Source organism: Allobosea sp. OK403, assembly GCF_900113835.1.
GTDB lineage: Bacteria > Pseudomonadota > Alphaproteobacteria > Rhizobiales > Beijerinckiaceae > Allobosea.
On the sequence record NZ_FOQV01000001.1, the window covers coordinates 1,034,044 to 1,090,122 of the forward strand.

A 56,079-nucleotide genomic window follows, 5' to 3' on the forward strand; every position below is an offset into this window, starting at 1 on the left:
CTGAACATCAACGCCCCCTCCGCCGCCGTGCTGGAGATGGAGCGCCAGATGCGCATCAACGAAGACGTCCTGCGCTTCCTGACCGTTCGCGTCGAGGAGCTCGAAGAAGGTCAGTCGGCCATGCTGCAGAAGCGTGACCGCGACGACCGTGGTGATCGCGGCGACCGCTTCGACCGTGGCGCCGGCGGTGGTGATCGTTTCGACCGCGATCGTGGCCCGCGCCGCGACCGTCCGCGTCGCGACGACGAAGCCACCGAAACCACTGGCGCGGAGGTCTGAGCCATGTCGACTGCATCAGCCGGCGCTCGCCGCCCCTTCTTCCGCCGCCGCAAGTCCTGCCCCTTCTCGGGCGAGGGCGCTCCGAAGATCGACTACAAGGATGTGCGCCTGCTCTCGCGCTACATCTCCGAGCGCGGCAAGATCGTGCCGTCGCGCATCACGGCGGTCTCCGCCAAGAAGCAGCGTGAGCTCGCCCAGGCGATCAAGCGCGCCCGCTTCCTCGGCCTGCTGCCCTACGTCATCCGCTGAGCGGATTTGAGACTGCCCGGCGGCGCCTCGGCGCCGCCGGTTCATCGAAACGACAACCATGGTCGCCCAGTGGTGAAACTCCACCGGGTATGTTGAGGCGAAAAGCCTCTCACCCTGTCGAGCCGAAAGGCTAGCGAACAGCGGGACAGCAGGACGAAAGCATGCTTCCGATCGTCGGCATCGGCGCGGGCCTGGTAGCGGCCCTGCTCTTCGCGGTGGTGATCACTGGATCGCCGCTGGCGGCATTGCTGTATTCCGCCGCCCCCCTCCCAATCTTCATCGCAGCGCTTGGCTGGAATCACCGTGCGGGTCTCGTGGCCATCGCCGCAGGCACGCTTGCGGTTGCCGTGGCGCTCAGCGTCACCGCCGGTGTCGGCTTTGCGGTCATCATCGCCGTGCCGGCCTGGTGGATCGCCTATCTCGCCTTACTGGCACGCGAAGAGGCAGGCGCTGTCGAGTGGTATCCGCTCGGCCGGCTGCTGCTCTGGATCGCCGGAACGGCCGCGCTTGTCACCGTCGGCAGCGCGCTGGTGATGACGACGGATTACGAGGCATATCGCTCCGTCATCGCCCGCATCATCGAAAACCTGCTCACCGAGATGGTGCGCGCCAAGCTGATCGCGCTGCCCGCCGATGTCCGGCTGCCGGAGCTCGCCCAGAGCCTCGCGCCGGCGGTTCCTGTCGGCATCGGGGCATCCTTCGTCACCACGATCACCGCCAATCTCTGGATCGCCGCCAAGGCGGTCCGCATTTCCGGTCGGCTGCCGCGGCCCTGGCCGTTCATCCCCGCCACCACATTGCCGCGTCAGGCGCTGCTGCTGCTGGTGCTCGCTTTGGTGACGGCCTCGCTCGGCGGCTTCGTCGGCGTCGCCGGCGCGGCGCTGACCGGGGCCTTGCTTGCCGCCTTCATGTTCAGTGGGCTCGCGCTCCTGCATGACGCCTCACGCGGCAAGGCTTGGCGCACGCCGATGCTCGTCTCGGTCTATGTCGCGCTCGTCATCATGCAGGCCGTGCTGACGCCGCTTCTGGCGCTGGCGGGCCTGCTCGACACCCTTCTCGGCCTGCGCAAGCGAGCCGCGCTGCCTCCACCACCTAACGCCTAACCCTATCAACTACACTCAAAACGGAGATTAAGACCATGGAAGTGATCCTGCTCGAACGCGTCGCCAAGCTCGGCCAGATGGGCGAAGTCGTCCGCGTCCGCGACGGCTTCGGCCGCAACTACCTGCTCGCCCGCGGCAAGGCGCTGCGCGCCACCGAAGACAACCGCAAGCGCTTCGAGACCCAGCGCATCGAACTCGAGACCCGCAATCTCGAGCTGAAGTCGGAAGCCGAGACCGTCGCCGAGACGCTGAACGGCCACTCGGTCGTGATCCTGCGCCAGTCGGGCGAATCCGGCGTGCTCTACGGCTCGGTCTCGACCCGCGACATCGCCGAGTCCCTGACCGCCGACGGCTTCCACGTCGCCCGCAGCCAGGTGACGCTGAACGCCCCGATCAAGACGCTCGGCCTGCACACCGTCCCGGTCGTGCTGCATCCGGAAGTCTCGGTGACGGTCACGATCAACGTCGCCCGTTCGGCGGAAGAGGCCGAGCGCCAGGTGCGCGGCGAGAACGTCACGGCCCGCGAGGAATTCGACCTCGACGATCTCGGCCTCGAGGTCGGCGCGGCCCTGGCGGAAGCCGGCGAGGACGATCGCTGAGCTTTCTCGATTTCGCATCGAGTCAAGGGCGCCATGGCAACATGGCGCCCTTTTCGTTTGGTGGGCTGTGGAGTGCCGTGGATTGCGGATTCGGTGCTGGCGCAAACCGTCAGGGTGCTAGACTAAGCTACGTTCCGACTCATCCCTGACCGAACCTGTCCGCAGACCATGGCCACCGCCACCGCCCTCGTCGCCCGCCTCGAAAACCGCGAGGCCGAGTACCGCGTCCAGCCTCACAACATCGAGGCGGAGCAGGCGCTGCTGGGCGCGATCCTGGTCAATAACGACGCCTTCTATCGCGTCTCCGACTTCCTGTTGCCGGATCATTTCTTCGAGGCGATCCACCAGCGCGTCTTCGAGTTGATGTCGAGCCTTGTCCGTGCCGGCAAGATTGCAACGCCGATCACGCTCAAGACCTTCGTCGGCGAGATGGACCTCGGCGGCATCACCGCCTCGCAGTATCTCGCCCGCCTCGCGGCCGAAGCAACGACGGTCATCAACGCACAGGACTATGGCCGCACGGTCTACGACCTCGCCATCCGCCGCCAGCTCATCGGCGTCGGTGAGGAGCTGGTCAATGTCGCCTATGACGCCCCGGTCGACATGGCGCCGCGCGAGCAGATCGAGGACGCCGAGCGCAAGCTCTACGAGCTTGCCGAAAAGGGCCGCTACGAGGGCGGGTTCCAGAAGTTCGACAATGCGCTGCGCACCGCGATCGACATGGCAGCCAACGCCTATGCCCGCGCCGGCGGTCTTTCGGGCATCTCGTCGGGCCTGCGCGATCTCGACCAGCGTATGGGCGGCCTGCAACCCTCCGACCTGATCGTCCTCGCCGGCCGCCCCGCCATGGGCAAGACGTCGCTTGCAACGAACATCGCCTTCAACATGGCGAAGGCCTGGCGCGGCGAGCGGCAGCCGGACGGTACGCTCAAGACCGTCGATGGCGCCATCGTCGCCTTCTTCTCGCTCGAAATGTCGGCCGACCAGCTCGCCACGCGCATCGTCGCCGAGCAGTCGGGCATCTCCTCCTACAAGATCAGGCAGGGCCGCATCACCGAGGCCGATTTTGCGCGCTTGACCGATGTCGCGGCGCAAATCGAGAAGCTGCCGCTCTATATCGACCAGACCGGCGGCATCTCGATCGCCCAGCTCGTTGCCCGCGCCCGCCGATTGAAGCGTCAGAAGGGGCTCGATGCCCTCTTCATCGACTATCTGCAGCTCCTCTCCGGCTCGTCCAAGAACAGCCAGAATCGTGTGCAGGAATTGACCGAGATCACCACCAGCCTGAAGGCGCTGGCCAAGGAGCTTGCCGTTCCGATCATCGCGCTTTCGCAGCTCTCGCGTCAGGTCGAAAGCCGCGACGACAAGCGTCCGCAGCTCTCGGATCTGCGTGAATCGGGCTCGATCGAGCAGGACGCCGACGTCGTGATGTTCGTCTATCGCGACGAATACTATCTCAAGGGCAAGGAGCCGCGCCCCGGCACCGAAGAGCACAACAAGTGGCAAATCGAGATGGAAGCCGCCCATGGCGTGGCCGAGCTCATCATCGGCAAGCAGCGCCACGGCCCCACCGGGGCGATCGCGCTCCAGTTCGACGCCGAGGTGACGCGCTTCTCTGACCGCGCTGACGACCTCCGACTCCCGGATCGCGAATGAGCACGGATCGCGAATGAGCACCTTCGATTCAACCGACGCCGCGACCGCTGGCGCCATCCTCACCGTCGATCTCGGCGCGCTGGTCGCCAATTGGCGGGCGCTGGGCGCGCGTGCCGGAACGGAAGCCGGCGCGGTGGTCAAGGCGAACGCCTATGGCATCGGCATCGAACCGGCAGTGACGGCGCTCGCCAAAGCCGGCTGCCGCAGCTTCTTCGTCGCGCATCTTTCCGAGGGCATCCGGGCGCGCAGCGTTGCCCCCGATGCAGCGGTCTATATCCTCAACGGGCTTTTACCCGACACATGCGGCGTCTATGCAGAACACGAGCTGTCGCCCGTGCTCGGTTCGCATGAGGAGCTGCTGGAATGGGCCTCCTTTCGCCAGACCGGCGCACAGGTTCGGCCTGCGGCGCTGCATGTCGATACCGCGATGAACCGGCTCGGGCTCTGGCCCGGCGAGGGGCTCAACCTGGCCCGTGAGCGCAGCGGCGTGATCGCCGCGGCCGGGATCGGGCTGGTGATGAGCCATTTCGCCTCCTCTGAGGACGAGGCAGACCCGGCCAATGCCCGCCAGATCGCGGCCTTCGCCGAGATCGCGGCCGCATTCCCCGAGACTCCGGCCTCGCTGAAGAATTCTTCCGGCCATTTCCTGAAGGACTGCCCATCCTATCAGCTGACTCGGCCAGGCTATGCGCTCTATGGCGGCAACCCGACACCGGGCCAGGCCAACCCGATGCAGCCCGTCATCGGCCTGGAGGCGCGCATCATCCAGTTGCGCGAGGTCGAGGCCGGCACGCAGGCGGGCTATAATGGTCGCTGGACGGCCAAGAGTCGGCGCAAGCTCGCCACCATCTGCCTCGGCTATGCCGACGGCTACCCGCGCAATGCGAGCTGGACCGATAGCGTCACGGGCGGCTCGGCGCTGGTCGGCGGGGTGTCCTGCCCCTTCGTCGGCTCTGTCTCGATGGATCTGATCATCGTCGACGTCACCGAAGCTCCGGACGGCGCGGCGGTTCGCGGCGCGCCCGTCACGCTGATCGGCGGCCCGCTCGACCTGGAGGCCGTCGGCGCCGGGGCCAAGACCGTCGGCTACGAGATTCTGACCAGCCTCGGTCGGCGTTACGCTCGCCGCTATGTGGGGTTGTGAGCACGTTGGCAAGCGATCCCGCCACTGTCATTCCGGGGCACGGCGCAGCCGTGAACCCGGAACCCACGACCGGGCGCGCGCCTTCCACCGTGCTTGGAAATTATCGCACCCCGTCGTGGGTTCCGGGTTCTTCGCTGGCGCGAAGCCCCGGAAAGACATCGTAAGACGCGATGGCCAAGCGCGGTCCCACTTACATCTGCCAAGCTTGCGGGGCGGTCTATCATCGCTGGCAGGGCAAATGCGACGCCTGCGGCACCTGGTCCTCGCTATCTGAGGAAGCCCAGGCCGCACCGGTTCCCGGTGGCCGCACCTCATCGAACGGCAAGGCGCGCGGACGCGTCTTCGCCCTGGAGACCCTGAAGGGCGACACGCAGGACGCGCCGCGCATCAAGGCCGGCATCGGCGAACTCGACCGCGTCACCGGCGGCGGATTCGTGCCGGGCTCGGTGCTGCTGATCGGCGGCAATCCCGGCATCGGCAAATCGACCTTGCTGATGCAGGCCTGCGCCGCTCTCGCGCTCTCCGGCCGCCGCGTCGTCTATGTCTCGGGTGAGGAATCGACCGGCCAGGTCCGCTTGCGCGCCGAGCGCATGGGGCTGGCCGAATCCCCGGTCGATCTGGCCGCGGAGACCAATGTCGAGGACATCATCGCAACCTTGGGCCAGGGCAACCGCCCTGCCCTGGTGGTGATCGATTCGATCCAGACCATGTGGTCGGGCGAGGTCGAGAGCGCGCCGGGCACCGTCACTCAGGTTCGCGGTTCGGCGCAGGCGCTGATCCGCTATGCCAAGACCAGCGGCGCCTGCCTGATTCTCGTCGGCCATGTCACCAAGGACGGGCAGATCGCCGGCCCCCGCGTCGTCGAGCACATGGTCGACGCGGTGCTCTCCTTCGAGGGCGAAGGCGCGCATGCCTTCCGCATCCTGCGCGCCCAGAAGAACCGCTTTGGCCCCACCGACGAAATCGGCGTCTTCGAGATGACCGGGATGGGCCTGTCGGAGGTCACCAACCCCTCGGCGCTTTTCCTCGCGGACCGGGATCAGGCGGCGCCGGGTGCCGCGGTCTTCGCCGGGATCGAGGGCACGCGGCCCGTGCTGGTCGAGATCCAAGCCCTGGTCGCTCCGACCTCTCTGGGCACGCCGCGTCGTGCCGTGGTCGGCTGGGACAACAGTCGCCTGGCCATGGTGCTGGCCGTGCTCGAGACCCATGGCGGGCTCAAGCTTGGCCAGCACGATGTCTATCTGAATGTCGCAGGCGGCCTGCGGGTCAACGAACCTGCCGCCGATCTGGCGGTCGCCGCCGCGCTGGTCTCATCGCTGAGCGGGGCGATCCTGCCGCCGGAATCGGTCTATTTCGGCGAGATCGCGCTGTCGGGCGCGATTCGGCCGGTATCGGTCGCGCCCGCGCGGCTGCGCGAGGCTTCCAAGCTCGGCTTCGAATCGGCGCTGATGCCGTCAGGCGGCGCAGATACGGGCGACGGCGGCGGGCTGATGCTGCGGCGCTTCGGCCATGTCACGGAGCTCGTTGCCGATATCGCTGCGCGTGCTCCTCGCAGAGATGTGAAATGACTCGGACGCAATGGTGACGCAGGCCATGCGAGCGCGTATAGCAAAAACGATGTGGCCCGCCCATTTCACGCGGGCCTTCCTGAGTTCTTAAGCGAAGCGGCTTATCCATGCCTGTCACCATCCTCGATCTCGTCGTTGTCGGCGTGGTTTTGATCTCGGCATTGCTGGCCGCCGTGCGCGGTCTGACGCGCGAAGTGCTGGCGATTGCCTCCTGGGTCGCCGCAGCCGCCGTGGCCTGGGTCTTCCACCCGCAGCTCCTGCCGCTCGCCAAGCAATACATCCCCAATGACACCATCGCCCTGATCGCCTCGATCGCGGCGCTGTTCCTGGTGACCTTGATCGTGGTTTCGCTGGTGACGGCGCGGATTTCGGACTTCGTGCTGGATTCGCGCATCGGCGCGCTGGATCGGACGCTCGGTTTCGTCTTCGGCGCCGGCCGCGGCCTGCTGCTTGCCGTTGTCGGCTACCTGTTCTTCAGCGCGTTGCTGCCCGAGAAGAACCTGCCATCCTGGGCCAAGGATGCGCGCGCCCGCCCGATTCTCGAGGAAACCGGCCGCTCGCTCTTGACGATGCTGCCGCAAGACATCAACTCCGACATGATCAAGAAGATGCTCAAGCCCAAGACGGGCGAGGAGCCGACTGAGGCGCCGGCCGAGGAGCCTCGCGCGCCCGCCAGCCCGACCGCCGACCCACAGCGCCGCACCCAGGTGCCCGATGCCAACGACAAGCAGGCATTGCAGCGGGTGATCGAAGCTGGCAAAGCACCGACGCCTGCCCAACCCCGTCCGTAATTCGAGCGTAGAGACCTCCCAGTCCTGACGCATTGGAGCCCGTGATGACGCTGCAGACCGAAGCCGAAGCCGCTTTTGACCCCAATGCCGACCGGCTGCGGGAGGAATGCGGCGTCTTTGGCATCTTCGGACATGCCGACGCCGCCGCGCTGACGGCGCTGGGCCTGCACGCCCTGCAGCATCGCGGCCAGGAGGCCGCGGGCATCGTGACCTTCGACGGCAGGCGCTTCCACTCCGAGCGCAGGCTCGGCCTCGTCGGCGACGCCTTCTCGGAAGTCTCCGTCATCGAGAAGCTCAAGGGCAAGCAGGCGATCGGCCATGTGCGCTACTCGACCACCGGCGAGACCATCCTGCGCAACGTCCAGCCGCTCTTCGCCGAGCTCCATGGCGGCGGGTTCGCCGTCGCGCATAACGGCAACCTGACCAACGGCCTGACGCTGCGGCGCAATCTCGTCCGCGACGGCGCGATCTATCAGTCGACATCGGACACCGAGGTGCTGCTGCATCTCGTCGCGCGTAGCCGCAAATCGCATTTCATCGAGCGCTTCGTCGAAGCTATCCGCCAGATCGAGGGCGCCTACGCTTTCGTCGGCATCACCAACAAGAAGCTGATCGGCGTGCGCGATCCGCTCGGCATCCGCCCGCTGGTGCTGGGCGAGCTCGATGGCTGCCCGATCCTGACCTCCGAGACCTGCGCGCTCGACATCATCGGCGCTAAGTTCATCCGCGAGGTCGAAAACGGCGAAGTCGTCGTCATCTCCGAGAGCGGCATCGAGAGCCACAAGCCCTTCCCGCCGGTCGCCGAGCGGCCCTGCATCTTCGAATACATCTATTTCGCCCGCCCTGATTCGATCGTGAAGGGCCGCAGCATCTATGAGCGCCGCAAGCAGATGGGCGCCCAGCTCGCTTCCGAAGCCCCGGCCAATGCCGATGTGATCGTGCCCGTGCCTGATTCCGGCGTGCCCGCAGCGCTCGGCTTCTCGCAGGCAAGCGGTATCCCCTTCGAGCTCGGCATCATCCGCAACCACTATGTCGGCCGCACCTTCATCGAGCCGACGCAGAAGGTCCGCGAACTCGGCGTACGCCTGAAGCATTCGGCCAACCGCTCGGTGGTCGAAGGCAAAAGCATCGTGCTCGTCGACGATTCGATCGTGCGCGGCACGACTTCGTTCAAGATCGTCAAGATGATGCGCGAGGCCGGCGCGCGCGAGGTGCATTTCCGTATCTCCTCGCCGCCGATCACCCATCCCGATTATTACGGCATCGACACGCCCGACCGCGAAAAGCTGCTCGCTGCGACACATTCGCTTGAGGAGATGCGCCAGTTCGTCGGCGCCGATTCGCTGGCCTTCCTCTCGGTCGACGGGCTCTATCGCGCCATGGGCCATGCCGGACGCGATCCAATCCGCCCGCAATTCACCGACCATTGCTTCACCGGCGATTATCCGACCTCGCTGACTGATCTGGTCGGCGAGAGTGCCAAGCAGCAGATCTCGCTGCTGGCTGAAGCCGGCTGATCCCCGCTCAAGGAAGTCCATGTCCAAGCCTTTGGAAGGGCGCGTCGCGCTCGTTACCGGCGCATCGCGCGGCATCGGCCGGGCGGCGGCGCTCGCCTTCGCACGGGCCGGCGCGCATGTCGTCGCGCTTGCCCGCACCACCGGGGCTCTCGAAGAGCTGGACGACGAGATCCTGGCGTTTGGCGGCAGCACGACGCTCGTCCTGGTCGACCTCGCGGATGCCGCCGCGATCGAGAAGCTCGGCCCTGCTCTGCTCGAGCGCTGGGGCAAGCTCGACATCCTCCTGGCCAATGCCGGCATTCTGGGACCGTTGACGCCCCTGACCCATGCCTCGCCGAAGGAATGGGCCAATGTGTTCGACACCAATGTCACGGCGAATTGGCGCTTGCTGAAATCGGTCGAGCCGGCGCTGCAGGCGTCGGATGCGGCGCGCGTGATCCTGATGTCCTCGGGCGCCGCGCATAAATGCCTGGCCTATTGGGGGCCGTATTCGATCTCGAAGGCAGCCGTCGAAGCGATGGCGCGCACCTATGCCGCCGAGACCGTGACGACGCCGCTGAAGGTGATGCTGGTCAATCCAGGTCCGCTGCGGACAAAAATGCGCGCCGAGGCGATGCCGGGCGAGGATCCGCTGACGCTCAGGACGCCGGAGGAGCTGGCGCCGCACCTGGTCGAGATCGCTTCGCCCGCATGGAGCGAGACCGGCAAGATCTTCGATTTCCCGCAGGGAAAAGTGCTGACGCCGCAAATGCCGGCCTGAGGGCGCCTTGTCGACAAGCCGGACGGCTCGACCGTTGGCGAGTCGACCGTTGGAGCAATGATGCTCGCACGCTGCGTCCTGTTGCTGCCCGCCCTTGCCGCTCTCGGCCTGGCATCGGCCGTGATGATGACCGGGCAAGCCGTCGCGGATGGCGGTCCCGTTGCCCCGCCCGCCTCCCCAATCGAGGACTTGCGCCTTACCTGCCGCTCCGGCTCCGAGCCGTCGCTCGCACTGCCATCAGGCGACGCACAGGCGCTGATCGCGCAGGCGCAGGAGTTGATCGCACGCCATGACCGGGCTCTCGCAGCCTGCAACCGACTGATCGACGGCGGCAGCCTCTCGGGCGGCGAGCTCGCGACCGCCCTCCTCGATCGCGGGGACCTCCTCGCGCCGGGAACCGGCGATGCTTACGCCCGCGCACTTGCCGATTACGACCGGGCCATCACTCTTGCGCCGACCGCCGCCATCGCCTTCGCCAAACGCGGCAAGGCGCATCTGCTCTATATGAGGGACCTTCGGCGGGCCTTGCACGACCTCGATACGGCCGTCCGCCTCGACCCGTCGCAGGCGGATTTTCTTGTCACGCGTGCATCGATTCGAGCCTCGCTCGGAGAGCCGGACAAAGCGCTGGCCGACCTCGATCGAGCCATCGCCCTGGCGCCTGCATTGGAAAAGGCCTGGACCGTTCGCGGCTTGACCCATTTCAACAAGGGCGACACCGCCCGGGCCATCACCGATTTCGGTGAAGCCATCCGTCTCGCACCCGAAGCCGATGACAATTATCGCTTCCGCGCCGTAGCCAGGCGTGCGGCCGGCGATCAGGACGGGGCTCGAGCCGACGAGGCCAAGCTGGGCGAGCTGTCGTCGCGAAAGACCGCCCCCTCATCGCGGTAGGCGGCACGGTCTTCGGTCGACCAAAGGCCGACCCCAATGATGGGAAGCACGCGGGGAGAAACGGCGCTACTTCTTGCCTTTGTCGTAAGGGTTTTCGCCGCCGCGTGTATGCAGCCGGATCGGCGTGCCCGGCAGTTCGAAGGCCTCGCGCAGATTGTTGACCAGATAGCGGGTGTAGGACACCGGCAGATGATCGAGCTGGTTGCCGAACAGCGCGAAGGTTGGCGGGCGCGCCTTGGCCTGCGTCATGTAGCGGATCTTGATGCGCCGGCCTGCGACGGCTGGTGGCGGATGGGCCGAGAGCACGCCTTCCAGCCAGCGGTTGATTCGCGCCGTTGAGACGCGGCGATTCCAAACGTCGTAGCTCTCGAACACCGCCTGCATCAGGCGGTCGATGCCCTCGCCGGCAAGCCCGGAAAGCGGCACGATCGGCACGCCACGCACCTGCGCGAGCAGATGCTTGGCCTTCTCCTTCAACTCAGCCAGTAAGCCATTCTTGTCGGCAACGAGATCCCATTTGTTCAGGCCGATGACGACGGTGCGGCCCTCGCGTTCGGTGAAATCGACGAGCGTCAGATCCTGCTTCTCGAACGGGATCGTGGCATCCAGCAACACGACGACGACCTCGGCGAAGCGGATCGCGCGCAGTGCGTCCTGCACCGACATCTTCTCGAGCTTTTCCTCGATGCGGGCGCGTTTGCGCATCCCGGCCGTATCGAACAGTTTTACCGGGCGGCCGCGCCATTCATAGTCGACGGAGATGGTGTCGCGGGTGATGCCGGCCTCGGGGCCGGTCAGCAGCCGTTCCTCGCCGATCATGCGGTTGACCAAGGTCGACTTGCCGGCATTGGGGCGGCCGATGATGGTGACGCGCAGCGGCTTGTTCGGGTCGTTGTACTCTTCGTCTTCTTCACTGGCAGCGGCCGGGGCATCCACCCAGCGCTTGTCGCCATAGCTCTCGTCGAAGGCCTCTTCCTCTTCCGGCTCGACATCGACGAAGGGCGCGAGCGCCTCCAGCAAGTCGGACGTGCCCTCGCCATGCTCGGCCGAGAACGGCACGGGATCGCCCAGGCCTAGCGCATAGGATTCGAAGATACCGTCCAGCCCCTTCTTCCCCTCGGCCTTGTTGGCGAGCAGGATGACGGGCTTGCCGGATTTGCGCACCAGATCGGCGAAGGGCTGATCCATCGGCGTGAGACCGAGCCGCGCATCGATCATGAACAGGATGACATCAGCCTGCGCGATCGCGGTTTCTGTCTGCGCGCGCATCCGGCCCAAGAGCGAATCCTTGTCGGCCTCTTCCAGGCCGGCCGTATCGATCACGTTGAAGCGCAGATGTCCGAGCGAGGCCTCGCCCTCGCGCCGGTCGCGCGTCACGCCGGGCCGATCGTCGACGAGCGCGAGCTTCTTGCCGACGAGCCGGTTGAACAGCGTCGACTTGCCGACATTAGGGCGGCCGATGATGGCGACGATGGCGGTCATTGCGTTTCAACTATTCCTGTTTCGCCTGCGTGGTCCAACGACGTCGGCTCCTTCGCAGTCGATAAACGCACGGTCATCCCGGATCCCCCTAGGGTCGCTCGGGATGACCAGCGCTACAAATGAAATTCTCGCAAACCTCGTTCGTGAGAACTCAGTTCTTCGTCTCGACCGGGCCGCCGCGAACCAGAGCGAGGTAGAGATCGGTGCGCTGGCGCAGCACCTGCGGCACCTGCGGATCGGTGACGATCGCATCGAACCAGCGCCCGGCATCCTCGAAGAGATTGGCCTTGAGCGCAGCGATGCCCAGCATCTCCCGCGCCGAGTGGCGCCAGACGCCCTGAGGCGTCACCAGCGGCTCCAGCGCCGTCTTGACCTCGGCATAGGGCGCGAGATCGACGCGCAGCATGCCGGCGCGCAGGCGCGCCAGATCGCGATAGAGCTGATCGAGCCCGCCATCATTGGCGAGCGCATCGAAAGCCGCGACGCCGGCAGCGGCATCGCGCTTGGCGGTCTCGGCGGCAAGACGGAAGCGCGCGATCTGGCGATAGCCGGCGGGAGCGTTCTCGGCGAGCTCCTTCAGAATCGTTTCGGCCTCCGCGCCATTGCCGTCGCGCGAGGATTTCAGCGCGGCTTCGAGCCGCGCGCCGACAGCCTGGGAGGCCTGGCTCTCGCGATGCAGCCAATACTGCCAGCCCGCGACGGCGAGCACGGCCAGCACGGCCAGCGCGACGAAGACATTGCCGTATTTGCTCCAGATCGCCGCCGCCTTGTCGCGGCGCACCTCTTCATCGATTTCGCGAAAAATATCGGCCATGGCCCGTCAGAATTCCCTTGTTGCCGTGCCGGTTAGCATTTCCGCGCGGCGATTGCGAGCCGGAACACGACACCGACCTGCATAGGCTTTGGACTCTCCAGCCCTCATCCTGAGGAGTCGGGCCTGGAATGAAGCCAATGATTTCAATGGCTCTGTCTTGATCACCTACGCGCCGTCATCCTGGGCGCCCGCAGGGCGTCCCGGGATCCATCGTAGAGCGCAGTTCCCTACGATGGATCCCGGGCCGAAGCTTCGCTTCGCCCAGGATGACGGCGTGGGTGATGGTAGGCGATCAGAAATCCTTGATATCGCTCGATTCATTGCGGGCCAGCCTCCTCAGGACGAGGGCTATGCGCCGCGATGCAGCAGGCTGGCGTCGCCATAGGAGTAGAAGCGATAATTCTCCGCGATCGCATGGGCATAGGCACGTTTCATGATGTCGAGACCGCAGAAGGCCGAGACCAGCATGAACAGCGTCGAGCGCGGCAGGTGGAAATTGGTCAGCAGCAGGTCGACGGCGCGGAAACGATAGCCCGGCGTGATGAAGATCGCAGTATCGCCGGAGAAAGGCGCGATGACGCCATCCTCGCCAGTGGCGCTTTCGAGCAGGCGCAGCGAGGTCGTGCCGACAGCAATGACGCGTCCGCCCTTGGCCTTGGCCGCATTCAGCGCAGCGGCGGTCTCGGCCGAGACGCTGCCCCATTCGGCATGCATGCGGTGCTCGCTTGTGTCTTCCACCTTCACAGGCAGGAAGGTCCCCGCTCCGACATGCAGCGTAACGAGATGGCGCGAGACCCCGCGTGCATCGAGCGCGGCGACCAGCTCCGGCGTGAAATGCAGGCCAGCCGTCGGCGCGGCGACCGCGCCGTCCTCGCGGGCATGCATCGTCTGGTAGTCGCTCGCATCCTGTTGGTCGGTCGGGCGCTTGCCGGCGATATAAGGCGGCAGCGGCAACTCACCGAGCCGCGCGATAGCCTCATCGAGCATTGGCCCTGACAGAGCGAAGCGCAACTCAACCTCGCCGCCCTCGCCCTTGGACATAACCTCGGCTTCGAGCCGGCCGAGTTCGCAGACATTGCCTGCTCCGGCCTCGCCGAAGACGATCATCTCGCCGATCGTGAGCTTCTTGGCCGGCCGGGCGAAGGCGAGCCAGCGATCAGCCGCCTCGCGCTTGTGCAGCATGATCTCGATGCCGGCAGACGTCTCGCCCCGGAAGCGGCGGCCGCGCAGCCGCGAGGGGATGACGCGGGTGTCGTTCAGGACAAGCGCATCGCCCGGCTGAAGCAGGCCGACGAGGTCGCGGATACCGCGATCCTCGAAAGGCTCGGGCGCATCAGGCCTGACGACAAGCAGACGCGCCGCATCGCGCGGGCTGGCGGGCCTCAGCGCGATGCGGTCTTCGGGGAGGTCGAAATCGAAGAGCCCGACATCCACGGTTTGGATCAGGCCACGTCGGCCAGAACCTTCATCGAGACGATGGAGTCGGGATCGCGCACCGGCTCGCCGCGCTTGATCTTGTCGACATTCTCCATGCCTTCAACGACTTCGCCCCAGGCGGTGTACTGCTTGTCGAGGAAGCGGGCGTCGTCGAAGACGATGAAGAACTGGCTGTTGGCCGAGTTCGGGTTCTGCGAGCGGGCCATCGAGCAGATGCCGCGCACATGCGGCTGCGCATTGAACTCGGCCTTCAGGTCAGGCAGGTCCGAGCCGCCGGTGCCGGTGCCATGCGGGCAGCCGACCTGGGCCATGAAGCCGTCGATGACGCGGTGGAAGACGATACCGTCATAAAAGCCCTGGCGCGACAGCGTCTTCAGGCGCTCGACATGGCCGGGAGCCAGGTCGGGGCGCAACTTGATGACGACTTTGCCCTTGGTGGTTTCCATGACGAGGGTGTTCTCGGGATCGAGCGACATCAGGTTTGCCTTTCTGTGGACGGCGCGCGGCCGTGGAAGCGAATGGAAAAAGGTCGCCCCGCGATACTCGCTCCGAGCTGCGGCGACAACCTCATCGGTGTGCAATCGCGAACAGCGGCGACGACCGAGTCCGTGAAACGCTGGCGCAAGGCCGGGTCGGTCCGCCTGGTTTCCCAGGTCACGCGCGGCTGGCCGAAGAGCGAGCCGTCGCGGCGCAGGCTGAACCTGACCGTCGCCATGACGCCTGTATCGAGACCGTCGATGACGGGCGGATGCCAGCAGCGCCGCAAAGCGGGCGCGATATCGGTGAGACGGGCAAGCGCCTCGCCTTCGAACGGTTTCGTCGAAGGCGCAAGCCCTCCCGCCACGCCGATCTCGCCGCTGCGCGACTCTCGGGGCGGCCTGATCCTGCGATAGCCGCTGCCCGGTATGTCATCCCCGCTGAACGGGCCGCCGACGCCTGGCATGTAGCGCTGCCCCGATTGCGGCGGCAGAATGGGGTTCTGCGAGCCGGAAGGCGGTGGCAGGACGGGATTTTGCGATCCGGAGGGCGGCGGCAGGCCGAGATCGCGGGTGTCCTGCGCGCCGGCTGAGCCGGCGGCCAGCAGCAAAGCGAGAGAGGTGAGAGCCATGCGCAGCATTGTCACGGCCCTCCCCTGGTTGGCCTTTACTTATGTAGACCGTTACTTGGCGTCGGCCTGCAAGCGCATGCGGACGATCTTGTCAGGGTTCGTGACCTGGCCATTGGCCGATTGGCTGCCCTTCTTGATCTTGCGCACGGCATCCATGCCGGAGACGACCTCGCCGAACAGTGTGTACTGGCCGGTCAGCGAACCGCAGCCCTCAAAGCAGATGAAGAACTGGGAATTGGCGGAATCGGGCGATTGCGAACGGGCCATGCCGACCGAGCCGACCTTGTAAGGCGTCGGGGTGAATTCGGCCGGCAGGTTCGGCAGATCGGACTTGCCGGTACCGGTGCCGGTCGGGTCGCCGGTCTGGGCCATGAAGCCGTCGATAACGCGGTGGAAGACGATGCCGTCATAGAAGCCGCGCTTGGTCAGCGCCTTGATCTGCGCGACATGCTTGGGCGCGAGGTCGGGCCGCAGCCGGATTGTCACCGGCCCGTCCTTGGTCTCCAGAACCAGTGTATTGGCCGGGTCCGGTGCCTGGGCCTGGGCCATGCCGAGCGAGGCGATGAGGGCGAGAGCGGCGAGAGAGCTGCGCAGCATAGACGATCTCCATGGCAACCGGCGGGCCCGGCTGGTCTGGCACTCGCCTAGCGGCATCCTTTGGCCGGAACAAGGCGGGAAAAGGCCCCGGATAGAACTTTGCTGCACTGCACAAGTGCAACACAGAATAAACTTGCAAAAAGATCAGGCTGCGCATGCCTAAAGTGGTGACAGCCCCGTCATAATCCGCTAATCATTCCTGGCTGGACACGCTTTGCGATTATCGAAGCGCCGCGGACCAGGTCTCGGGAGGAACAAACGCCCGCCTAGTATATGAGTCGCGCGCGATCAGATGCGTGCCGTTACTGCGGTAAAAACAGACTTCCAAGGCAAGGCATCGGCCTTGCCTTTTTCTTTTTGAAGTCCAGCGCGCGAAGATTAGAGGTCGAACTTCGCCCAGATATACCAGACGAGCGCGAAGACCACCCCGGCGATGACCGAGGTGATCAAGGCCTTCTTGAGCAGGCCGGGAAGGACCGGCGCGCCGGGTTCCGTGCCGTCCGTGACCTCGCCGGCCTCAGCCTGGCTGCGCACGCCGAAGGGCAGCACGGCAAACAGCACCGTCCACCAGATCACGAAATAAACGGCGAGCCCGCCGGCGATGGTCATGAGCGGTCATCCCTCGTCGCATAGCCGGCAAGCGCGATGCAGGAAAAAGCGACGCGCGCCTGCGTCGGCACGCCGAAACGGGCCGTATGGCGCGCCGGCAACCCGCCCGGAAAATGCTTCACATATTCGGCGTTGCAGGCGGCATAGTCGTCGGGATTGGTGATCAGCATCGAAACCTGCACGACGCGATCGAGGTTGCTGCCTGCCTGCGCCAGGATATCGGCGATCTTCGCCAATGCGTTGCGGACCTCCTCGGCCGGCGTGTCGCCGCGAAAGACGCCACGCTCGGGATCATGCGGCGCCGAATGGCCGGAGACGAAAATCAGGCCCCCGGCCCGCGTTGCGGCGCTGAAGGGGCGCGGCGATCCCGCTTCCGGCTCGCCGAAGAAGGTGATCTCGTCCATCGCGCTCAGGCCTGCTCGAGCTCGACGAGCGTGCCGCAGAAATCCTTGGGGTGCAGGAACAGCACCGGCTTGCCATGGGCGCCGATGCGCGGCTCTCCGGAGCCCAGGACGCGCGCGCCAGTTGCCTTCAAGCGATCGCGGGCGGCCAGGATGTCGTCGACCTCGTAGCAGATGTGGTGGATGCCGCCATCGGGATTGCGCTCGAGGAATCTCGCGACGGGCGAGTCAGGGCCCGTCGGCTCCAGCAATTCGATCTTGGTGTTCGGCAGTTCCACGAAGACCACCGTCACGCCATGCTCTGGCTGCGGCAGCGGCTGCGAAACCCGCGCGCCCAGCGTATCGCGATAGAGCGCCGTCGAGGCCGTGAGATCCTTCACGGCAATGGCGACGTGGTTGAGGCGTCCGATCATGTGGCGCTCCGTGGAGTAGGCAGTAGGCAGTAGGCAGTAGGCAGTAGGCAGTAGGCAGTAGGCAGTAGAAGGAATGCGTGTTGGCCGAGCCGTCAAGGCAAACCCGACTGCCGACTGCCGACTGCCCTAAACTTCGATCACCAGCGCATGCACCAGCGGCTTCTTGCCCCATTCCTCGTTGACGGCGCTGCGCAGGCCGCGCTCCAGCGCGTTGCGGAGTGCCTCGGGATCACGCCGGCGCGCCTTGGGGATGCCGTCGATCAGTTCGGACACCGCCTCGGCGACATATTCGTCGAAATCGGTGCCGTCGCGCGTCCTCGGTGGCAGGCCCAGCACCGCGATCTCAGGATCGCCGGCAAGCCCGCCCTTCTCGTCGATCGCGACCGCGACCGAGATCATGCCGGCGAAGGAGAGCTTCCGGCGCTCGGAGATGGTCTTCTCCAGCGCGTTCACCAAAAGCGTACCGTCCTGATAAAGGCGACCATGCGTGACCTCGTCGACCTTGCTGGCGCCGTCGGCGGTGATCGCGACGACATCGCCATTGCCGGCGCGCACCACGGTTTTGACGCCGAGCCCCCGTGCGAAGATGGCGTGCTCCGACAGATGCAGATCCTCGCCATGGGCGGGAATGACGATCTTCGGCTTCAGCCAGCCATAAAGCCTGGCCATCTCCTCGCGGCGCGGATGCCCGGAGACGTGGACGAGATGGGTGCGGTCGGTGATGATCTCGATATTGTCGCGCGCGAGCGCGTTCAGGATGTTGCCGACGGCCTTCTCATTGCCGGGAATGGTGCGCGACGAGAAGATCACCCGGTCGCCCGGCGAGAGCGCGATCTCGGGGTGATCGTCCGACGCGATGCGCGAGAGCGCCGCGCGCGGCTCGCCCTGGCTGCCGGTGAGCAGCGCCACAACCTTGTCGCGCGGCAGATAGCCATAGGTGTCGGCCGAGCGGAAGGCCGGGATGCCGTCGAGATAGCCGCATTCGCGTGCGACATCGATGACGCGGTCCATGGCGCGCCCGACGACGACGACCTCGCGCTGATCGGCCATCGCAGCCTCGGCGACGGCGCGCAGGCGCGCGACGTTCGAGGCGAAGGTGGTAACGGCGACGCGGCCCGGGGCGGAATGCACCAGTTCTTTCAGCTTGGCCGCGACATCCGCCTCGCTCGGGCTGGTGCCGTCGCGCATGACATTGGTCGAATCGCAGATCAGCGCAAGCACGCCTTCGTCGCCGAGTTCGCGCAGCCGCTTCTCGTCGGTCGGCAAGCCGACCTGCGGCGTCGGGTCGATCTTCCAGTCGCCGGTATGGACGACGAGGCCGACCGGGGTGCGGATCGCCAGCGCGTTGGATTCGGGGATCGAATGCGCCACTGGCACAAATTCGATGTCGAAGGGGCCGAGCGTCACGCGGCCGCCCTGCGCCACCACATGCATCGGCACCTTGGGCGCGCCTGGTTCGGAGAGCCGGCGCGTCGCCAGGAGGCCGGCGGCGAAGCGCGTGCAATAGACCGGCGCGCGCAAGCTGGGCCACAAGGCGGCGAGTGCGCCGATATGGTCCTCATGCGCGTGGGTGATGATGATGCCGAGCAGATTGGCACGCTCTTCGATGATGTAGCGCAGGTCGGGCAGGATGATGTCGACGCCGGGCACCTCGGGGCCGGCGAAGGACAGGCCGCAATCGACCAGGATCCATTTCCGCCGCCCTTCCGGGCCGAACCCGTAGAGCGCGGCGTTCATGCCGATCTCGCCGAGGCCGCCGAGGGGAACGAAGACGAGTTGATCGCTGGAACGGGTCACTGAATATCCTGACTGGAATATGGATCGGCGTATGAACGCGGGAGATGTGCGGGAGCCCTACCATGCCGGGCGGCAGGTCTCCATAGCGGTGAGGCAAAGCAATGCCTTGGAATACTCAGTTGAGCCCTCGTCCTGAGGAGCCCTCCGCGGGAGTGCGCCTCGAAGGATGTTCCAGATGGTTCCCAAGCCTCCTGGGGCATCCTTCGAGATGCCGCTTCGCGGCTCCTCAGGATGAGGGCTGAGGGGAACTGGGCTCGCCGAAAAACAGATCGCCGGCATCGATGGCGCGGCGGCCAGTGGCGGTCTCCATTTCGAGTCGCCCGGATGGATCGAGCCCGATGAAGCGCCCTTCGAGCGGGCCTTCCGGCAGCCGGATCGTGATCGTTTCGCCGAGAAAGGCGGCGCGCTCCAGCCAGGCGGCGCGCGTCGGGCCGAAGCCGCCGGGCTGTTGCCAGGCGCTGAAGCGCGCGAGCCAGGCCCCGCTGAGCGCCGTCAGCATCGCCTCGATGCTCGCAGCCGGTTGATGCTGCTTCAGGAAACTCGCCGGATAGGGCGTGCCCTGCGCGCAGGAGGCGATGTTGACGCCAAATCCGATGATCACATTGAGCCGCCCTGCCCGGCTCTCGCCTTCAAGCAGGAGGCCGGCCGTCTTGGCGCGTTCGATCAGCAGGTCGTTGGGCCATTTCAGCGCAAGGCCGGGAGCCGTAAGCCCCGTGACGGCAGTTGCGGCGTCATGCAGCGCCAATCCGGCGACGAAGCCGAGCTGCGGCGCGAGCGCCGGCTCGCAAGGCGCGGTCAACAGCAGGCTGACATAGAGATTGCCGGGCGGCGAGCCCCATTGCCGGCCATGGCGGCCGCGACCGGCGTTCTGGCTGCGCGCGACGATCCAGAGCTTGCCGGCATCGCCCTGGTCGAGCACACGCCGCGCCTCCTCCATGGTGGAGCCGACCTCGTCGCGGACGATCAGACGGTAACCGGCAGCGCGGGCTGCTTCAGAGAGCATGGATCGCTTCCGTCATTCTCGGGCGCGGCCCTCGGGTCCGCCCTTTGGCCGGCCCAAGGACAAGCTCCACGCAGACCCGATATCTCCGTCGAGAGATGCTCGGGTCGAGTCCGAGCATGACGGGTGCTGCATTCAGAACAGCGACTTCGCCGCCGCGGCCGCCGAATTAAGCAGCGGCGCGGGAGCCAGCGACAGCACCAGCACGAAAGCCGCCGAGATCAGCAGCACGGCGCGCACGCCGAAATCGCCCTTCTCGAAGGCGGGCTTGGCGTCGTCGAAATAGATGATCTTGACCAGGCGCAGATAATAATACGCGCCAACCACGCTGGTCACCACGCCGACCACGGCCAGCACATAGAGCTTGGCCTCGATCGCAGCGAGGAAGACGTAGAACTTCGCCCAGAAGCCGGCCAGCGGCGGAATGCCGGCGAGCGAAAACATCATCATCGACAGCGCAAACGCCATCCAGGGATTGGTGCGCGAGAGGCCGGCAAGCTCGCTGATGTTCTCGACCGGCTTGCCGTCGCGGCGCATCAGCAGGACGCAGGCGAAGGCGCCCAGCGTCGTGGCCAGATAGATCGCCATATAGACCATGACGCCCTGCACGCCATTGGCGGTGCCGGCGGCGAGGCCGACCAGCGCATAGCCCATATTGGCGATCGAGGAATAGGCGAGCAGGCGCTTGATGTTGCTCTGGCCGATCGCCGCGAAGGCGCCCAGCGCCATCGAGGCGATCGCGATGAAGATGATGATCTGCTGCCAGTCATGCAGCGCGCCCGGGAAGGCGCCGACGAAGACGCGCACCACCATCGCCATCGCCGCCATCTTGGGGGCCGAGGCGAAGAAGGCCGCGACCGGGGTCGGCGCGCCCTCATAGACATCGGGCGTCCACATATGGAACGGCACCGCCGAGATCTTGAAGGCGACGCCCGCCGCGATGAAGACGATGCCGAAGATCAGCCCGATGCCGGCATGACCGCCATGGGTGGCAGCCGCAATGCCCGGGAAGCTCACCGTGCCGGTGAAGCCGTAGACCAGCGACGAGCCGTAAAGCAGCATGCCCGAGGAGAGCGCGCCGAGGACGAAGTATTTCAGGCCGGCCTCGGTCGACTTCGCATTGTCGCGGTCGAAGGCAGCAACGACATAAAGCGCCAGCGACTGCAATTCCAGGCCGACATAGAGGCTGATCAGGTCGTTGGCCGAGATCATCATCATCATGCCGATCGTCGCCAGCACGACCAGGATCGGGAATTCGAAGCGCATCGAGCCGCTGCGGCGCAAGGCATCGGAAGAGAGCAGGATCGTGGCCGCTGCACCCAGCAGCGTCAGCACCTTCATGAAGCGGGCGAACCCGTCGGCGACGAAGCTGCCATTGAAGGTGATCAGCTTGCCCTCGCCCGAGAGCACCAGGACGAGCGCCAGCACGAAGAGCGCGATCGCCGCGCCTTCGAGCAGGCGCGTCGAACGCTCGCCCTTGATCGCGCCGACCAGCACCATGGCGATGGCGCCGAGCGCGAGGATGATTTCCGGCAGGGCAGGCCCGAGGGCGGGAACGACGGTCATCGGGCCAACCTTACTGAACGACCAGCATCGCCGTTTTCGCGGCGGTGAGTGCGGCTTGATAATTCTTGATGAGGGCTTCGGTCGGCGCGGCAAAGGCGTCGAGGATCGTGCCGGGACGGATGCCGTACCAGACCGTCAGCAGCACGAGCGGCACGAGGATCGCGATCTCGCGGATATTGAGATCCAAGATGCCCTTGAGCTCCGGCTTGACCAGTTCGCCGAACATGACGCGGCGATAGAGCCAGAGTGCGTAGGCAGCCGACAGGATGACACCCGAGGTCGCGATGAAGGCAACCCAGGGATTGGCCTTGAAGGCGCCCAGCAGCGTCAGGAACTCGCCGACGAAGCCAGCCGTGCCGGGAAGGCCGACATTGGCCATGGTGAACACCATGAAGATGACGGCGTAGATCGGCATGCGGTTGACCAGCCCGCCATAGGCCGCGATCTCGCGGGTATGCATGCGGTCATAGACCACGCCGACGCACAGGAAGAGCGCGCCCGAGACCAGGCCATGGCTGACCATCTGGAACATCGCGCCCTGGATGCCCTGCGCCGTCAGGGTGAACAGGCCCATGGTGACGAAGCCCATATGCGCCACCGAGGAGTAGGCGATCAGCTTCTTGATGTCCTCCTGCATCAGCGCCACCAGCGAGGTGTAGACGATGGCGATGACCGAGAGCGCGAAGACGAAGGGCGCGAAATATTGCGACGCCTCCGGGAACATCGGGATCGAGAAACGAATGAAGCCGTAGCCGCCCATCTTCAGCAGGATCGCCGCCAGGATGACGGATCCCGCAGTCGGCGCCTCGACATGGGCGTCGGGCAGCCAGGTATGGACCGGCCACATCGGCATCTTCACCGCGAAGGAGGCGAAGAAGGCGAGCCACAGCCATTTCTGCATGCCGGACGGGAAGTGATGCGCCAGCAGGGTCGGAATGTCGGTGGTCCCGGCATTCCAGTACATCGCCATCAGCGCCAGCAGCAGCAGCACCGAGCCGAGCAGCGTGTAGAGGAAGAATTTGTAGGAGGCGTAGACCCGGCGCTTGCCGCCCCAGATGCCGATGATCAGGAACATCGGGATCAGGCCGGCCTCGAAGAACAGGTAGAACAGCACGAGGTCGAGCGCCACGAAGACGCCGATCATCAGCGTCTCCAGGATCAGGAACGCGACCATGTATTCGCGCACCCGCTTCGTCACCGAGGTCCAGGACGCCAGGATGCAGAACGGCATCAGGAAGGCGGTCAACACCACGAAGGGGAAGGAGAAGCCGTCGACGCCGAGCTTGAACTTGATCGCGTCGGAGACCCAGCCATGGGTCTCGACCATTTGGAAGCCGGGATTGCCCGGCTCGAAACGGCCCCAGGCGACGCAAGCCAGGAAGAAGGTCAAAACCGTCGTGGCGAACGCGACATAGCGCGCGTTGGAAGCGACAGAATCCTCGTCACCGCGCTGGGCCAGGATGAAGGCAGCGCCGACCAGCGGCAGGACGAGAAGACCGGTGAGAATGCCGAAGCCGAAATCCATCATCTCACCCGCGCGCCACGAGATACCAGGTCACAAAGCCCGCGACGCCGATCAGCATGGCGAAGGCATAGTGATAGACATAGCCGGTCTGGAGGCGAACCACCCGGTTGGTGACATCGACGACGCGGGCGGAAATTCCGTCCGGCCCCATGCCGTCAATGACGAAACCGTCGCCCTTCTTCCAGAGGAACTTGCCGAGCCACATCGCCGGCTTCACGAACAGGAAGTCGTAGAGCTCGTCGAAATACCACTTGTTCAGCAGGAATTTGTAGAGCGCCGGATTGGCGGCCGCGAGCTTGCCGGGCACGTCGGGCCGCAGCACGTAGCAGTAGAAGGCGAACAGGAAGCCCAGCACCATCGCGATGAAAGGCGAGGCCACGACCCAGCCCGGCACTTCGTGCATCGCGTGCAGGATGTGGTTGTCCTTGCCCATGAACAAGGCCGACTTCCAGAAATGCTCGAAGTCGTGGCCGATGAAGGCGTCCTTGAAGACGAAGCCGGCCGCGAGCGCGCCGAGCGAAAGCACAGCGAGCGGGATCAGCATCACCCACGGGCTCTCATGCGGCGTGTGGTCATGGCCATGGCCGTGATGATCGTCATGACCGTGCGCATCGTGGCCGTGAGCGGCATGGGCGTCCGCGCCCCAGCGCGGCTTGCCCTCGAAGGTCATGAAATAGAGCCGCCAGGAATAGAACGAGGTCATGCAGGCCGCGACCACCAGCAGCACATAGGCATAGGAGCTCGCGAAACCGCCATGTTCCACCGAGGCATAAGCGCTCTCGATGATGGCGTCCTTGGAGAAATAGCCGGCGAAGCCCGGGAAGCCGGTCAGCGCGAGCGTGCCGATGGTCATGGCCACAGCCGTCAGCGGGATGTGCTTACGCAGGCCCCCCATGTTCCGCATGTCCTGCTCGTGATGCATCGCATGGATGACCGAGCCCGCGCCGAGGAACAGCAGCGCCTTGAAGAAGGCGTGGGTGAACAGATGGAAGATGCCGGCGCCGTAATTGCCCACGCCGAGCGCCACGAACATGTAGCCGAGCTGCGAACAGGTCGAATAGGCGATGACGCGCTTGATGTCGTTCTGAACCAGGCCGACCGTGGCGGCGAAGAAGGCGGTCGTCGCACCGATGACGACGACGACGGTCAGCGCGACCGGCGCGTATTCGAAGATCGGCGAGAGCCGCGCCACCATGAAGACGCCGGCGGTGACCATGGTCGCGGCATGGATCAGCGCCGAGACCGGGGTCGGGCCCTCCATCGCGTCCGGCAGCCAGGTGTGCAGCAGGAACTGCGCCGACTTGCCCATGGCGCCCATGAACAGCAGCAGGCTCGCCAGCGTCAGCGCATGCCAGTCGCGACCGAGGAAGTGGAAGCTCTGATTGGTCAGGTCGCCGACGCGCGGGAAGATCGCATCGAACCCGACCGAGCCAAACAGCACGAAGACCAGGAAGATGCCGAGCGCGAAGCCGAAATCGCCGACGCGGTTGACGATGAAGGCCTTCATCGCTGCGGCATTGGCCGAGGGCTTTTGATACCAGAAGCCGATCAGCAGATAGGAGGCCAGGCCCACGCCTTCCCAGCCGAAGAACATCTGGACGAGGTTGTCCGCGGTGATCAGCATCAGCATGGCGAAGGTGAAGAGCGAAAGGTACGCGAAGAAGCGCGGCCGATGCGCATCCTCATGCATGTAGCCGATCGAGTAGAGGTGCACGAGGCAGGAGACGGTGTTGACGACGACCAGCATCACCGCGGTCAGCGTGTCCACGCGGAAGGCCCAGTCGACGCGCAGATCGCCCGAGGCCATCCAGGTCGCGATCTGGACGCGGGTCGTGCCATGGCCGAAGCCGACCTGGAAGAAGGCGATCCAGGACAGGACGGCCGAGACGACCAGCAAAGAGGTGGTGACGATCTCCGAGCCGCGCGCGCCAATCAGCCGGCCGAAGAGGCCAGCGATCAGGAAGCCGATCAGAGGGAGGAAGACGATCGCGTGATACATGGGCTGGATCCGGGCGCGTGCTGCGCTCAGCCTTTCATCATGTTGATGTCTTCCACCGCGATCGTGCCGCGGTTGCGGAAGTAGACGACGAGGATGGCGAGCCCGATGGCAGCTTCTGCCGCCGCGACCGTCAGCACCAGAAGCGCGAAGACCTGGCCGACGATGTCATTCAGGAAGCTCGAGAAGGCGACGAAGTTGATGTTGACCGCGAGCAGGATGAGCTCGATCGACATCAGGATGACGATGACGTTCTTGCGGTTGATGAAGATGCCGAGCACGCCGAGCGTGAACAGGATCGCGCTGACGGCGAGATAATGGCCCAGTCCGATCATCAGACCGTCTCCTCGATGCCGGCGCGGGAAGGAACCTGCTTCACTTCCATGGCAGTCGCCTTGGTTCGGGCGTTCTGCTGGGTGATGTCCTGGCGCTTGATACCGACACGCTCGCGCAAGGTCAGCACGATGGCGCCGATCATGGCGACGAGCAGGACGAGCCCGGCCGCCTGGAAGTAGTAGATGTACTGCGTGTAGAGCACTTGGCCGAGTGCCGCGGTGTTGGTCAGATTGGCCGGGATCGGCGCCACCGGCGTGCTGACGATCTTTGGATCGATGACCCAGGCTCCGACCACCAGCAGCAATTCGACCGCGAAGATCAGGCCGATCAGCGCCCCGATCGGCAGGTAGTTCAGGAAGCCCTGGCGGAACTCGGCGAAATCGACGTCGAGCATCATCACCACGAAGAGGAACAGCACCGCGACCGCGCCGACATAGACCACGATCAGCAGCATCGCCAGGAACTCGGCGCCGAGCAGCATGAACAGTCCCGCCGCATTGACGAAGGCGAGGATCAGGAACAGCACCGAATGAACGGGATTGCGCGAGGTCACCACCATGAACGCCGAAGCGACGGTGACGCCTGCGAAGAGATAGAAGAAAGCCGCTGAGGCGTTCATCCTGGCCAGCCTTTCCGCCCTTGCGGGCGGTCCTCGTTGCAAAGCGACCGACTCTCGGGCCGGGCGCAGTTTGGAGCGTCTATAGTCAGGGCAGTCGGCAGTAGGCAATCGGCAGTCATTGGATCGCGCTTGCTACTGCCCACTGCCGATTGCCTACTGCCCAATTCCTACCGATACGGAGCGTCCATCGCGATGTTGCGCGCGATCTCGCGCTCCCAGCGCGCGCCGTTCGCAAGCAGCCTGTCCTTGTCATAGAACAGCTCCTCGCGGGTCTCGGTCGCGAACTCGAAATTCGGCCCCTCGACGATGGCGTCGACCGGGCATGCCTCCTGGCAGAAGCCGCAATAGATGCACTTCGTCATGTCGATGTCGTAGCGCGTCGTGCGGCGCGTGCCGTCATTGCGGCGCGGGCCGGCCTCGATGGTGATGGCCTGGGCCGGGCAGATCGCCTCGCAGAGCTTGCAGGCGATGCAGCGTTCCTCGCCATTGGGGTAGCGGCGCAAAGCGTGCTCGCCCCGGAAGCGCGGCGAGAGCATGCCCTTTTCGAAGGGGTAGTTCAGCGTCGCCTTCGGCTTGAAGAAATAGCGCATCGACAGGGCGAACGCCCCAACGAACTCCTTGAGGAGCAGACCCTTGGCGGCTTGAGCGAGTGTCATCGCGCAAAATCCTTATGCGTCGTCAGGGTGGTCGTCATCAATGCACCGGCCCCCAACCCGTGACCTGCAGCACGAAGGCCACGACCACGACCGAGACCAGCGAGAGCGGCAGGAAGACCTTCCAACCCAGGCGCATCAACTGGTCATAGCGGTAGCGCGGCACGAAGGCCTTCACCATCGCGAACATGAAGAAGACGAGGCAGACCTTGAGCGCGAACCAGAACACGCCTGGCAGCCATGTGAAGGGCGCGATCGGGAACGGCGGCAGCCAGCCCCCGAGGAACAGGATCGTCGTCAGCGAGCACATGGTCATGATCGCCACGTATTCGCCGAGCATGAACAGCAGATAGGGCGTCGAGGAATACTCGACCATGAAGCCGGCGACGAGTTCCGATTCCGCTTCCGGCAAATCGAAAGGCGGCCGGTTCGTCTCGGCCAGGGCCGAGATGAAGAAAACGATGAACATCGGGAACAGCGGCAGCCAGTACCAGCGCAGCATGCCCCAGCTGGTGTTCTGCGCCTCAACGATCGCGGTCAGGTTCAGCGAGCCGACGCAGAGCAGCACCGTGATGATGACGAAGCCGATCGAGACCTCATAGGAGACCATCTGCGCCGCCGAGCGCAGCGCGCCCATGAAGGGGTATTTCGAATTCGAGGCCCAGCCGGCCATGATCACGCCATAGACCCCCAGCGACGAGATCGCCAGGATGTAGAGCACGCCGACATTGATGTCCGCGATCGCCCAGCCTTCCGCCACCGGAATGACCGCCCAGGCGCCCAGCGACAGGAAGCAGGAGATCAGCGGCGCCAGCAGGAACACGCCCTTATTGGCGCCGGACGGGATGATCGGCTCCTTGAAGGCGAATTTCAGCAGATCGGCGAAACTCTGGAACAGGCCGAAGGGCCCGACCACGTTGGGGCCGCGGCGCAACTGCACCGCCGCCCAGATCTTGCGATCGGCGAGCAGGATATAAGCGATGAAGACGAGCAGGCAGACCAGCAGCAGCAGGCTCTTGCCGAGCATGATCGCGAGGTCAAGGACGAGATCCCAGTTCATGGCCGCTTACTCCGCCGCCTGCCGCAGCCGGCCCGAGGCCAGCGCCGAGCATTCGGCCATCACGGCGGATGCGCGCGCGATCGGGTTGGTCTGGTAGAAATCACTGACAGGCGAGACGAAGCCGGCCTTCTCGGCCTTGCCGCCGAGACCTGCGAGCTGGCCAAGCCCGCTCGCATCGGAAGCAGGCAAGCTGTCGAGAGCCGCAAAGTGCGGATAGGCCTCGTAGAGCGCCTTGCGCAGCCCCGCCAGCGAGTCGAATAGCAGGGTCTTGCCGAGCGCAGCGGAGAGCGCGCGCAGGATCGCCCAATCCTCGCGGGCGTCGCCCGGCGGGAAGGTGGCGCGATCGGTCATCTGCACCCGGCCCTCGGTATTGGCGTAGGTGCCCGACTTCTCGGTATAGGCGGCGCCCGGCAGGATGACGTCGGCGCGATGAGCGCCCTTGTCGCCATGCGTGCCCTGATAAATCACGAAAGCGCCCGCCGGCACGTCGATCTCGTCGGCGCCGAGCAGGAACAGCACATCGAGCGCACCCGGCGCGATCATGCCGGCGACATCCAAGCCCCCCTCGCCCGGCACGAAGCCGAGATCGAGCGAGCCGACGCGGGCGGCTGCCGTGTGCAGCACGCCAAAGCCGTTCCAGCCTTCGCCCGCTCCACCCAGCACCTGCGCAGCCTTGGCGGCCATGGAGAGGATCGCGGCGCCGTCGGCACGAGTGAGAGCGCCTTGCCCGATCAGCACCATGGGCTTGGCCTTGGCCGCGGTTGCCGTCTTGATCAGCTCGGCCAGCGTATCGCTGCCGGCGCCGAGATAGTCGTAATCATAGGTCAGATCGACCTTCTCGCCGATCAGGCTGACCTTGAAGTCGCCGCGCAGCCAGCGCTTGCGGATACGCGCATTCAGGATCGGCGCTTCCTTGCGCGGGTTGGCGCCGATGATCAGCAGCGAATCCGCCTCGTCGATGCCGGCGATGCCGGCGTTCAGGATGTAGGAGGCCCGGCCGAACTTCGGATCGAGCTTCGTGCCGTCCTGGCGGCCGTCGAGATTGGCGCTGCCGAGCGAAGCCATCAGGCTTTTCAGCGCGAACATCTCCTCGACCGCAGCAAGGTCACCGGCGATCGCGCCGATCTTCTTAGGGCTCGCCGCCTTCACCTTCGCCGCGATCAGCGCGAAGGCCTCGTTCCAGCTCGCGGGCTTCAGCGCGCCGTTCTGGCGGATATAGGGCCGGTCGAGCCGCTGCGTGCGCAGGCCATCGACGATGTGGCGGGTCTTGTCGGAGATCCACTCCTCGTTCACCGCCTCGTTGATGCGCGGCAGGATGCGCATCACCTCGCGGCCACGGGAATCGACGCGGATGGCCGAGCCGACCGCGTCCATCACGTCGATGGATTCGGTCTTGGTCAGCTCCCAGGGCCTGGCCTTGTTCTGATAGGGCTTCGAGGTCAGCGCGCCGACCGGGCAGAGATCGACGATATTGCCCTGCAATTCGGAGGTCATCGCCTGTTCGAGATAAGTCGTGATCTCCATATCCTCGCCGCGACCGATGGCGCCGAGATCGGTACCGCCGGCGACTTCGGTAGTGAAGCGGACGCAGCGCGTGCACTGGATGCAGCGCGTCATCGAGGTCTTCACCAGCGGGCCGATATATTTGTCCTCGACCGCGCGCTTGTTCTCGGCATAGCGGGAATTGTCCACGCCATAGGCCATGGCTTGGTCCTGCAGGTCGCATTCACCACCCTGGTCGCAGATCGGGCAATCCAGCGGGTGGTTGATCAGGAGGAACTCCATGACCCCCTCACGCGCCTTCTTGACCATGGGCGACTTGGTCGAGACGACCGGCGGCTCGCCATTGGGGCCGGGGCGCAGATCGCGCACGCCGATGGCGCAGGAGGCCTGGGGCTTGGGCGGGCCGCCCTTCACCTCGACCAGGCACATGCGGCAATTGCCGGCGATGGAGAGGCGCTCATGGAAACAGAAGCGCGGCACTTCGGCGCCGGCGGCCTCGCAGGCCTGGAGCACGGTATAGTCGGCGGGAACGTCGACCTCGATGCCGTCGATGAGGAGTTTGGTCATAGGGTCAGACTCGCAGTGCTCGTGCCAGCGCTCGCTTTACGAATAGTTATTGCCGGGTCGACAAATGTGTTCTTTACGCGTTTTGATCGGTGAAAATAGGCAATCCAAATTGCAGCGATAAATGCTTGACAAACAGCCTGCGCTAACGTCGGAGCAGATGGATCATCCGGAATATTCGGCATTACCTTACGAAGAAAAGTGTAAGACCAAAAATCTACAAATACCGCAATCGTTAAAATTACATAATGCAAACTAGCAACAGTAATTATAGATTTTCTCCTGGCGAATATAAGAATAAGGCACGCCAAAGCGCTAAGTATTACAAAAATTGCGCCAACGAGGGACATTATAGCAGGCGCTTTTAGGCTCGCCAATGGCCCGCTTGTAGCCGAGAAAACCGCAACTATAAACGGCCACGCGCTAAATCCGCCAGAAAGGTCCTTTACCGTCAAAAGGATTGTTATGGCGAAGCCGATCATCGGCATAATCAACCATCCGCCGATGCCAACGGGCTCTCCATCATGCATTTTGGCCACGCGCTTTGATAGGCGGGCAATCGCAAAGATAACACCCGCGATCAAAAGCGAGACAAGCCAAGGCCGTATAGAAACGCCCTCCATAGCGTCTACTCCGCCGCCATCAGCCGAACCGGCTCGGAATGCGGGTTCGCGGCATAATCGTCGATGCGCTTCTCGATCTCATGACGGAAATGCGCGATCAGGCCCTGGATCGGCCAGGCGGCGGCATCGCCGAGCGCGCAGATGGTGTGGCCCTCGATCTGCTTGGTGACGTCGAGCAGCATGTCGATCTCGCGCTTCTGCGCCCTGCCCTCGGCCATGCGGCTGATGACGCGCCACATCCAGCCCGTGCCCTCGCGGCAAGGCGTGCACTGGCCGCAGCTCTCATGCTTGTAGAAATAGCTGATGCGCGCGATCGCGCGGACGATGTCGGTCGACTTGTCCATAACGATGACGGCCGCCGTGCCCAGGCCCGACTTCAGCTTGGAAAGCGAGTCGAAATCCATCGGCGTGTCGATGATCTGCTCGGCCGGCACCATGCGCACCGAGGAGCCGCCGGGGATGACCGCGAGCAGGTTGTCCCAGCCGCCGCGCACGCCGCCGCAATGGCGGTCGATCAGTTCGCGGAAGGGAATGCCCATGACCTCTTCGACATTGCACGGCTTGTTCACATGGCCGGAGACGCAGAACAGCTTGGTGCCGACATTGTTGGGGTTGCCGAGCGAGGAGAACCAGGCCGCGCCACGGCGCAGGATGGTCGGCGCGACTGCGATCGACTCGACGTTGTTCACGGTGGTCGGGCAGCCATAGAGGCCGACATTGGCCGGGAATGGCGGCTTCAGCCGCGGCATGCCCTTCTTGCCTTCGAGGCTCTCCAGCAGCGCCGTCTCTTCGCCGCAGATATAGGCACCGGCCCCGTGATGCACATAAAGATCAAAGGGATAGCCGTGCTTGTTGTTCTTGCCGATGAGGTTGGCCTCATAGGCCTCGTCGACGGCGCGCTGCAGCGCCTCGCGCTCGCGGACATATTCGCCGCGGATGTAGATGTAGGCGGCGTTCGCGCCCATCGCGAAGGAGGCGATCAGGCAGCCCTCGACCAGCGTATGCGGGTCGTTGCGCATGATCTCGCGATCCTTGCAGGTGCCGGGCTCCGATTCGTCGGCATTGACGACGAGATAGCTCGGCCGGCCGTCGCTGACCTTGGGCATGAACGACCATTTCAGCCCGGTCGGGAAGCCCGCGCCGCCACGCCCGCGCAGGCCGGACTTCTTCATCTCGTCGATGATCCAGTCCTTGCCCTGCTCGAGCAGGAATTTGGTGCCGTCCCAGGCGCCGCGCGCCATCGCGCCTTTCAGCGAAAGGTCGTGCCGGCCGTAGAGATTGGTGAAAATGCGGTCGCGATCAGCAAGCATCGTCTTCGCCTCACTTCACCGGCTTGTCGCCGAGGGCCGATTCCGGCCGCCAGCCTGTCGCGAGTTTCTTCGCCTGCGAAATCCAGTCGTCGCGCGTGGCGCGGCCCTTGAAGCCGGTCAGTCGCGCATCGACCCAGGCGAGTTCCTCGGCCTTCCAGCTCGCGATCTGGTCGAAATGCCAGACGCCCATCTCGTTGAGCATCTTCGCGAGCTTGGGGCCAACGCCCCAGATCAGCTCGAGATCATCGCCTTTGCCGCCCCGCGCAGCGGTCAGCAATTCCGGCTTCGATTCCGCGACGGCCGAGGCTGGCTCCGGTTCGGCCTTCGGCTTGACGGGGGCCTTGGCCGCCGGCTTGGCAGATTCTGTGACGGCCTTCGCCTCGACCTTGCCGCCGGCGGCAGGCGTGTCGTTGGCCGCGCTCGAGGGCTGGGCCGGAGCGGAGGGCTTGGGCCGGCTTGCGGCCGCCGTCTCGCTGGCAGGCTTGGTCTCGACCGCGGCTGGCGTCGCCTCGGCGGCCTTCGCGGCCGCTTCCGCAGCGGCCTTGGCCGCGGCGGCTTCAGCGGCAGCCTTGCGCTGCTCAGCAATGCGCTTCTGCCAGTCGCCGGCACCGATCACCGTGCCGTCATAGAGCGCGGGATCCTTCAAGGTCTCGCCGCCGCCAAGCGGCTCCGAGCAGGAACGATCATTCTGCGGGCCGGGCTTGGTCGGCCGTCCCTGGCGCAAATCGTCGAGGAGCGCGCGGAAATTATCGGGCGTCAGGTCTTCGTAATAGTCGAAATTGATCTGCGCCATCGGGGCGTTGCAGCAGGCGCCCAGGCACTCGACCTCGAGCCAGGAGAGCTTGCCGTCGGCGCTCACGGTCGATTGCGGGCCGATCACGTCCTCGCAGACCTTCTTCAGCGCCTCGGCGCCGCGCAAGGCGCAGGGCGTGGTGCCGCAGAGCTGAATGAAATGCTCACCCACCGGCTGCAGGTTGAACATGGTGTAGAAGGTCGCGATCTCCATGACGCGCATCGGCGCCATGTCGAGCTTCTTCGCCACGGCCTCGATCGCGGCGCGCGGCACCCAGCCCTGATGCTGCTCCTGCGCCTTCCACAACAGCGGGATCACGGCCGAGGCCTGCCGGCCTGCCGGGTATTTGGCGATCTGCTGGTCGGCCCAATTTTCATTCGCCGCATCAAAGGCGAAGGAGGCGGGCTGGACGTGATCGGGGGCTAGACGACGGACGGACATTAGCGGTCCACCTCACCAAAGACGATATCGAGGGAGCCCAGGATCGCGCTGACATCCGCCAGCATGTGCTTGCGACACATGAAATCCATGGCCTGGAGATGGGCGAAGCCCGGGGCCTTGATCTTGCAGCGATAGGGCTTGTTGGTGCCGTCGGAGACGAGATAGACGCCGAATTCGCCCTTGGGCGCTTCAACCGCCGCATAGACCTCGCCGGCCGGCACCTTGTAGCCCTCGGTGTAGAGCTTGAAATGGTGGATCAGCGCTTCCATCGAGCGCTTCATCTCGCCGCGCTTGGGCGGCACCATCTTGCCGTCGAGCGAGGAGATCGGTCCACCGCCGTCAGCCGCCAGCAGCTTCTCGCAGCACTGCTTCATGATGCGGACGGATTGGCGCATCTCCTCCATGCGGATGCAATAACGGTCGTAGCAATCGCCGTTCTTGCCGATGGGGATGTCGAAATCCATCTCCTCATAGCATTCATAGGGCTGCGACTTGCGCAGGTCCCAGGCGGCGCCAGAGCCACGCACCATCACGCCCGAAAAGCCCCATTTCCAGCAGGTGTCGAGATCGACGACGCCGATATCGACATTGCGCTGCTTGAAGATGCGGTTGTCGGTGAGCAGGGTCTCGAGATCGTCGCAGACCTTGAGGAACGGGTCGCACCATTCGGCGATGTCGTGGATCAGCGAGACCGGCAGATCCTGGTGGACGCCACCGGGCCGGACATAGGCCGCATGCATGCGCGCGCCACAGGCCCGCTCATAGAAGATCATCAGCTTTTCGCGTTCCTCGAACCCCCAGAGCGGGGGCGTCAGCGCGCCGACGTCCATCGCCTGCGTGGTGACGTTGAGGATATGCGAGAGGATGCGGCCGATCTCGGAATAGAGCACGCGGATGAGCTGGCCCCGGCGCGGCACCGTGACGCCCATCAGCTTCTCGACCGCGAGCGAATAGGCATGCTCCTGGTTCATCGGCGCGACATAGTCGAGCCGGTCGAAATAGGGCAAAGCCTGCAGATAGGTCTTGGCCTCGATCAGCTTCTCGGTGCCGCGATGCAGCAGGCCGATATGCGGGTCGACCCGCTCGACGATCTCGCCGTCGAGCTCCAGCACGAGGCGAAGCACGCCGTGGGCCGCAGGGTGCTGCGGGCCGAAATTGATCGAGAAATTCCGGATGTTGTGTTCGGTCATGTCAGGCTTCGCCTCTGGCAGTAGGCAGTAGGCAGTAGGCAGTCGTTACTTTTCCAGCGAACGGATCAACGCACGCAGCATCTTTCCGATCGATTCGGCCAATGAGAGCAGATTGGCTGCATCCAATTCGCTCATAATGCCGACGCGATTGGCCAACAGGGCATGCGTCTCCAGCTCTTTCAAAGAGCCTTGGGCGATGCGCAGAAACTGTACATATGCTCCGGTGCTCTCGCGGCCGTACCCTTCCGCGATATTGGCGGGTATCGAGACCGAAGCTCGCCGCATTTGCGACGTAAGGCCAAATAACTCGTCCTTGGGAAACTGTTTCGTCAGTCGATAGACCGCTTCGGCAAGGCTCATGGCCTCCTGCCAAACGCGCAAGTCCCGATAGGATTGAATGCTCATCGCACAACCCATCTTTCGTCACGACTGCCGACTGCCGACTGCCCATTGCCTTAAACCTTCGCCTTCTCGTCACCTGGAAGGACGTAGTCCGTCCCCTCCCACGGGCTCAGGAAGTCGAAATTCCGGAATTCCTGGTTCAGCTTCACCGGCTCATAGACGACGCGCTTCTGCTCGTCGTCATAGCGGACCTCGACGAAGCCGGTCAGCGGGAAGTCCTTGCGCAGCGGGTACCCCTCGAAGCCGTAATCGGTAAGGATGCGGCGCAGATCGGGATGACCTGAGAACAGGATTCCGTAGAAGTCGTAAGCCTCGCGCTCATACCAGTTCGCCGCCGGGAAGATCTCGATCACGGAGGGAACGGGCGTCGCCTCGTCGGTCTGGACCTTGACCCGGATCCGATGGTTATGGCGTGGCGAGAGCAGATGGTAGACCACGTCGAAGCGCTTCTCGCGCTCGATATAGTCGGCACCGGCGATGTCGGTGAAGTTCACGAAGCGGAAGCGCGGATCGTCGCGCAAGACCTTGAGAACCTGCACGATCGACGCCGCTTCAGCGTGAACAGTCAGTTCGTCGAAGGCGACGACGGCCTCCGTTACCGCGCCGGGCAGCGCGGCCTTGATGTCTTCCCCGAGAGCAAGGAGATCGCTCATGACAGGCCCTCAGCGCTCGATCGTGCCGGTGCGGCGGATTTTCTTCTGCAGCAGCAGCACGCCATAGAGCAGCGCTTCCGCCGTCGGCGGGCAGCCGGGCACATAGATGTCGATCGGCACGATGCGATCGCAGCCGCGCACCACCGAATAGCTGTAGTGGTAATAGCCGCCGCCATTGGCGCAGGAGCCCATCGAGATGACGTAGCGCGGCTCCGGCATCTGGTCGTAGACCTTGCGCAGCGCCGGGGCCATCTTGTTGGTCAGCGTGCCCGCGACGATCATCACGTCAGACTGGCGCGGTGAGGCGCGCGGCGCAAAGCCGAAGCGCTCGACATCATAACGCGGCATCGAGAGCTGCATCATCTCGACGGCGCAGCAGGCAAGACCGAAGGTCATCCACATCAGCGAGCCGGTGCGCGACCAGTTGATCAGGTCGTCCGTCGCCGTGACCAGGAACCCCTTATCGGCGAGCTCACTGTTGATCTCGGTGAAGAAGGGGTCGCGCGCGCCGACGGGCAAGCCGTCGGGGCCGAGCAGGCCCTTGGGCGCAGGCGCGACCAGCGGGTCGCCGCGATCGATCGCTGTTGTTGCCATGATCTGAACCTTTGTAACCCGTAACCGTCAGATAAGTCGCGAAATCAGTGCTGCGGCCGGACGACTAGTCCCACTCCAGCGCCCCTTTTCGCCACTCATAGACGAAGCCGACGGTCAACACGCCCAGGAAGATCATCATCGAGATGAAGCCATACCAGCCAAGCCCGCCAAACGCGACGGCCCAGGGGAACAGGAAGGCGACCTCAAGATCGAAGATGATGAACAGGATCGCGACCAGATAGAAGCGGACATCGAATTTCATGCGCGCATCGTCGAAGGCGTTGAAGCCGCACTCATAGGCCGAGAGCTTTTCGGCATCGGGCTTCGAATAGGCGATGGCGAAGGGAGCTACCAGCAAGGCGATGCCGATGATGGCCGCGACGCCCAGGAAAATGACGAGCGGCAGATAGTCGTTCAGCAGGGACGGTACTGGGAGTGTTTGCATGGACATGTCCCCGCTTCGGGCGGCCAGGCGGCGGCGCGCTGGCACAGTCGATTAGACCCTGCATTAGAATGAAGCAAGACTCCGCCGCGCTGCACAATCGCGCGAGAGGGTTGATTTCGACGCAGATTGGCAGGGATGTCGCAGTGCCTCTCCGCAAGGCTCGCCGTTCCGCATCGACCACGGGCGCTTTTTGCAGCATACCGCCGGCTTCCTACTGGCCGTTTGTCGCGCAAAGCGACACACTCGCGCCGAATCGACGTCTTGCGGCCGGGGCCGCCCCGGAGGGAGAAAGACCGCCATGGTGCTGCCCATGCAACGCTCTCTTCTGCTCGCCGCAGCGCTTGCCGCCTCCATTTCAGGAGGCAATCGCGCCAGTGCCGAGGCCCTCGACCTGATGCGCGCGACCTGCGCCGACTTCGTCGCGATGAATGGCAGCGACCGGAATCAGCTCTCGCTCTGGCTCGCCGGATATTATGCCGGCGGCGCGCAACGCCCCCTGATCGACCTCGACAAGATCATGAGCGCGCCCGCCGAGCTCGCCGCGCTCTGCGCCAAGACGCCGCAGCTGCCGCTGGTCGGCGCCGAAACCCGCGCCGTCTTCTTGCCTACCCCGGCGCCCTGAGCGTGAAGTCATTTGCCTTCCCCCTGGTGGCGCTGGTCTTCGCTTGCGCCCTGCAACCCATGACGAGCTCGGCTCAGGAGGGGCAGAGCCTGCGCGCGCCGCTGCCGCCGCAGCGCCCCTTCGATCTGGATTTGCCGGCCCAATCGACCTTGCCTGCAATCGTGGTTCCACCGCCGGCCGCGCCAAGCCCAAGCCCAAGCCCGAGCCCAGGCCCAAGCTCGCCGGTCGCCGCCCAGCCTGAAGACGAAGAAGGACCGGAATGGCCCAAGCTCACGCCCGGTCAGAATGCCGGGGCCGAGCCGCAATTCGACCCCAATGAGAAACCCGAGCGGCCAGGCATCTCGACCGATCCCGGCACCTCCATCATCTGCCTGCCGCAGCGGCTGAGGGACATTCTCGGCAAGGTCGTCGACAAATACGGGGCCGTGAAGGTGACATCGACCTGGCGGCCGCCCTGGCGGGCACGGCGCGGCTCCTATCACAAGCGCTGCGAGGCCATGGACTTCCGCGTGCCAGGCGTGCGCCCGCGCGTCGTGCTGGACTATGCCCGCTCGCTGCCCGAGGTCGGCGGCAATCAAGTCTATTGGAACGGGCTGATCCATATCGATACCGGACCGCGCCGCCCCTGGTGAAGCAGGTGACGGCATCAGACCGAGTTTCGTATTCGATCTGATGCCGTAGGGCTTTTATCTTGCATCGGCTTGCCCCGAAAACCGGTTCCCACTTTTCGGGCCGATGCAACAAGGCGCGTGATCAGTTCGGCGCGCTTTCCATGCCTTTCTCGGCCAGGATGCGCTTGGCGGTATCGCCACCGAGAAAGGCGAGGAACGCCTTGGCCGCCTCCGGCTGCGTGCTCGCCGCTGCGATGCCGCCGGTATAGGTCGTGTAGTTCTGGATCTCAGCCGGCAGCGGCCCGACCAGCGTCGCTCCCTTCACGGCCAGAATCTCGCTGATCTGGTGGATGGCGAGATCGGCCTCGCCGGTGACGAGACGCTGCGCGACCAGGCCGCCCGGCACCAGCACGGCCTTGGCCTTGACTGCATCGGCGATTCCCATCGTCTCCAGCAGCTTGACGAAATAGATCCCGCTCGAGCCACCGGCCGCAGGATCGATATAGGCGACCTTGCCGGCGGCGAGCAGCGTGGCCTTGAAGGCCGCGACAGTCGCGATGTCGGGGCGCGGGGCGCCATCCTTGACCGCCACGCCGACCGAGGTCCGCGCCAGGTTCCTCGGCGTGCCCGAGGCGATCCGGCCGGCCTCGACGAGTTCCTTCACCGCCGCAGGCGTCAACACGGCGAGATCGAACGCCTCGCCCCCCGTGATGCGGCGCAGCAGCCCGCCGGCAGTATCGTTGTCGATGACGAGCTTGTGGCCGCTTTGCTTCTCGAAATCTGCCGCGACGGCAAGCACGATCGGCTTGAACGCTCCCGCCGTCAGAACCTTGACCTCGGCGGCTCCCGCAGGCCCCCAGGCGCAAAGGCTCGCGATCATGAAGCTGGCGACAACTGTGAAGCGCATGGACATCTCCGGCCGCCGCCATCTCATGGCGGCTCAAGGCGGTGGGAGATTAAGCCAGTCGTGCGAAGCGGCAAGCGGTCTGCGCCGAGTGCACCGGAAACGGCGCTGGGCGGCTTGTCTATCCGGTTGCGATGTAAGGGGAAAATGGCGCGGGTGACGGGGCTCGAACCCGCGACCTCCGGCGTGACAGGCCGGCACTCTAACCAACTGAGCTACACCCGCGCAGGGCGGCTAAGGCCTCGGCCTCAGCGGGGTTGGGATTATGGCGAGAGGCGGAAAGTGTCAAGCGCGCTGGCCAGGTAAATTCACAGCCGGCGACAGAAACGTGTTCACGCGGACATCAACCCGCCCATACAAGCGGAAGCGATCGGATGCCGGATACGCCGCCAAACCGGGGCCAAGGACGTCCGCCACACCCGATTCGGTTCAATCCTCGCCGGATGCCTCGCCACGATCGGGGGACGCCAGGCAGGGATCGAGCAGCACATGACGATCGTCCTGGCGGTTATAACCTCCACGCAGAATCACTTGGTCGCCGAGCTTCAGCTCGTTCCCGCTATAGGTGACACAGAGAATCCGGACGCCCGGATCCGAACACACGGCAACATACCAAAGCGTTCCATCGGTCTGGATCAGGCTGACCGGGCCTTTGATCGCCATGTCGACACGCGCATCGGCCGGCACGGTGCTCGGCAGTTGTGTTCTCACGGTCTCGCAGGTCGCCGGCACCCGAGCGGCCTGTTCCGGCGGCGAGAAAGCCGGGCGATCGGCAAAGAAATCCTCGGGCACGGCCGACTGGTCCTGTGCGAGGGCCAACCCGCAGAAGGTCAGACAGACCCCTGCCAGCATATTTGCCCCTGCCAGCATATTTGGAAGAAACCTCACTCGACCTCTCAAGCCTGTCTCGATCACGACCGGGATCACAGGACGGCGTAGAAAGATGGCGGAATTCGATCGCTGCAGGCTCTGAGGCGCAATGGCGACAGCCTCAACCTGCGCTCTGGCCGAGCATCAGTGCGCCTGAGTGGGGCATGGTGGGCGGTGCAGGGCTCGAACCCGCGACCCTCTCCGTGTAAAGGAGACGCTCTACCAACTGAGCTAACCGCCCCGATGCGGTGGGGTTTAAGGCCTGGCGCCGCCGCCATCAAGCGCCGAGATGGAGCGAATCTCCCGCTTCTCCCCTTTTCACGCTCCGCTCAAAGAAAAAGCCGCCGACGCTGAACGCCGGCGGCTCCCTGGTAACGTTATTCGCCTCAGTGAGCGATGAGACCGCCCGCGGCATCCTCATCGCCGGCCTTCGGCCGCAACGCGGTCAGATCCTCTTCCCAGACGATCGGAACGGGCTGGCGCGTCAGCGCATGCTGCAGCACCTGCTCCATCCGCGACACCGGGATGATCTCCATGCCCTCCTTCACCGACTTGGGCAGGTCGACCAGATCCTTGGCGTTATCCTCGGGGATCAACACCTTCTTGATGCCGCCCCGCAGCGCCGCCAGGAGCTTCTCCTTGAGACCGCCGATCGGCAGCACCCTGCCCCGCAGCGTCACCTCGCCGGTCATGGCGACGTCGCGCTGGGTCGGGATGCCGGTCAGGATCGAGACGATGGCAGTCGCCATCGCGATACCTGCCGACGGGCCGTCCTTCGGGGTCGCGCCCTCGGGAACGTGGACGTGGATGTCGCGCCGGTCGAACAAGGGCGGTTCGATGCCGAAATCGATGGCGCGCGAGCGGACATAGGACGCCGCCGCCGAAATCGATTCCCTCATCACGTCCTTGAGGTTGCCGGTGACGGTCATCTTGCCCTTGCCGGGCATCATCACGCCTTCGATCGTCAGGAGTTCGCCGCCGACCTCGGTCCAGGCAAGCCCGGTAACGACGCCGACCTGATCCTCGGTCTCCGCCATGCCATAGCGATAGCGCGGCGGGCCGAGATACTCCTCAAGCACCGGCGTGGTGACGGCGACCTTCTTCTTCTTGGAGAGAACGATGTCCTTCACCGCCTTGCGGACGGTGTTGGAGAGCTCGCGCTCCAGGTTGCGGACGCCCGCCTCCCGCGTATAGCGGCGGACCAGCGTCATCAGTGCATCGTCGTCGATCGACCATTCCTTGGATTCGAGGCCGTGCTTCTTGATCGCATTCGGGATCAGGTGACGCCGGGCGATCTCGGTCTTCTCATCCTCGGTGTAGCCAGCGATGCGGATCACCTCCATCCGGTCCAGCAGGGCCGGCGGGATGTTCAGCGTGTTGGCCGTGGTGACGAACATCACGTTCGACAGGTCATAGTCGACCTCGAGGTAATGATCGTTGAAGGTGCCGTTCTGCTCGGGATCAAGCACCTCCAGCAGGGCAGCCGAGGGGTCGCCGCGGAAGTCCTGGCCCATCTTGTCGATCTCGTCGAGCAGGATGAGCGGGTTGGAGGTCTTGGCCTTCTTCATCGACTGGATGATCTTGCCGGGCATCGAGCCGATATAGGTGCGGCGATGGCCGCGGATCTCGGCCTCGTCACGCACGCCGCCGAGCGACATGCGCACGAATTCGCGGCCCGTCGCCTTGGCGATCGACTTGCCGAGCGAGGTCTTGCCGACACCGGGAGGGCCGACGAGGCACAGGATCGGGCCGGCAAGCCGGTTCGTCCGCTGCTGCACGGCGAGGTATTCGACGATGCGGTCCTTGACCTTGTCGAGGCCGAAATGATCGTCGTCGAGCACGCCCTGCGCGATCGAGAGATCCTTCTTGATCTTGGAGCGCTTGTTCCACGGGATGCCGAGCATCCAGTCGAGATAGTTGCGCACCACCGTCGCCTCGGCCGACATCGGCGACATCTGGCGCAGCTTCTTCATCTCCGCGACGGCCTTGTCACGGGCCTCCTTGGAGAGCTTGGTGCGGGCGATGCGCTCTTCCAGCTCGGCCAGCTCGTCACGGCCTTCCTCGCCGTCACCGAGCTCCTTCTGGATCGCCTTCATCTGCTCGTTGAGATAGTACTCGCGCTGCGTCTTCTCCATCTGGCGCTTGACGCGCGAGCGGATGCGCTTCTCGACCTGGAGCACCGACATCTCGCTTTCCATCAGCGAGAGAACCTTCTCCAGCCGATGCGCGACATGGGTGATCTCGAGCACCGCCTGGCGGTCCGCGATCTTGACGGCGAGATGCGAGGCGACAGTGTCGGCGAGCTTGGAGGCTTCGTCGATCTGCGAGACGGCGGCGACGATCTCGGGCGAGATCTTCTTGTTGAGCTTCACATAGCTCTCGAACTCGCTGACGACCGAACGGCCCAGCGCCTCGACCTCGACCTTCTTGCCGTCTTCCTCGGCCAGGCCAACGGCCTCGGCCTGATAGAAGGCGTCATCGGCGACGTAAGCGGTCGCCTTGGCCCGGCCGACGCCTTCGACCAGGACCTTCACGGTCGAGTCGGGCAGCTTCAGCAGTTGCAGCACGCGGGCGAGCGTGCCGATTTCATAGATATCCTTGGTCGCAGGATCATCGTCGCCAGCATTCTTCTGGGTGGCGAGCAGGATCAGGCCATCGGTCTTCACGACCTCCTCGAGGGCGCGGATGGACTTCTCGCGGCCAACGAAGAGCGGCACGATCATATGCGGGAAAACGACGATGTCGCGCAGGGGGAGCACCGGGTAGAGGCCGGTCTCGCCAGGAACGAAAGGAGCGCGGGGCGCCGAGCCAGTCATGACTTGTCCTTTGTGGTTGCGCCAGGCCTACCCCCAAATGGGCGGAGCCACCTGACGTATGCGGCCGAGACGACTATCGCCACGTCCGCCCTCGCGCATCACACCCTCGATAGGCATGCGACTCTCGCAAGTGCACCTAAAGTGGAGACTTCCTCGCCGGCTTTCAAGCGAGCCTTCGAGGCATCCCCAGGTTGGATTGTCGCGGGGTGAAACAGACGACCGCCCAACCTGACCCACGACGCAAAACGCGCGCCAACAGGCGCGCGTTTGCAATGTCTTGGGTGCTTGGCGGGCATCTCAGGCAGAGGCCGACTTCGCCTCTTCCTCACGCTCCGAATAGATGAAGAGCGGTCGCGATTTCGACTCGACGGCCTCCGGACCGATCACGATCTGCTCGACGCCTTCCAGCCCCGGCAGCTCGTACATCGTCTCGAGCAGGATGCCTTCCATGATCGAACGCAGGCCGCGCGCACCGGTCTTGCGGTCGATCGCCTTGCGGGCGATCAGGCTGACGGCCTCGTCGGTGAAGGTCAGCTCGGTGTCCTCCATTTCGAACAGGCGCTGATACTGCTTCACCAGCGCGTTCTTCGGCTCGGTCAAGATGGTCTTCAGCGCCGCTTCGTCGAGATCCTCCAAAGTCGCCAGGACCGGCAGGCGGCCGACGAATTCAGGGATCAGGCCGAATTTCAGCAGATCCTCGGGCTCGACCTCGCGGAAGATCGCGCCGGTGCGGCGGTCGTCAGGCCCCTTCACCGTCGCGCCGAAGCCGATCGAGGTGCCCTTGCCACGGCTGGAGATGATCTTGTCCAGCCCTGCGAACGCGCCGCCGCAGATGAACAGGATGTTCGTGGTGTCGACCTGCAGGAATTCCTGCTGCGGATGCTTGCGCCCGCCCTGCGGCGGCACGGAGGCGACAGTGCCTTCCATGATCTTGAGCAGGGCCTGCTGCACGCCCTCGCCCGAAACGTCGCGGGTGATCGAGGGGTTGTCCGACTTGCGGCTGATCTTGTCGATCTCGTCGATATAGACGATGCCGCGCTGCGCCCGCTCGACATTGTAGTCGGAGGCCTGGAGCAGCTTCAGGATGATGTTCTCGACATCCTCGCCGACATAACCGGCTTCCGTCAGCGTCGTCGCGTCGGCCATGGTGAAGGGCACGTCGAGAATGCGGGCGAGCGTCTGCGCGAGCAGCGTCTTGCCCGAGCCCGTGGGGCCGATCAGCAGGATGTTCGACTTCGCCAGCTCGACGTCATTGTGCTTCGAGGCGTGCGAAAGGCGCTTGTAGTGGTTGTGCACCGCGACCGAGAGAACCTTCTTGGCGTGGTCCTGGCCGATGACGTAGTCGTCCAGCACCTTGCGGATTTCGCGCGGTGTCGGAACGCCGTCCTTCGACTTCACCAGCGCGGATTTCGATTCCTCGCGGATGATGTCCATGCAGAGCTCGACGCATTCATCGCAGATGAACACGGTCGGGCCCGCAATGAGCTTGCGAACCTCATGCTGGCTCTTGCCGCAGAAAGAGCAGTAGAGGGTGCTCTTCGAATCGCCGCCGCTGACCTTACTCATCGTCCATCTCCATTCTCGGAGCCGGACGACCACATCAGCCTGAGCGGATGCAACCGTCGTCTCTCCGTCATTAATAGACGCTCAGATCACGATCATTAGGTTAACGCCCTGTTCCGGAACACCCGGTGGACAGAGCCGACCCAAAACCGGACCGTTTAGGAGCGCCAATCCGCTCGCCCGATTCCCCATGCAAACATGGGGCCGGTCCCCTTGCAATATGGGCGCTTAAAGCCGCCGCGCCAACCCACAGGCAACGGGGCGGCTGGTCGCAGCCCACGCGGCCGATCAGGCCGTCGCGTCTTCCGGCCGCTTGTCGATGACTTTGTCGATCAGGCCGAAATCGCGCGCCGCCTCGGCGGTCATGAAATTGTCGCGCTCCAGCGCCGCTTCGATGTCGGCATAGGAGCGGCCAGTGTGCTTGACGTAGATCTCGTTCAGCCGGCGCTTCAGGCTCTCGACCTCGCGGGCGTGGATCAGGATGTCGGTGACCTGACCCTGGAAGCCGCCCGAGGGCTGGTGGACCATGATGCGGGCGTTGGGCAGCGCAAAACGCATGTCCTTGGCGCCGGCGGTGAGCAGCAGCGAGCCCATCGAGGCGGCCTGGCCGACGCACAAAGTCGTGACCGGGCAGCGGATGAACTGCATCGTGTCGTAGATCGACATGCCCGACGTCACCACGCCACCGGGCGAGTTGATGTAGAAGGAGATTTCCTTCTTGGGATTCTCGGCCTCGAGGAAGAGGAGCTGCGCCACGATCAGCGAGGCGGAGTAATCCTCGACCGGACCGGTCAGGAAGATGATGCGCTCGCGTAGCAGCCGCGAATAGATATCGAAGGCGCGCTCGCCACGGCTGGACTGCTCGACCACCATCGGGACGAGATTGTTGTAGGTCTCGATCGGATCGCGCAGCATGAAAATCGTCCTTGGGTGGCAGCGCCGGATTCGGCGGATGGAGAATCAGCGAATGTCTCGGAGGACACCCACATAAGCACGGCAAAGGCGGCTGAAAAGAGAAGCGCCGCCCAGCATGAAGCCCGGCGGCGCGAATATTGCGATTAAGGTTGCCGACAATCAGGCCGAAGCGTCTTCGGCCTTGTCCTCGCCCTTGGCGTCAGCCTTCTTGGCCTTCTTGGCGGCCTTCTTCGGCTTGGCCTCGGCAGTCTCATCCGCCTCCTCGTCGGCGTAGAGCGCTTCGCGCGTAACGCTCTGATCCTCGACCTTCACCTGCTCCAGCAGGTGGTCGACGACCTTTTCCTCGAAGATCGGGGCACGGATCTCGGCCAGGGCCTGCGGGTTCTTCTGGTAGAACTCCCAGACCTGCTTCTCCTGGCCGGGAAACTGGCGGGCGCGTTCGACCAGGGCCTTGGTGACCTCGTCATCCGAGATCTGGACCTTGGCCTTCTCGCCGATCTCGGCCAGCACGAGGCCGAGGCGAACCCGGCGCTCGGCGATCTTGCGATAGTCGGCCTTCGCGGCCTCTTCGGTCGTGCCCTCGTCCTCGAAGGACTTCTTGGCTTCCTTCATGTCGACTTCGACATGGCTCCAGACGCTGGCGAACTCCTGCTCGACCAGGGTCGGCGGCAATTCGAAGGTGTATTTCGCGTCGAGCGCATCGAGCAGGCTCTTCTTCAGCTTGCGGCGCGACTGCTCGCCGAAATCGCGGCCGATCTGCTCGCGGATCGCGGTCTTCAGCGCATCGAGCGACTCCATGCCGAAGGCCTTGGCGAGCTCGTCGTCGATCTTGACGGCCTCGGGCGCCTGCACCTCGGTGACCGTGACCTCGAACTCGGCCGGCTTACCGGCAAGATGGGTCGCGGTGTAGTTCTCGGGGAAGGTCACCTTGACCGTGCGGGTCTCGCCGGCCTTGGCGCCTTCGAGCTGCTCCTCGAAACCGGGGATGAACTGGCCGGCGCCGAGATCGAGCGGGATGCCCTCGCCCGTGCCACCGTCGAAGGGCTTGCCCTCGAGCGTGCCGACGAAGGAGATCATCAAGCGGTCGCCGCTGGCGGCCTTGGCCTTCTCGCCCTTGTTCGAATAGGTGCGGTTCTGGCCGGCCATGCGCTCCAACGCAGCGTCGACATCGGCGTCAGGCACCTCGGCGACGGGCTTGGTCAGCGACACGTCCGACAGGTCGGCGAGCTCGATCTTCGGCAGAACCTCGAGCGCGACGGTGAAGGCGAGGTCGCCTTTGGCCTCCATCGCGGCCTCGATCTCGTCCTTGTTCTCGGGGAAGCGGATCTGCGGCTCGAAGGCGAGCTTCAGGCCGTTATCGGTGACGATCTTCTGGTTCGCCTCGTTGACCGCGTTCTGCAGCACGTCGGACATGACCGAGCGGCCATAGAGACGGCGCAGATGGGCGACCGGCACCTTGCCGGGGCGGAAGCCATTGATCTTGGCCTTGCCCTGCAGGCCCTGAAGGCCGTCATCGAGCCTGGATTTGAGGTCGGCGGCATTCAACACCACCTGAAACTCGCGCTTGAGGCCCTGGGACAGGGTTTCGGTCACGTTCATCGTTTTCGATCCGCCAACAGCGTTACTTCAATGTCCAAAGCGCGACGCCGAGTGACCGTCGCCGCGCTCGCGAAATCCATTTTTCTTCAGCGAACGATTCCCGCGCCACGACGCTAACGTCATGATGCGATCGCACGCCTGCTGGTGCGGGCGGAGGGACTCGAACCCCCACGACTTTCGCCGCTGGTACCTAAAACCAGTGCGTCTACCAATTCCGCCACGCCCGCCGGCCCGATAGCGCTGCACGCGAGCAAACGCGGCGCGGCCATCGTTGGGCCGCGGTGCTATACGCATTTCGAGCAGGCCATGCAGCAAAAAAATGCGACGTTTCTGCGAAGGTCGCCCTGCCGCGCCGTATCGCGACACATCGCTAGGCCATGCGAAGGCCGCCTCTCGCCAGATCGCGCGCCACAGATTATGCCGGGCGCATGACCGACAAAGGCCTTCCTCCCTCCTCGCGATCACCCCTTATGCCGACAAGGCGCGCCACGCTCGCCGGCCTTGGCGCTGCGACGACGATCGCGCTTGCCGGCCGGGCCTCGTCCCAGGCCAAACCGCCAGCTAGCCCAGCCGGAGCCGAGCCGCCATTGAGCCTGCTGGTTGCAGCCCCCGGCAAGGCGCGTTTGCGGCCGGCGCCGGCCGGTGAGACCGACATCCTCGCGCTGAACGGGGCGTCTCCAGGCCCGGCGCTGCGAATCAAGCTGGGCGAGACGCTGCGCCTCAAGCTCGACAACCGAACCGCCCTGCCGCTGTCCCTGCATTGGCAAGGCTTGCGTGGCGCGGCCGCCATGGACGGGGTCGGCGGCTTCGGCCAGCCGCCGGTCGCTCCAGGCGCAAGCTTCGAATACAGGCTGACGCCGCCGGATGCCGGCACCTTCCTCTATCGGCCGCTGCTCGTCGGCGGCTCGTCCGAGCCGGCCGGCAGGGGCCTTGGCGGATTGCTCATCGTCGAGGAGGCGGAGCCGCTGGCGGTGGACCTGGATCTGCCGGTGATGGTCGCGGATTGGCTGCTCGGCGACGACCACGCCATTCGCCCCTTTGCCGCGGCAAGCCCCGAGAACGCGGCCGGAGGCCGGCTCGGAAGCTGGCTGACGGTCAATGGCGCTCCGCCGCCGCAGCGCGTCGCGGTCGCTCCGGGCGCGCGCGTCCGCCTGCGCCTCGCCAATGCCTGCAACGCCAGGATCATGCGGTTGCGCTTCGACGGGGTGAAGGCCTCGGTCGTTGCCGTCGACGGGCAGCCGACCGACACCTTCGAGCCGGTGCGCGCGCAACTGCCCTTCGCGCCGGGCACGCGCTACGATCTGATCGTCGACATGCCCGAGGAGCCGGGCGCGACCGCGATCGTGACCGCCTTGATCGGCGCCGGCGTGCCGCTTGTCCGGCTGGTGGCCGAGGGCGCAAAGAAAGCCGCCGCGACCGCGCCTGCCGCGCTGAAACCCAACGCAACGCTTCCCGCCGCTGTGCGCCTCCAGGATGCGGTCCGCCCCCAGATCGTCATCGAGGGCGGGGCGAAGGTCATGCCCGAGCTCAAGCTGGATCTCACCGGCCTCGATCTCTCCAAACCCTGGCGGATCAATGGCGGCGTTGGGGACGCCAGCAAGCCGCTCGTCAGCGTCAAGCGCGGCACGCCGATCGTGCTCGCAATCGAAAACAAGACGGCCTTCCTCCAGCCGATCCATGTGCATGGCCACTGCTTCCGGCTGCTGCACCCGCTCGACGATGGCTGGGAGCCCTATTTCATGGACACGGTGCAGATTCCCGACGGCAAGCGGCTGCACATTGCCTTCATCGCCGAGAATCCGGGGCGCTGGATGATCTCCTCGACGGTCCTGGAGCGCTTCGATCTCGGGCTCTGGACCTGGTTCGAGGTGACGTGAAGCCGCGCGCCGCGATGCGCTGGCTGATGGCAGCGTTCTATCTTGCCGCCGGCTTGTTGCATTTGCGCTCGCCCGCAGCCTTCCTGCCGATCATGCCGGACTGGGTGCCGGCGCCGCGCGAGGTTGTCATCCTGACAGGTGTGGCGGAAATTCTCGGCGCCGCGGGCTTGCTGGTCCCGAGCCTGCGCAAAGCGGCAGGCATCGGACTGGCGCTCTACGCACTCTGCGTCTTTCCAGCCAACATCAAGCACGCCATGGAAGCCATTGTAGTTCCGGGGCTGCCGACGAGCTGGTGGTATCACGCCCCCAGGCTGGCATTGCAGCCGATTCTGATCTGGTGGGCGCTGTTCTGCTCCGGAGCGATCGCTTGGCCGGCGCGACAGCAAGAGTCCTGACCGGTCAATTCAAACCAAATCTCGTCAAACCAAGTTTCGTCAGCACCGCGCGCTCGATCTCATCCTTCGGCAGCTCGACCGGCATCACCAGCGGGCGCTCATCCTCGCCGGGCTCCTCCAGCGCGGCGAACTGGCTGTCGAGCAGCGCGGGCGGCATGAAATGATGCTGGCGCGCCGCCATGCGCGCACCGATCAACTCGCGCGAGCCCTTGAGGTAGACCAGGGCGACATCGGGCCGATCGCCGATGATGATGCGGCGATAGGCCCGCTTCAGCGCCGAACAGGTGACGATGCCATTCTTGCCCGCAGCGCGAAGCTCGTCGATCCAGGTGGCGATGGCAGCGAGCCAGGGCTTGCGGTCCTCGTCGTTCAAAGGCGTGCCGCCCGCCATCTTGGCGACATTCTGCGGCGGGTGGAACGAATCGGCATCGCGGAACGGCCAGCCCAGATGCTCGGCCAGACGCTCGCCCAGCGAGGTCTTGCCCGAGCTCGCGACGCCCATGACGACGATGACGGCGGGCCCGCCGCCCTTCTCCGAGTTGCTCATGGCGCGTCAGACCGGCTTCTTGGGCTCGACATGGCCGCCGAAGCCGGCGCGCATGGCCGAGAGCACCTTCTCGGCGAAGGTGTGGTCCTTGCGCGAGCGGAAGCGGGTGTAGAGCGAGGAGGTCAGCACCTCGGCCGGCGTCGCGGTCTCGATTGCGGCCTGCACCGTCCAGCGCCCCTCGCCCGAATCCGAGACATTGCCGGTATAGGCCGAGAGATCCTCGTCGGCCGCGAGCGCCGACGCCGTCAGGTCGAGCAGCCAGGAGGTCACGACCGAGCCGCGCCGCCAGACCTCGGAAATCTCGGCGACATCGAAATCGAAGCCGTATTCCGGCGGCAGGCCCTCCTTGGCGGAAGCGTTGCGCAGCAGGTCGAAGCCCTCGGCGAAGGCCTGCATCATGCCGTATTCAATGCCATTATGGATCATCTTGACGAAATGGCCCGCACCGACCGGCCCGCAATGGAGGTAGCCCTCCTCGCTGGTCGGATTGCGACCCTCGCGATGGCTGGTCAGGGGGATATCGCCCTTGCCGGGCGCGAGCGCCTTCAGCAGCGGGTCCAACCGCGCGACAGTCTCCTTGTCGCCGCCGATCATCAGGCAATAGCCGCGCTCCAGCCCATGCACGCCGCCGCTGGTGCCGATATCGAGATAATGCAGCCCCTTGGTCGAAAGCTCCTGCCCGCGCCGGACATCGTCCTTCCAGAAGGCGTTGCCGCCGTCGATCAGCGTGTCGCCTGCAGACAGCAGGGCGGACAATTCGGCCAGCGTCGCCTCGGTGATCTCGCCCGCCGGCAGCATGACCCAGATGGCGCGCGGTGCAGCAAGCTTGGCGACCATGTCCTTCAGGTCGGAGGCGACGACCGCCCCCTTCTCGGCGAGAGCGGCGCCGGGCTTGGGATCACGGTCATAGACCACGCAATCATGCCCGGCCTGCATCAGCCTGCGCACGATATTCGCACCCATCCGGCCGAGGCCGACCATTCCTAGCTGCATCGCTTCAACCCTTCATGGCCGGGGGCATCTCGACCGCCGGTCCGTTTCATGGCGCATCTTGTTCACCGAGCTTCTTGCATCCCGACCGCCTCCGCGACAAGCCAGTCGCGCAGCAGAACGAGCGCCGGGTTCGGTGGACGATCCGCCGGGCGGGTCAGCCAATAGCCGTGCCGGCTGCGAAAGCCGAGCCCCGCCGGGTTGACGAGGCGCCCCCCCGAGAGCTCCTCCACGACCAGCGCGCGCGGTACCAGCGCCAGCCCCTGCCCCGCGATCGCCGCACGAATGACCAGGGCATAGAAGCCGAAGCGGATCACCCGCTGTGGAACGAGGTCAGCCACGGTATTGGCCTCGGCAAACTCGCTCCAGCGCAGCGGCGTAGGCGGATGGTCGAGCACCGGAAACCGCGCGATATCCCTGACATCGTCGATCGGCCCGAGGCGCGCCAGAAGGTCCGGCGCCGCGACCAGCGCGACATCCCGCCCAAACAGATAGTCCGCCTGCTGCCCAGGCCAGTCGCCCTCACCGAAGCGAAAGGTCGCGTCCGCGGCTTCGGCCGTGCCATGGGCGACGAAGTTGGTGAACTGGACCTCGGTCTCGGGATGCTCCTCGGCGAAGCGCGAGAATCGCGGCACCAGCCAGCGATCGCCAAGGATCGGCAGCACATGCAGCCTGAGCATCGGCTGCTCCGGGCGAAAACCTGCAACACCGCCGACCGCCGAGGCCAAAGCGACGAGCACATCCCTGGCCGGACCGATGAAGGCATGGCCGGCCTCGGTCGGCTCCAGGCCGCGCCGGTTGCGTGCAAACAGGCTCGCACCGACAATCTGCTCGACGCCGCGCAACTGCTTGCTGACGGCACTCTGGGTCAGATTCAGTTCGTCGGCCGCGCCCGAGCAGGAGCCATGACGCGCAACCGCCTCGACGACGCGCAGACCCATGGTCGAAGGCAGCCGCCGTGGCAGCGGCGCCGAGAGGAGCGAGGGTGACTCCGAAAGCATCGCTCACACTAATCCGCGACGGCCCGCAGCGAAAGAGCTATTCCAAAACGGAATGGTCGTCGGAAATCATCTCCTTTGCCGGCGCAAACGCATGCGCACTAACCTGCCTGGCGTTACGTCAAAGCGGAGAGCCAGCGTGAACCAGCCATTGCGCCTGTGGGGCGGACGTTTCACCGCCGAGCCTGACCCCGCCTTGACCCGGCTCTCCCGCTCGGAGGCCAGCGATTTCAGCCTCGCGCCCTATGATCTTGCCGGCTCGCGCGCCCATATCCGCGAGCTCGGCCGCGCCGGCCTGCTCGACAATGCCGAGATCGCCACGATCCAGAAAGAGATCGACGCGGTCGAGAAACTCCATGCGAAAGGGCTGATCGAGCCCTGGCCGGAGGACGAAGACGTCCAGACCTTCCTCGAGCGCGTCCTGACGCAGCGGCTCGGCCCTCTCGGCGGCAAGATCCGCGCCGGGCGCTCGCGCAACGACCAGGCCGCCAACGATCTCAAGCTCTTCCTCCGGCACCGCTCCCGCGGGCTGATGAAGGATCTGCTGAGCCTGCAGGAAGCCCTCATCGCGCAAGCCCGCGAACATGTCGCGACGCCGGCGCCGGGTGTGACGCATCTTCAGGCGGCACAGCCCATCACCTTCGGCCATCATCTGATGGCCCATGCCCAGGCCTTCGCGCGAGACGCCGAGCGGTTGATCGACTGGGACAGGCGCAACGCCGTCTCCCCGCTCGGCGCCGCTGCGCTGGCGGGTTCAGCGATCGCGCTCAACCCCGAGCTCGTCGCCGAGGAACTTGGCTATGACGGCTCGTTCGAGAACTCGGTCGATGCCGTCGGCTCGCGCGACCATGTCGCGGAGTTCCTGTTCGTCACCGCCATGCACGCGGTCAATCTCTCCAGGCTGGCCGAGGAGATCGTGATCTGGTGCACGCAGCCTTATCGCTGGATTTCGCTACATGATTCGTTCGCGACCGGATCCTCGATCATGCCGCAGAAGAAGAATCCCGATATCGCCGAACTGACGCGCGGCCGCTCGGCGCGGTTGATCGGCGGGCTCATGACGATGCTGGCGGCGCTGAAGAGCCTGCCGCTGTCCTATAACCGTGACCTCGCCGAGGATAAGAACGCCTGTTGCGATGCGGTCGAAGGCTTGGCGCTGGCGCTTCCCGCCATGGCCGGCCTGGTCGCCACCATGACGGTCAATGTCGCGACCATGCGGGACGCTGCGTCACGAGGTTTTACGCTCGCGACCGAGGTCGCCGATTTCCTGGCGCGCAGGGGCGTAGCCTTCAGCGAGGCGCATGAGATCACCGGCGCGCTGGTGCGTCTCTGCGAGGAAAAATCCTGCCAGTTGCACGAGATCGACGATGCCGGGCTAGCCTCGGTCGATCCCCGCCTCACGCCCGATATCAGGGAGCATCTGACATTGGAGGCGGCACTCGATGCGCGTATGGCCAAAGGTGGCACGTCGCCTGCACGCGTGGCCGAGCAGATCGACCGGCTGACGCAGCGCCTCGCCGTGCAGCGTGACTGGGCCAACGGATACCGGGGACCGCAACCATGACTTCAAGCCAGATGTCGGGAACGGCGCTCGACCCGACGATCCTCAGCCTGCCCCGCGTCGGCAGGCTGCATCTCGGACGCTGGGTATCCGCGACCCTGGTCCTGCTTGCGCTTGCATTCGTGGTGAAGGCCTTTGCCGAGGGCGACATCGCCTGGAAGGTGGTCGGCCAGTTCTTCACCGCGCCCGCCATCCTGGGCGGCCTCGCCAACACCGTGATCATGACGGTCTGTGCCATGGCGCTGGGCATCGCGCTCGGCGTCATCTTCGCGATCATGGCGATGTCGCCCAACGCCGTGATGCGCGGCTCGGCGGCGTTCTACATCTGGTTCTTCCGCGGCACGCCGCTGATCCTGCAATTGCTGATCTGGTTCAACCTCGCGCTGGTCTTCCCGACGATCGGCATTCCAGGCCTGTTCTCGGCCCGGACGATCGACCTGATCGGTCCCTTCATGGCGACGCTGCTGGGCTTGGGGATCAATCAGGGCGCCTATACGGCCGAGGTCGTGCGTTCCGGCATCCTCTCCGTCGATCACGGCCAGGTCGAAGCGGCCAAGGCGATCGGCATGACCAGGCTGACGACCTTGCGCCGGATCGTGCTGCCGCAATCGATGCGGGTGATCATCCCGCCTGTCGGCAACGAGGTGGTGAGCATGGTCAAGCTGACCTCGATCGCCAGCGTGATCCAGTTCTCCGAGATCCTGCGCAACGCCCAGACGATCTACTACGCCAATGCCCGGGTGATCGAATTGCTGATCGTCGCGGCAGGCTGGTATCTGATCGTGGTCTCGATCCTCTCGCTCGGGCAGGTCGTGCTGGAGCGACATTTCGCCAAGGGCCGCGCTGGTGCGGGAGCGCGCAATGGTTGAGGCTCCCGCGAACCGCCCCATGGTCCAGGCGCTGTCGCTGACGAAGCGCTTCGGCAATCTCGCGGCGCTCGATTCCGTCTCGCTCGACGTCGCGCCCGGGGAGGTCGTCTGCATCATCGGCCCCTCCGGCTCCGGCAAGAGCACGCTCTTGCGTTGCATCAACCAGCTCGAACGCATCGATGGTGGCGCGATCTGGGTCGATGGCGAACTCGCCGGCTTCCGGCGCACCAGCGACCGCTTGATCGAGTTGACCGACAAGGAGATCGCGCGCCAGCGCCTCGCCAGCGGCATGGTCTTCCAGCGCTTCAATCTTTTTGGCCATATGACGGCGCTGCAGAACGTGATCGAGGGGCCGGTGACCGTGCTGAAGCAGCCCAGGGCCGCCGCCATCGCCGAGGCCGAGCGCCTGCTGGCGCGGGTCGGCCTGGCCGAGAAACACGGCGCCTACCCGTCCGAGCTTTCCGGCGGCCAGCAGCAACGCGTCGCGATCGCCCGCGCACTCGCGATGAAGCCCAGGCTGATGCTGTTCGACGAGCCGACCTCGGCGCTCGATCCGGAACTCGTCGGCGAGGTGCTCGCCGTGATGCGCGACCTGGCCAAGAGCGGCATGACGATGATCGTGGTGACGCATGAGCTGGGTTTCGCGCGCGAGGTCGCCGACCGTGTCGTCTTCATGGATCAGGGCCGCCTGATCGAACAGGGGCCTCCCGCCCAGGTGCTGAGCGCACCCGAACATCCCCGCACCCGCGACTTCATCGCCGCGGTCCTGCCTTGAGCCCTTGCCTCGAACCGATCCGGAGGATTGCCATGACCCTGACGTCACGAAGCCTGCTCGCCGCTTTGGCGTTCTGCCTGCCTGCGGCGGTTGCCGCCCAGGAACTGCCGGCCCGGATCAAGACCGCAGGCAAGATCATCGTCGCGACGCAGCCGAACTATCCGCCGATCATCTTCAAGGACCCGGCGACCAACACCCTGACCGGGCTCGACATCGAAATCGGCGAAGCGATCGGCAAGGAACTCGGCGTCGCGATCGAGTGGCAGGAAACCGCCTTCGCGCAGATGCTGCCTTCACTCCAGACGGGTCGCGTCGATATGGTCATGGCCGGCATGTCGGATAAGCCGGCTCGGCGCGAAACCGCCGATTTCATCGACTACTTCTCGTCGGGCGCACAGTTCTACACCATCATGGCGCTGGCCTCGGGCCTGAAGACGATGGAGGATCTCTGCGGCAAGACGGTCGGCGCCAGCCGCGCGACGAGCTGGCTGGCCGAGATGGAAGCCTGGAGCAAGGAAAACTGCGTCGCCAAGGGCAAACCGGCGCTGACGATCGTCGGCACGGAAGGCTCGATCGACGCCCGCACCCAGCTCAAGACCCAGCGCCTCCAGGCTGCCGTCCAGGGCAGCGAGGTGATGCCCTATTTCCTCAAGCTCGAGCCCAACACCTATGTGCCGATCGGCGCGCCCTTCACCGATGTGCGCGGCGGCATTCCCTTCGTGAAGACCACTGAGGGCAACCAGTTGCGCGATGCGGTCAAGGGCGCGCTCGACCGGCTCAAGGCCAAGGGCACCTATGACGCGATCTTCGCGAAATACGATTTGTCCAGCAGCGCCTTGCCGAAGATCACAATCAACGAGGGTAAGTGAATCAGGCGTATTTGGAGCATACTCTTTATGCTCAGAACCACACCGTCATCCTGGCCGTAGCGAAGCGGAGCGCCGGGATCCATCGGAGGGCCGATCCTTTGACGGGGCTGGCTCTACGATGGATCCCGGATCTGCGTCGCTCCGCGACCTGTCCAGGATGACGGCGTGGTTCGGCGTTAAAGCAGCATGATCTAAGCCGGAAGGACCGCCTCATGGCCGTCGCTCACTTCGGATGGCGATGCAGATTGCGCCAGCGACCGGGGGTGACGCCGAACGCCCGGCGGAACTGGCGCGTCAGATGGCTCTGGTCGGCGAAACCGCAGCCGGCCGCGACATCCGCGATTTCAAGTCCCGACCGCAGCATGGCGCGAGCCCGGTCGAGCCGGCGCATCACGAGATAATTATAGGGGCTCGTGCCGAAGCTCGCGCGGAAGTGGCGGGCCAGCGCGAAACGATCGAGCCCGGCGACGGCTTCCAGCTCTCCTGATGTGACGACCCGCTCCAGGTGAGCGTCGAGAAACCGCCTGACACGCTCCGAGGCTGCCTGGGCATGGCGTGAGCCTACCGGGCGCGCCGCGGATGGATCGAGCGCCAGCAGGGCCTCGGCCAATCCCAGGACGATGTCCTCGGCCTCGTCGACCGCCAGTGGCGCTTCGATCGCTTGCAAGCCACGCGCAATCGCCCGAACGAGGCGCGGGTCAGACGAGACGGCGGCCGAGATGAAGGGCAGCGCACGAGCCTCTTCGCCCAGCGCCTCGCGCAGGAGCCGGGGCTCCAGATACAGCATGCGGTAGCGGAAGCCGGATT

56 protein-coding genes and 3 tRNA genes (2 of these 59 cut by a window edge) are annotated in these 56,079 nt (G+C 65.0%); 19 read left to right on the top strand and 40 right to left on the bottom strand.

Annotated features, from left to right (window positions below; all coding sequences use genetic code 11):
• The 11 genes from rpsF to BMZ97_RS04485 all read left to right on the top strand — a co-directional run.
• Positions 1–279: the 3' portion of a 30S ribosomal protein S6 gene (gene rpsF / locus BMZ97_RS04435; RefSeq protein ID WP_092165831.1), read on the top strand. The gene continues 186 nt to the left of window position 1, outside the view; 279 of the gene's 465 nt are visible here — the last part of the coding sequence; the start codon falls outside the window, past its left edge; the stop codon is at positions 277–279.
• 3 nt (positions 280–282) lie between these two features.
• Entirely contained in the window at positions 283–528 is a 246-nt protein-coding gene (gene rpsR, locus BMZ97_RS04440) for a 30S ribosomal protein S18 (protein ID WP_038367644.1), read from the top strand.
• 161 nt (positions 529–689) lie between these two features.
• Complete coding sequence (locus tag BMZ97_RS04445) at positions 690–1,631, top strand: DUF2232 domain-containing protein (protein ID WP_092165832.1); 942 nt, start codon at positions 690–692, stop codon at positions 1,629–1,631.
• 35 nt (positions 1,632–1,666) lie between these two features.
• Positions 1,667–2,230: a 50S ribosomal protein L9 gene (gene rplI, locus BMZ97_RS04450; protein ID WP_092165833.1), complete on the top strand. Its 564-nt coding sequence runs from the start codon at positions 1,667–1,669 to the stop codon at positions 2,228–2,230.
• A 168-nt stretch (positions 2,231–2,398) separates the two neighbouring features.
• A complete protein-coding gene (locus BMZ97_RS04455) occupies positions 2,399–3,886 on the top strand; it encodes a replicative DNA helicase (protein WP_092165844.1) in 1,488 nt (495 codons plus the stop codon).
• Positions 3,887–3,899: 13 nt separating this feature from the next.
• Positions 3,900–5,030, top strand: a complete 1,131-nt coding sequence (alr, locus tag BMZ97_RS04460) for an alanine racemase (protein WP_092165846.1) — start codon at positions 3,900–3,902, stop codon at positions 5,028–5,030.
• Between the two features lie 170 nt (positions 5,031–5,200).
• The gene (gene radA / locus BMZ97_RS04465; RefSeq protein ID WP_092165855.1) at positions 5,201–6,598 is read left to right on the top strand and encodes a DNA repair protein RadA; all 1,398 of its coding nucleotides are present in this window, start codon (positions 5,201–5,203) and stop codon (positions 6,596–6,598) included.
• Positions 6,599–6,705: 107 nt separating this feature from the next.
• Positions 6,706–7,389, top strand: coding sequence for a CvpA family protein (locus tag BMZ97_RS04470; RefSeq protein ID WP_092165856.1), 684 nt, complete (start codon positions 6,706–6,708; stop codon positions 7,387–7,389).
• 44 nt (positions 7,390–7,433) lie between these two features.
• Positions 7,434–8,906: an amidophosphoribosyltransferase gene (purF, locus tag BMZ97_RS04475; RefSeq protein WP_092165857.1), complete on the top strand. Its 1,473-nt coding sequence runs from the start codon at positions 7,434–7,436 to the stop codon at positions 8,904–8,906.
• Positions 8,907–8,925: 19 nt separating this feature from the next.
• On the top strand, positions 8,926–9,666 hold the full coding sequence (locus tag BMZ97_RS04480; RefSeq protein ID WP_092165858.1) for an SDR family NAD(P)-dependent oxidoreductase: 741 nt from the start codon (positions 8,926–8,928) through the stop codon (positions 9,664–9,666).
• Between the two features lie 60 nt (positions 9,667–9,726).
• Positions 9,727–10,560, top strand: a complete 834-nt coding sequence (locus BMZ97_RS04485) for a tetratricopeptide repeat protein (RefSeq protein ID WP_175525421.1) — start codon at positions 9,727–9,729, stop codon at positions 10,558–10,560.
• A gap of 66 nt (positions 10,561–10,626) precedes the next feature.
• Here the strand turns inward: BMZ97_RS04485 and der are convergent, their stop codons facing one another.
• The 27 genes from der to BMZ97_RS04620 form a co-directional block, all read right to left on the bottom strand.
• Positions 10,627–12,042: a ribosome biogenesis GTPase Der gene (gene der / locus BMZ97_RS04490; RefSeq protein ID WP_092165860.1), complete on the bottom strand. Its 1,416-nt coding sequence runs from the start codon at positions 12,040–12,042 to the stop codon at positions 10,627–10,629.
• 151 nt (positions 12,043–12,193) lie between these two features.
• Positions 12,194–12,856, bottom strand: coding sequence for a tetratricopeptide repeat protein (locus tag BMZ97_RS04495; protein WP_092165861.1), 663 nt, complete (start codon positions 12,854–12,856; stop codon positions 12,194–12,196).
• A gap of 348 nt (positions 12,857–13,204) precedes the next feature.
• Positions 13,205–14,290, bottom strand: coding sequence for a tRNA preQ1(34) S-adenosylmethionine ribosyltransferase-isomerase QueA (gene queA, locus BMZ97_RS04500; RefSeq protein ID WP_092165862.1), 1,086 nt, complete (start codon positions 14,288–14,290; stop codon positions 13,205–13,207).
• Positions 14,291–14,298: 8 nt separating this feature from the next.
• Positions 14,299–14,769 (bottom strand): peptidylprolyl isomerase, encoded by a 471-nt coding sequence (locus BMZ97_RS04505; protein WP_092165863.1) that lies wholly within the window; start codon positions 14,767–14,769, stop codon positions 14,299–14,301.
• Positions 14,769–15,416 (bottom strand): hypothetical protein, encoded by a 648-nt coding sequence (locus BMZ97_RS04510; RefSeq protein WP_139221151.1) that lies wholly within the window; start codon positions 15,414–15,416, stop codon positions 14,769–14,771. The genes BMZ97_RS04505 and BMZ97_RS04510 overlap by 1 nt, the downstream gene beginning before the upstream one ends.
• Before the next feature lie 36 nt (positions 15,417–15,452).
• On the bottom strand, positions 15,453–15,998 hold the full coding sequence (locus BMZ97_RS04515) for a peptidylprolyl isomerase (RefSeq protein WP_069691712.1): 546 nt from the start codon (positions 15,996–15,998) through the stop codon (positions 15,453–15,455).
• Positions 15,999–16,376: 378 nt separating this feature from the next.
• Complete coding sequence (locus BMZ97_RS04520; RefSeq protein WP_069691713.1) at positions 16,377–16,607, bottom strand: DUF1467 family protein; 231 nt, start codon at positions 16,605–16,607, stop codon at positions 16,377–16,379.
• The gene (locus tag BMZ97_RS04525; RefSeq protein WP_092165867.1) at positions 16,604–17,011 is read right to left on the bottom strand and encodes a RidA family protein; all 408 of its coding nucleotides are present in this window, start codon (positions 17,009–17,011) and stop codon (positions 16,604–16,606) included. The genes BMZ97_RS04520 and BMZ97_RS04525 overlap by 4 nt, the downstream gene beginning before the upstream one ends.
• A gap of 5 nt (positions 17,012–17,016) precedes the next feature.
• Complete coding sequence (gene mce, locus BMZ97_RS04530; protein ID WP_092165868.1) at positions 17,017–17,421, bottom strand: methylmalonyl-CoA epimerase; 405 nt, start codon at positions 17,419–17,421, stop codon at positions 17,017–17,019.
• 126 nt (positions 17,422–17,547) lie between these two features.
• Entirely contained in the window at positions 17,548–19,218 is a 1,671-nt protein-coding gene (locus tag BMZ97_RS04535; RefSeq protein WP_092165869.1) for a ribonuclease J, read from the bottom strand.
• Between the two features lie 226 nt (positions 19,219–19,444).
• Positions 19,445–20,221 (bottom strand): biotin--[acetyl-CoA-carboxylase] ligase, encoded by a 777-nt coding sequence (locus BMZ97_RS04540; protein WP_092165871.1) that lies wholly within the window; start codon positions 20,219–20,221, stop codon positions 19,445–19,447.
• A 132-nt stretch (positions 20,222–20,353) separates the two neighbouring features.
• On the bottom strand, positions 20,354–21,784 hold the full coding sequence (gene nuoN / locus BMZ97_RS04545) for an NADH-quinone oxidoreductase subunit NuoN (RefSeq protein ID WP_092165874.1): 1,431 nt from the start codon (positions 21,782–21,784) through the stop codon (positions 20,354–20,356).
• Positions 21,785–21,794: 10 nt separating this feature from the next.
• The gene (locus tag BMZ97_RS04550) at positions 21,795–23,309 is read right to left on the bottom strand and encodes an NADH-quinone oxidoreductase subunit M (RefSeq protein ID WP_092166614.1); all 1,515 of its coding nucleotides are present in this window, start codon (positions 23,307–23,309) and stop codon (positions 21,795–21,797) included.
• Between the two features lie 4 nt (positions 23,310–23,313).
• Positions 23,314–25,308 (bottom strand): NADH-quinone oxidoreductase subunit L, encoded by a 1,995-nt coding sequence (gene nuoL / locus BMZ97_RS04555; protein WP_092165892.1) that lies wholly within the window; start codon positions 25,306–25,308, stop codon positions 23,314–23,316.
• Between the two features lie 26 nt (positions 25,309–25,334).
• Positions 25,335–25,643: an NADH-quinone oxidoreductase subunit NuoK gene (gene nuoK, locus BMZ97_RS04560; RefSeq protein ID WP_092165894.1), complete on the bottom strand. Its 309-nt coding sequence runs from the start codon at positions 25,641–25,643 to the stop codon at positions 25,335–25,337.
• A complete protein-coding gene (locus BMZ97_RS04565) occupies positions 25,640–26,260 on the bottom strand; it encodes an NADH-quinone oxidoreductase subunit J (protein ID WP_092165896.1) in 621 nt (206 codons plus the stop codon). Before BMZ97_RS04565 ends, nuoK begins: the two co-directional genes overlap by 4 nt.
• Positions 26,261–26,427: 167 nt before the next feature.
• Positions 26,428–26,916, bottom strand: coding sequence for an NADH-quinone oxidoreductase subunit NuoI (gene nuoI, locus BMZ97_RS04570; RefSeq protein WP_092165898.1), 489 nt, complete (start codon positions 26,914–26,916; stop codon positions 26,428–26,430).
• A 37-nt stretch (positions 26,917–26,953) separates the two neighbouring features.
• Entirely contained in the window at positions 26,954–27,973 is a 1,020-nt protein-coding gene (nuoH, locus tag BMZ97_RS04575) for an NADH-quinone oxidoreductase subunit NuoH (RefSeq protein ID WP_092165900.1), read from the bottom strand.
• Positions 27,974–27,979: 6 nt separating this feature from the next.
• The gene (gene nuoG / locus BMZ97_RS04580) at positions 27,980–30,043 is read right to left on the bottom strand and encodes an NADH-quinone oxidoreductase subunit NuoG (RefSeq protein WP_092165902.1); all 2,064 of its coding nucleotides are present in this window, start codon (positions 30,041–30,043) and stop codon (positions 27,980–27,982) included.
• Positions 30,040–30,663, bottom strand: coding sequence for a DUF2569 family protein (locus BMZ97_RS04585; RefSeq protein WP_092165904.1), 624 nt, complete (start codon positions 30,661–30,663; stop codon positions 30,040–30,042). Before BMZ97_RS04585 ends, nuoG begins: the two co-directional genes overlap by 4 nt.
• Before the next feature lie 5 nt (positions 30,664–30,668).
• Positions 30,669–31,973, bottom strand: a complete 1,305-nt coding sequence (gene nuoF / locus BMZ97_RS04590; protein ID WP_092165906.1) for an NADH-quinone oxidoreductase subunit NuoF — start codon at positions 31,971–31,973, stop codon at positions 30,669–30,671.
• A gap of 10 nt (positions 31,974–31,983) precedes the next feature.
• Entirely contained in the window at positions 31,984–33,207 is a 1,224-nt protein-coding gene (gene nuoE / locus BMZ97_RS04595; protein ID WP_092165908.1) for an NADH-quinone oxidoreductase subunit NuoE, read from the bottom strand.
• Positions 33,207–34,397, bottom strand: coding sequence for an NADH-quinone oxidoreductase subunit D (locus tag BMZ97_RS04600; RefSeq protein WP_092165910.1), 1,191 nt, complete (start codon positions 34,395–34,397; stop codon positions 33,207–33,209). Before BMZ97_RS04600 ends, nuoE begins: the two co-directional genes overlap by 1 nt.
• 45 nt (positions 34,398–34,442) lie before the next feature.
• Positions 34,443–34,802 carry a four helix bundle protein gene (locus tag BMZ97_RS04605; RefSeq protein WP_092165912.1) on the bottom strand — a complete coding sequence of 120 codons (360 nt, stop codon included), beginning with the start codon at positions 34,800–34,802 and terminating at the stop codon, positions 34,443–34,445.
• 50 nt (positions 34,803–34,852) lie between these two features.
• A complete protein-coding gene (locus tag BMZ97_RS04610) occupies positions 34,853–35,452 on the bottom strand; it encodes an NADH-quinone oxidoreductase subunit C (RefSeq protein WP_092165914.1) in 600 nt (199 codons plus the stop codon).
• A 9-nt stretch (positions 35,453–35,461) separates the two neighbouring features.
• A complete protein-coding gene (locus BMZ97_RS04615) occupies positions 35,462–36,046 on the bottom strand; it encodes a NuoB/complex I 20 kDa subunit family protein (RefSeq protein ID WP_069691732.1) in 585 nt (194 codons plus the stop codon).
• A 64-nt stretch (positions 36,047–36,110) separates the two neighbouring features.
• Positions 36,111–36,491: an NADH-quinone oxidoreductase subunit A gene (locus tag BMZ97_RS04620; RefSeq protein WP_092166616.1), complete on the bottom strand. Its 381-nt coding sequence runs from the start codon at positions 36,489–36,491 to the stop codon at positions 36,111–36,113.
• Between the two features lie 310 nt (positions 36,492–36,801).
• Here BMZ97_RS04620 and BMZ97_RS04625 point away from each other — a divergent pair, with 310 nt between their 5' ends.
• Together BMZ97_RS04625 and BMZ97_RS04630 are read left to right on the top strand one after the other, a co-directional pair.
• Positions 36,802–37,113: an HdeA/HdeB family chaperone gene (locus BMZ97_RS04625; RefSeq protein ID WP_175525422.1), complete on the top strand. Its 312-nt coding sequence runs from the start codon at positions 36,802–36,804 to the stop codon at positions 37,111–37,113.
• A 2-nt stretch (positions 37,114–37,115) separates the two neighbouring features.
• The gene (locus BMZ97_RS04630) at positions 37,116–37,745 is read left to right on the top strand and encodes a YcbK family protein (RefSeq protein WP_092165918.1); all 630 of its coding nucleotides are present in this window, start codon (positions 37,116–37,118) and stop codon (positions 37,743–37,745) included.
• A gap of 121 nt (positions 37,746–37,866) precedes the next feature.
• On the opposite strand, the gene BMZ97_RS04635 is transcribed toward BMZ97_RS04630, so the two are convergent.
• The 9 genes from BMZ97_RS04635 to BMZ97_RS04675 all read right to left on the bottom strand — a co-directional run bounded on the left by BMZ97_RS04635 (position 37,867) and on the right by BMZ97_RS04675 (position 46,618).
• A complete protein-coding gene (locus BMZ97_RS04635) occupies positions 37,867–38,631 on the bottom strand; it encodes a molybdate ABC transporter substrate-binding protein (RefSeq protein WP_210188207.1) in 765 nt (254 codons plus the stop codon).
• A gap of 145 nt (positions 38,632–38,776) precedes the next feature.
• A tRNA-Asp gene (locus BMZ97_RS04640) sits at positions 38,777–38,853 on the bottom strand.
• A gap of 204 nt (positions 38,854–39,057) precedes the next feature.
• On the bottom strand, positions 39,058–39,420 hold the full coding sequence (locus tag BMZ97_RS04645) for a hypothetical protein (protein WP_139221152.1): 363 nt from the start codon (positions 39,418–39,420) through the stop codon (positions 39,058–39,060).
• A gap of 243 nt (positions 39,421–39,663) precedes the next feature.
• A tRNA-Val gene (locus tag BMZ97_RS04650) sits at positions 39,664–39,739 on the bottom strand.
• A gap of 145 nt (positions 39,740–39,884) precedes the next feature.
• On the bottom strand, positions 39,885–42,314 hold the full coding sequence (gene lon, locus BMZ97_RS04655; RefSeq protein ID WP_092165922.1) for an endopeptidase La: 2,430 nt from the start codon (positions 42,312–42,314) through the stop codon (positions 39,885–39,887).
• Between the two features lie 297 nt (positions 42,315–42,611).
• Positions 42,612–43,880 (bottom strand): ATP-dependent Clp protease ATP-binding subunit ClpX, encoded by a 1,269-nt coding sequence (gene clpX, locus BMZ97_RS04660; RefSeq protein ID WP_069691738.1) that lies wholly within the window; start codon positions 43,878–43,880, stop codon positions 42,612–42,614.
• Positions 43,881–44,165: 285 nt separating this feature from the next.
• Positions 44,166–44,789, bottom strand: coding sequence for an ATP-dependent Clp protease proteolytic subunit (locus tag BMZ97_RS04665; protein WP_069693836.1), 624 nt, complete (start codon positions 44,787–44,789; stop codon positions 44,166–44,168).
• 162 nt (positions 44,790–44,951) lie between these two features.
• Positions 44,952–46,391 (bottom strand): trigger factor, encoded by a 1,440-nt coding sequence (tig, locus tag BMZ97_RS04670; protein ID WP_092165924.1) that lies wholly within the window; start codon positions 46,389–46,391, stop codon positions 44,952–44,954.
• 142 nt (positions 46,392–46,533) lie between these two features.
• A tRNA-Leu gene (locus BMZ97_RS04675) sits at positions 46,534–46,618 on the bottom strand.
• A 243-nt stretch (positions 46,619–46,861) separates the two neighbouring features.
• On the opposite strand from BMZ97_RS04675, the gene BMZ97_RS04680 reads away from it, so the two are divergent.
• Both BMZ97_RS04680 and BMZ97_RS04685 read left to right on the top strand, forming a co-directional pair.
• Positions 46,862–48,268, top strand: coding sequence for a multicopper oxidase family protein (locus BMZ97_RS04680; RefSeq protein WP_092165939.1), 1,407 nt, complete (start codon positions 46,862–46,864; stop codon positions 48,266–48,268).
• 14 nt (positions 48,269–48,282) lie between these two features.
• A complete protein-coding gene (locus BMZ97_RS04685; RefSeq protein ID WP_092166619.1) occupies positions 48,283–48,663 on the top strand; it encodes a DoxX family protein in 381 nt (126 codons plus the stop codon).
• Between the two features lie 4 nt (positions 48,664–48,667).
• On the opposite strand, the gene BMZ97_RS04690 is transcribed toward BMZ97_RS04685, so the two are convergent.
• From BMZ97_RS04690 to BMZ97_RS04700, 3 genes are all read right to left on the bottom strand, one after another.
• Complete coding sequence (locus BMZ97_RS04690; RefSeq protein ID WP_244546227.1) at positions 48,668–49,210, bottom strand: gluconokinase; 543 nt, start codon at positions 49,208–49,210, stop codon at positions 48,668–48,670.
• Between the two features lie 6 nt (positions 49,211–49,216).
• Entirely contained in the window at positions 49,217–50,203 is a 987-nt protein-coding gene (gene gnd, locus BMZ97_RS04695; RefSeq protein WP_092165941.1) for a phosphogluconate dehydrogenase (NAD(+)-dependent, decarboxylating), read from the bottom strand.
• 62 nt (positions 50,204–50,265) lie between these two features.
• A complete protein-coding gene (locus tag BMZ97_RS04700) occupies positions 50,266–51,201 on the bottom strand; it encodes a LysR substrate-binding domain-containing protein (protein WP_092165943.1) in 936 nt (311 codons plus the stop codon).
• A 136-nt stretch (positions 51,202–51,337) separates the two neighbouring features.
• Here BMZ97_RS04700 and argH point away from each other — a divergent pair, with 136 nt between their 5' ends.
• From argH to BMZ97_RS04720, 4 genes are read left to right on the top strand one after another with little or no spacing between them, the layout of a single operon-like run.
• A complete protein-coding gene (gene argH, locus BMZ97_RS04705; RefSeq protein WP_244546228.1) occupies positions 51,338–52,762 on the top strand; it encodes an argininosuccinate lyase in 1,425 nt (474 codons plus the stop codon).
• 11 nt (positions 52,763–52,773) lie between these two features.
• A complete protein-coding gene (locus tag BMZ97_RS04710) occupies positions 52,774–53,628 on the top strand; it encodes an amino acid ABC transporter permease (protein WP_244546266.1) in 855 nt (284 codons plus the stop codon).
• Positions 53,621–54,403, top strand: coding sequence for an amino acid ABC transporter ATP-binding protein (locus tag BMZ97_RS04715; protein WP_092165947.1), 783 nt, complete (start codon positions 53,621–53,623; stop codon positions 54,401–54,403). The genes BMZ97_RS04710 and BMZ97_RS04715 overlap by 8 nt, the downstream gene beginning before the upstream one ends.
• 32 nt (positions 54,404–54,435) lie before the next feature.
• Entirely contained in the window at positions 54,436–55,272 is an 837-nt protein-coding gene (locus BMZ97_RS04720) for an ABC transporter substrate-binding protein (RefSeq protein WP_092165949.1), read from the top strand.
• 223 nt (positions 55,273–55,495) lie between these two features.
• Here the strand turns inward: BMZ97_RS04720 and BMZ97_RS04725 are convergent, their stop codons facing one another.
• Positions 55,496–56,079, bottom strand: the 3' portion of a protein-coding gene (locus tag BMZ97_RS04725) for an AraC family transcriptional regulator (protein WP_092165951.1). It continues 286 nt past the right edge of the window; the window shows 584 of its 870 coding nt (coding positions 287–870); the start codon falls outside the window, past its right edge — the gene reads right to left on this strand; its stop codon occupies positions 55,496–55,498.

Bases quoted from the DNA above. Each gene is read 5' to 3' on its own strand.
- BMZ97_RS04455 (WP_092165844.1), top strand. From the start codon at position 2,399: ATGGCCACCGCCACCGCCCTCGTCGCCCGCCTCGAAAACCGCGAGGCC.
- BMZ97_RS04585 (WP_092165904.1), bottom strand. From the start codon at position 30,663: ATGGAGGGCGTTTCTATACGGCCTTGGCTTGTCTCGCTTTTGATCGCG.
- purF (WP_092165857.1), top strand. From the start codon at position 7,434: ATGACGCTGCAGACCGAAGCCGAAGCCGCTTTTGACCCCAATGCCGAC.
- BMZ97_RS04610 (WP_092165914.1), bottom strand. From the start codon at position 35,452: ATGAGCGATCTCCTTGCTCTCGGGGAAGACATCAAGGCCGCGCTGCCC.
- alr (WP_092165846.1), top strand. From the start codon at position 3,900: ATGAGCACCTTCGATTCAACCGACGCCGCGACCGCTGGCGCCATCCTC.
- BMZ97_RS04620 (WP_092166616.1), bottom strand. From the start codon at position 36,491: ATGCAAACACTCCCAGTACCGTCCCTGCTGAACGACTATCTGCCGCTC.
- BMZ97_RS04715 (WP_092165947.1), top strand. From the start codon at position 53,621: ATGGTTGAGGCTCCCGCGAACCGCCCCATGGTCCAGGCGCTGTCGCTG.
- BMZ97_RS04495 (WP_092165861.1), bottom strand. From the start codon at position 12,856: ATGGCCGATATTTTTCGCGAAATCGATGAAGAGGTGCGCCGCGACAAG.
- BMZ97_RS04600 (WP_092165910.1), bottom strand. From the start codon at position 34,397: ATGACCGAACACAACATCCGGAATTTCTCGATCAATTTCGGCCCGCAG.
- BMZ97_RS04445 (WP_092165832.1), top strand. From the start codon at position 690: ATGCTTCCGATCGTCGGCATCGGCGCGGGCCTGGTAGCGGCCCTGCTC.
- clpX (WP_069691738.1), bottom strand. From the start codon at position 43,880: ATGAGTAAGGTCAGCGGCGGCGATTCGAAGAGCACCCTCTACTGCTCT.
- lon (WP_092165922.1), bottom strand. From the start codon at position 42,314: ATGACTGGCTCGGCGCCCCGCGCTCCTTTCGTTCCTGGCGAGACCGGC.
- BMZ97_RS04680 (WP_092165939.1), top strand. From the start codon at position 46,862: ATGCCGACAAGGCGCGCCACGCTCGCCGGCCTTGGCGCTGCGACGACG.
- BMZ97_RS04635 (WP_210188207.1), bottom strand. From the start codon at position 38,631: ATGCGCTTCACAGTTGTCGCCAGCTTCATGATCGCGAGCCTTTGCGCC.
- BMZ97_RS04685 (WP_092166619.1), top strand. From the start codon at position 48,283: ATGCGCTGGCTGATGGCAGCGTTCTATCTTGCCGCCGGCTTGTTGCAT.
- BMZ97_RS04525 (WP_092165867.1), bottom strand. From the start codon at position 17,011: ATGGACGAGATCACCTTCTTCGGCGAGCCGGAAGCGGGATCGCCGCGC.
- BMZ97_RS04480 (WP_092165858.1), top strand. From the start codon at position 8,926: ATGTCCAAGCCTTTGGAAGGGCGCGTCGCGCTCGTTACCGGCGCATCG.
- tig (WP_092165924.1), bottom strand. From the start codon at position 46,391: ATGAACGTGACCGAAACCCTGTCCCAGGGCCTCAAGCGCGAGTTTCAG.
- nuoI (WP_092165898.1), bottom strand. From the start codon at position 26,916: ATGACACTCGCTCAAGCCGCCAAGGGTCTGCTCCTCAAGGAGTTCGTT.
- BMZ97_RS04625 (WP_175525422.1), top strand. From the start codon at position 36,802: ATGCAACGCTCTCTTCTGCTCGCCGCAGCGCTTGCCGCCTCCATTTCA.
- mce (WP_092165868.1), bottom strand. From the start codon at position 17,421: ATGATCGGACGCCTCAACCACGTCGCCATTGCCGTGAAGGATCTCACG.
- nuoG (WP_092165902.1), bottom strand. From the start codon at position 30,043: ATGACCAAACTCCTCATCGACGGCATCGAGGTCGACGTTCCCGCCGAC.
- BMZ97_RS04550 (WP_092166614.1), bottom strand. From the start codon at position 23,309: ATGGATTTCGGCTTCGGCATTCTCACCGGTCTTCTCGTCCTGCCGCTG.
- nuoN (WP_092165874.1), bottom strand. From the start codon at position 21,784: ATGACCGTCGTTCCCGCCCTCGGGCCTGCCCTGCCGGAAATCATCCTC.
- BMZ97_RS04470 (WP_092165856.1), top strand. From the start codon at position 6,706: ATGCCTGTCACCATCCTCGATCTCGTCGTTGTCGGCGTGGTTTTGATC.
- BMZ97_RS04605 (WP_092165912.1), bottom strand. From the start codon at position 34,802: ATGAGCATTCAATCCTATCGGGACTTGCGCGTTTGGCAGGAGGCCATG.
- BMZ97_RS04720 (WP_092165949.1), top strand. From the start codon at position 54,436: ATGACCCTGACGTCACGAAGCCTGCTCGCCGCTTTGGCGTTCTGCCTG.
- BMZ97_RS04710 (WP_244546266.1), top strand. From the start codon at position 52,774: ATGTCGGGAACGGCGCTCGACCCGACGATCCTCAGCCTGCCCCGCGTC.
- BMZ97_RS04690 (WP_244546227.1), bottom strand. From the start codon at position 49,210: ATGAGCAACTCGGAGAAGGGCGGCGGGCCCGCCGTCATCGTCGTCATG.
- gnd (WP_092165941.1), bottom strand. From the start codon at position 50,203: ATGCAGCTAGGAATGGTCGGCCTCGGCCGGATGGGTGCGAATATCGTG.
- BMZ97_RS04485 (WP_175525421.1), top strand. From the start codon at position 9,727: ATGCTCGCACGCTGCGTCCTGTTGCTGCCCGCCCTTGCCGCTCTCGGC.
- BMZ97_RS04565 (WP_092165896.1), bottom strand. From the start codon at position 26,260: ATGAACGCCTCAGCGGCTTTCTTCTATCTCTTCGCAGGCGTCACCGTC.
- BMZ97_RS04700 (WP_092165943.1), bottom strand. From the start codon at position 51,201: ATGCTTTCGGAGTCACCCTCGCTCCTCTCGGCGCCGCTGCCACGGCGG.
- nuoL (WP_092165892.1), bottom strand. From the start codon at position 25,308: ATGTATCACGCGATCGTCTTCCTCCCTCTGATCGGCTTCCTGATCGCT.
- radA (WP_092165855.1), top strand. From the start codon at position 5,201: ATGGCCAAGCGCGGTCCCACTTACATCTGCCAAGCTTGCGGGGCGGTC.
- der (WP_092165860.1), bottom strand. From the start codon at position 12,042: ATGACCGCCATCGTCGCCATCATCGGCCGCCCTAATGTCGGCAAGTCG.
- BMZ97_RS04520 (WP_069691713.1), bottom strand. From the start codon at position 16,607: ATGACCATCGCCGGCGGGCTCGCCGTTTATTTCGTGATCTGGTGGACG.
- BMZ97_RS04615 (WP_069691732.1), bottom strand. From the start codon at position 36,046: ATGGCAACAACAGCGATCGATCGCGGCGACCCGCTGGTCGCGCCTGCG.
- BMZ97_RS04505 (WP_092165863.1), bottom strand. From the start codon at position 14,769: ATGTCGCTCGATCCCGAGAACACCCTCGTCATGGAAACCACCAAGGGC.
- nuoE (WP_092165908.1), bottom strand. From the start codon at position 33,207: ATGTCCGTCCGTCGTCTAGCCCCCGATCACGTCCAGCCCGCCTCCTTC.
- rpsR (WP_038367644.1), top strand. From the start codon at position 283: ATGTCGACTGCATCAGCCGGCGCTCGCCGCCCCTTCTTCCGCCGCCGC.
- nuoH (WP_092165900.1), bottom strand. From the start codon at position 27,973: ATGAACTGGGATCTCGTCCTTGACCTCGCGATCATGCTCGGCAAGAGC.
- rplI (WP_092165833.1), top strand. From the start codon at position 1,667: ATGGAAGTGATCCTGCTCGAACGCGTCGCCAAGCTCGGCCAGATGGGC.
- nuoF (WP_092165906.1), bottom strand. From the start codon at position 31,973: ATGCTTGCTGATCGCGACCGCATTTTCACCAATCTCTACGGCCGGCAC.
- BMZ97_RS04540 (WP_092165871.1), bottom strand. From the start codon at position 20,221: ATGCTCTCTGAAGCAGCCCGCGCTGCCGGTTACCGTCTGATCGTCCGC.
- BMZ97_RS04515 (WP_069691712.1), bottom strand. From the start codon at position 15,998: ATGCTGCGCAGCTCTCTCGCCGCTCTCGCCCTCATCGCCTCGCTCGGC.